The following is a 55,978-nucleotide window of genomic DNA, read 5'->3' on the forward strand; positions in this document are numbered from 1 at the left end:
CCCCGGCCGATATTGGCCGGTAACGGATCACTCACGAGGAGGCACCCCATGCGCGGAGCCACGCACGCTCGATGGATCGCCGGCGCGGCGGCGGTGGCTCTCACCGCGACCGCGTGCGGGGGCGGTGACGACAGCAGCGGCGGCAGCAGCGGCAGCGGTGACACCGGCGCCGTGCTCAGCTCCTCGTGGGGCGACCCGCAGAACCCCCTGGAGCCGGCCAACACCAACGAGGTGCAGGGCGGCAAGGTGCTGGACATGATCTTCCGCGGGCTCAAGCGGTACGACGCCAAGACCGGCGAGGCGAAGGACATGCTCGCCGAGAAGATCGAGACGACCGACTCGCAGAACTTCACCATCACCGTCAAGGACGGCTGGACCTTCAGCAACGGCGAGAAGGTCACCGCCAAGTCCTTCGTGGACGCCTGGAACTACGGGGCGAGCCTGAAGAACAACCAGAAGAACGCGTACTTCTTCGAGTACATCCAGGGCTACGACAAGACGCACCCCGACGACGGCAGCAAGCAGACCGCCGACACCCTCTCCGGGCTGAAGGTCACCGACGAGAACACCTTCACCGTCAAGCTCACCCAGAAGTTCTCGACCTTCCCCGACACCCTCGGCTACAACGCCTACGCCCCGCTCCCGCAGTCGTTCTTCACCGACCACGACGCCTGGCTCGCCAAGCCCGTCGGCAACGGCCCGTACGCCGTCGACTCGTACACCAAGGGCTCCCAGCTGTCGGTCCGCAAGTGGGACGACTACCCCGGCGAGGACAAGGCCCAGAACGGCGGCGTGGACCTCAAGGTCTACACCGACAACAACACCGCCTACACCGACCTGCTGGCGGGCAACCTCGACCTCGTCGACGACGTCCCCGCCGCCCAGCTGAAGAACGTCAAGGCCGACCTCGGCGACCGGTACATCAACACCCCGGCCGGCATCATCCAGACCCTGTCCTTCCCGTTCTACGACGCGGACTGGAACAAGGAGGGCTCGGAGAAGGTCCGCCAGGGGCTGTCCCGGGCCATCGACCGCGACCAGATCACCGACACCATCTTCCAGAAGACCCGCACCCCCGCCACCGACTGGACCTCCCCGGTCCTCGGCGAGGACGGCGGCTACAAGAAGGGGCTGTGCGGGGACGCCTGCGAGTACGACGCGGACGCGGCCAAGAAGCTGATCAAGGAGGGCGGCGGCCTCCCCGGCGGCCAGGTCAAGATCACGTACAACGCGGACACCGGCTCCCACAAGCAGTGGGTCGACGCCGTCTGCAACTCCATCAACAACGCCCTCGACAACGACAAGGCGTGCGTCGGCAACCCGGTCGGCACCTTCGCCGACTACCGCAACCAGATCACCCAGCGGAAGATGAGCGGCCCGTTCCGGGCCGGCTGGCAGATGGACTACCCGCTCATCCAGAACTTCCTGCAGCCGCTCTACTACACCAACGCCTCCTCCAACGACGGCAAGTGGTCCAACGCCGACTTCGACAAGCTCGTCGACGAGGCCAACGCGGAGTCGGACACGGCGAAGGCCGTGCAGACGTTCCAGAAGGCCGAGGAGGTCGTCCGGGACAACATGGCCGCCATCCCGCTCTGGTACCAGAACGGCAGCGCGGGCTACTCGGCGCGGCTGTCCGACGTCTCCCTGAACCCGTTCAGCGTGCCGGTGTACGACCAGATCAAGGTCGGCTGATCCTCCGTGGGACGGTACGTCGTCCGGCGCCTGCTCCAGATGATCCCGGTCTTCGTGGGCGCCACCCTCCTGATCTTCCTGATGGTGAACGTGATGGGCGACCCCATCGCGGGCCTCTGCGGCGACCGGGAGTGCGATCCGGCGACGGCCGCCCAGCTGCGTCACGAGTTCGGCCTCGACCAGCCCGTCTGGCAGCAGTACCTGACCTACATGGGGAACGTCTTCACCGGCGACTTCGGCACCGCGTTCAACGGGCAGGAGGTCACCGAGCTGATGGCCGCCGCCTTCCCGGTCACCATCCGGCTGACGATCGTCGCGATCCTCTTCGAGATCGTCATCGGCGTCACCCTCGGTGTCGTCACCGGCCTGCGGCGCGGGCGGCCCGTCGACACCGGGGCGCTGGTGGTCACCCTCGTCGTCATCTCCGTCCCCACCTTCGTCACCGGTCTGCTGCTGCAACTGCTGCTCGGTGTGGAGTGGGGCTGGATCAGTCCCTCGGTCTCCTCGAACGCGCCCTTCGGCGAACTGATCGTCCCCGGGCTCGTCCTCGCCTCCGTCTCCCTCGCCTACGTCACCCGCCTGACCCGGACGTCCATCGCGGAGAACGCCCGCGCCGACTACGTCCGCACCGCCGTCGCCAAGGGACTGCCCCGGCACCGGGTGATCCGCAAACACCTGCTGCGGAACTCCCTGATCCCCGTGGTCACCTTCATCGGCACCGACATCGGTGCCCTCATGGGCGGCGCGATCGTCACCGAGCGGATCTTCAACATCCACGGCGTCGGCTACCAGCTCTACCAGGGCATCCTCCGCCAGAACACCCAGACCGTCGTCGGCTTCGTGACCGTCCTCGTCCTGGTGTTCCTGCTCGCCAACCTGCTCGTCGACCTCCTCTACGCCGTACTCGACCCGAGGATCCGCTATGCCTGAGCCGCAGTCCGAGGGGCCGCACGTGTCGGGCGGCCAGCGCGCCGCCGAGAACGGGGCGATCGCCGCGACGGGACTGGACGGCACCATGGATCTGGCCACCACCGAGGGGGAGACCCTGGAGAAGCGCCTGGGTGACGACCCGACGGGCGGCGGCCCGGCCGACAAGGCCCGCAGCCTCTGGTCCGACGCCTGGCGCGACCTGCGCCGCAACCCCGTCTTCATCATCTCGGCGCTGGTGATCCTCTTCCTGGTCGTCATCTCCCTGTGGCCGTCGCTGATCGCCTCCGGCAACCCGCTCAAGTGCGACCTCTCCAAGGCCCAGGAGGGCGCGCAGCCCGGCCACCCCTTCGGCTACGACGGCCAGGGCTGTGACGTGTACACCCGTACCGTCTACGGGGCGCGGATCTCCATCTCCGTCGGCGTCTGCGCGACGCTCGGTGTCGCGCTGCTCGGGTCGGTGCTCGGCGGGCTCGCCGGGTTCTTCGGCGGCTACTCGGACTCGTTCCTGTCCCGGATCACCGATGTCTTCTTCGCGATCCCGGTGGTGCTCGGCGGCCTGGTGCTGCTGTCCGTGGTCACCAGCAACTCCGTCTGGCCGGTGATCGGCTTCATGGTGCTGCTGGGCTGGCCGCAGATCTCCCGCATCGCCCGCGGCTCGGTCATCACCGCCAAACAGAACGACTACGTCCAGGCCGCCCGCGCCCTCGGCGCCTCCAACTCCCGCATGCTGCTGCGGCACATCACCCCGAACGCCGTCGCCCCGGTCATCGTCGTGGCCACCATCGCGCTGGGCACCTACATCGCCCTGGAGGCGACCCTCTCCTACCTGGGCGTCGGCCTGAAGCCCCCGAGCGTCTCCTGGGGCATCGACATCTCCGCCGCCTCCCCGTACATCCGCAACGCCCCGCACGCCCTGCTGTGGCCCTCGGGCGCCCTGGCGATCACCGTCCTGGCGTTCATCATGCTCGGCGACGCGGTCCGCGACGCCCTCGACCCGAAGCTGAGGTGAACCGCCGTCATGCTGCTCGAAGTACGTGATCTGCACGTGGAGTTCCGGACGAGGGACGGGGTCGCCAAGGCGGTCAACGGGGTCGACTACGGGGTGGACGAGGGGCAGACGCTGGCCGTGCTCGGGGAGTCCGGCTCGGGCAAGTCGGTCACCGCGCAGGCGATCATGGGCATCCTCGACATGCCGCCGGGGAGGATCACCGGCGGCGAGATCCTCTTCAAGGGCCAGGACCTGCTGAAACTCAAGGAGGACGAGCGCCGGAAGATCCGGGGCGCCGGGATGGCGATGATCTTCCAGGACGCCCTGTCCTCCCTCAACCCCGTCCTGTCCGTCGGCGACCAGCTCGGCGAGATGTTCGTCGTCCACCGGGGCATGACGAAGAAGGACGCCCGCGCCAGAGCCGTCGAGCTGATGGACCGCGTCCGCATCCCGGCCGCGAGGGAACGCGTACGGGACTACCCGCACCAGTTCTCGGGCGGCATGCGCCAGCGCATCATGATCGCCATGGCGCTGGCCCTCGAACCCGCGCTGATCATCGCCGACGAGCCCACGACCGCGCTGGACGTCACCGTCCAGGCCCAGGTCATGGACCTCCTCGCCGAACTGCAGCGCGAACTCCGCATGGGCCTGGTCCTCATCACCCACGACCTCGGCGTCGTCGCCGACGTCGCCGACCGCATCGCCGTGATGTACGCGGGCCGCATCGTGGAGTCCGCCCCGGTCCACGACATCTACAAGGCCCCGGCCCACCCGTACACCCGGGGCCTGCTCGACTCCATCCCGCGCCTGGACCAGAAGGGCCAGGAGCTGTACGCGATCAAGGGCCTGCCGCCCAACCTGATGAACATCCCGCCCGGCTGCGCCTTCAACCCCCGCTGCCCGATGGCCCGCGACGTGTGCCGGACCGACGTACCCCCGCTGTACGACGTGGAGCCGGCGGACGGCATCCGGACGAGCGCCTGCCACTTCTGGAGGGAGTGCCTCGATGACCACCACCACGGCTGAGGCCGAGCCGATCCTGGAGGTCAGCGGCCTGGTCAAGCACTACCCGCTCACCGAGGGCATCCTCTTCAAGAAGCAGGTCGGCGCGGTGAAGGCCGTCGACGGCGTCGACTTCGCGCTGGGCGCGGGGGAGACCCTCGGCATCGTCGGCGAGTCCGGCTGCGGCAAGTCCACGGTCGCCAAGATGCTGGTCAACCTGGAACGCCCGACGGCAGGTTCGATCCGCTACAAGGGCGAGGACATCACCCGGCTGTCCGGCAAGTCCCTCAAGACCGTCCGCCGCAACATCCAGATGGTCTTCCAGGACCCGTACACCTCGCTCAACCCCCGCATGACCGTCGGCGACATCATCGGGGAGCCGTACGACATCCACCCCGAGGTCGCGCCGAAGGGCGACCGCCGGCGCCGGGTGCAGGAACTCCTCGACGTGGTCGGCCTCAACCCCGAGTACATCAACCGCTACCCGCACCAGTTCTCCGGCGGCCAGCGACAACGCATCGGGATCGCGCGCGGGTTGGCGCTCCGCCCCGAGATCATCGTCGCCGACGAACCCGTCTCCGCCCTCGACGTCTCCGTCCAGGCCCAGGTCATCAACCTGCTGGACCGGCTCCAGGGCGAATTCGGACTGTCGTACGTGTTCATCGCGCACGACCTGTCGATCGTGCGGCACATCTCCGACCGGGTCGGCGTGATGTACCTCGGACGGATCGTGGAGATCGGCCGCGACGCCGAGATCTACGACCACCCGACGCATCCCTACACCCAGGCGCTGCTGTCCGCCGTGCCCGTCCCCAACCCCGAGGCCCGCGAGCGCCGGGAGCGGATCATCCTGTTCGGGGACGTGCCCTCCCCGACGAACATCCCCTCGGGCTGCCGCTTTCGCACCCGTTGCTGGAAAGCCCGGGAGCGGTGCGCGCTGGAGGTGCCGCTGCTCGCGGTCCCGGCCGAGTTCCGGCTCACCAGCGGCCCGGCGGCCCATGACTCGGCCTGTCACTTCGCGGAGGAGAAGCAGGTGGTGCCGCCCGAGGAAGCGACGGACGATTCCACGGGGGAATCCGCGGGAGGATCCACGGGGGTATCGACGGATGATCATGCGAATGAGGCGGAATAAGCCCACAAATCAACACCAACCGCGTTAACACACAGGCAACTCGACCGACCCCGTTCCGATATACGGACGCGGGAATCTACTACGCGTACGGCCGTGCGGGTGCCGTAAACGGGCCGGGGCTCGCCATGTAGCCCCGGCCCGTTGCCGTGCCCGGCCGCCCTGTCGGGCCGCCGCGCCTACGCCGGTCCCAGTGAGCGCTTCAGGAAGTCCACCTGGAGCAGCAGCAGGTTCTCCGCGACCTGTTCCTGCGGGGTGATGTGGGTGACCCCGGAGAGCGGCAGGACCTCGTGGGGGCGGCCGGCGGCGAGGAGCGCGGAGGACAGACGCAGGGCGTGGGCGAAGACCACGTTGTCGTCGGCGGTGCCGTGCACGATCATCAGCGGGCGGTGCGGCTCGGCGGGCGCGGACAGCCCCTCGTCCGTGATCAGTGAACTCCTCGCGTACGCGGCGGCGTCCGCCGCCGGGTCGCCCAGGTACCGCTCGGTGTAGTGCGTGTCGTACAGCCGCCAGTCGGTGACCGGGGCGCCCGCGATCCCCGCGTGGAACACGTCCGGGCGGCGCAGCACCGCGAGGGCCGCCAGCCAGCCGCCGTACGACCAGCCGCGGATCGCCACCCGGGACAGGTCCAGCGGGTGCGAGGTCGCCAGGTCGTGCAACGCGTCCACCTGGTCGTCCAGGGAGAGCGTGAAGTCGCCGTCGATCTCCTTCTCCCAGGCGGGGGAGCGGCCGGGGGTGCCGCGTCCGTCGGCGACCACCACCGCGAAGCCCTGGTCGGCGAACCACTGTGAGGTGAGGTGCGCGTTGTGCGCGGCGAGCACCCGGGGGCCGTGCGGTCCGCCGTAGGGGTCCATGAGAACCGGCAGGGGGGTGACCCCGTCGTAGTCCCTCGGCATAAGCAGGGCGCACGGTACGCGGCGTGCGCCCCCCTGTGTGAACCGTACGCGCGGGGACATACCGGGGTCTTCCGCAGAGGACGCCACGGTCGCCACCCGCTTGCCGTCCCGCAGTACCTGCACGCGGGCGCCCGCCCGGTCCACAACGGCCGAGACCAGCACGGTGACGCCCCCGGCGCGCACCGCCGAGTGCACACCGGGCTCCTGCGAGACGCGCTCCATGCCCAGCTCGTTCACGCGGTAGACGTGGATCTCCCCGGTCTCCGGGTCGGCCGCCGACGCGCCGGCCGACGCGGAGACCAGCACGTCGGCGTCGGCCACGTCGAGCACCGCGCGGACGTGCAACTGCGGTCCCGTCAGCGGGCGTTCGCCGACCGCGAGCACCCGCGCGCCGCCCTCGTCCGCGACACGCACGAGCTGCCCCGACGGACTCCACGAGGGCACCCCGGGGAAAAGATCAAGCCAATGTGGATCTTCGTCGGCGTGCACCATCCGGGTCGCCCCCGTGTCCGGGTCGACGGCCAGGAACAGCTGGCTGCGCTGGTCCCGCGCCTGCACCAGGATCAGCGGGGCACCCGCCGCTGACCAGTGCACATGCGCCAGATACGGGTAGCGCACCAGGTCCCACACGACCTCCGTGCGGGTCCCCGAGAGGTCGATCACGAAGAGCCGGACGTCCGCGTTGGCGGTCCCGGCGGCCGGATACGCCACCCGCTGCGGGTCCCGTTCCGGCTGCGCGGGGTCCGAGATCCACCAGCGGCGCACCGGCGTGTCGTCCACGCGCGCCACCAGCAGGCGGTCCGACTCGGGCGCCCACCAGAAGCCGCGCGAACGGCCCATCTCCTCGGCCGCGATGAACTCCGCCAGACCGTGGGTGACGTTCTCCGACTCCTCCTCGGTGAGCGCCACGTCGTCGCCGCTCTCCGTCCCCACGACCCGCAGCGCGCCCCGGGCGACGTACGCCACGTACCGGCCGTCGGGGGAGGGGCGGGGGTCGATCACCGGGCCGGGAACGTCCAGTTCACGGGCTGTGCCGGCCCGCAGCTCGGCCACGAAAAGCCGCCCCGACAAGGCGAAGGAGGCCAACTCCACGGCCGCGTCGGTGGCGTGGCCGACGATCCCGGCGCCGCCCTCACGCAGCCGCTCGCGGCGGGCGCGCTCCTCGGCCGACAACTCCTCCAAGGAGCCGGCGAGCAGCGTGCCCGGGTCGGCCGCGACGCGCTCCTCGCCGTCCGCGAGGTCCAGAACCCACAGCTTCTGGGCCCGGTCGGTACCGGACGAGGACCGCAGGAACACGACACGGGAACCGTCCGGCGCGACGGAGAACGCCCGTGGCGCGCCGAGGGTGAAACGTTGTGTCCGGGCGTGTCGGCGGGGAAAGGACTCGGGCTGGGTCGTCATGCTCCGACCATATTGGCCATGCGCCCCCTTGTGCGGCCGTGCGCCGATCGATGCGCGCGTATGGATAGTTATGATCACTACCGCTGGGTGGGTATGAACCTGCTGGCCGCTGTACGGATTCACAACTGCGTCACCCACGTCACCGGTTGACGACGGCTCCGCCGTCAGCCCTCGACAACTGCTTCGCTCCCCAGGTCCCAGGGAACTATTGGAGGTGAGCCGCCGTGGCACTCTCGATTTCGGCGGTGGTGCTGCTGGCGATCATCGTCTTCATCCTGATCAAGAAGTCAGGGCTGAAGGCACCACACGCGATCATCTGCATCCTGCTCGGGTTCTACCTCGCCTCCTCGACCATCGCGCCGACGATCAGCGAGCTGACGACCAACATCGCGGGCATGATCGGCAGTATCAAGTTCTGACGCCTCCGGCCGCAGGGATGCGTCCGGGCCCGTCCCGCCGGGCCCCGGACCCTCGCGGCCGACCGTCCCTGTGAACGACCGCGCCCGGCACGGGCGCGGTCCGGGCGCCTCGTAGGGTGGGTCCATGACGGATCTGCCCTCCTCCGGCCCCCGGCCGGGGGGAACCCCCTCGTCGAGCGTCGCTCGCCGACTGCTCCTGGTGCACGCGCACCCGGACGACGAGTCGATCAACAACGGCGCGACCATGGCCAGGTACGCGGCCGAGGGGGCGCGGGTGACGCTGGTGACCTGCACCCTCGGCGAGGAGGGCGAGGTCATCCCGCCCGGTCTCGCTCACCTCGCGCCCGACCGTGACGACACGCTGGGCCCGTACCGGGTGGACGAACTGGCCGCGGCCATGAAGGAACTCGGCGTCACCGACCACCGCTTCCTCGGCGGCCCCGGCCGCTACCGCGACTCCGGGATGATGGGCGTCGAACAGAACGAGCGCCCCGGCGCCTTCTGGTCCGCCGACGTCGACGAGGCCGCCGCCCACCTGGTCCGGGTGATCCGCGAGGTCCGCCCCCAGGTCCTCGTCACCTACGACCCGGCCGGCGGATACGGCCACCCCGACCACATCCAGGCCCACCGCGTCGCGATGCGCGCCGCCGACCTGACCGCGGACCCGGACTACCGCCCCGACCTCGGCGAATCCTGGGAGATCGCCAAGGTCTACTGGAACCGGGTGCCGCGCGGGGTGCTCCTGGAGGGCTTCAGCCGGCTGCGCCGCGACCTCGCCGAGCCCGGACGGCTGCCGTTCCGGCAGGCCGCGAGCGTCACCGACGTGCCCGGAGTGGTGGACGACCACATCGTCACCACCGAGATCGACGGCACCCCCTTCGCGGCAGCGAAGGCCGCGGCGATGCGCGCCCACGCCACCCAGATCGAGGTCATCGAGCCCTATTTCGCCCTCTCCAACGCGCTGGCCCAGCCCTTCCTGAGCACCGAGTACTACGAGTTGGTGCGCGGCAGACGCGAAGGGGGGAGCCGGGAGAGCGACTTGTTCGAGGGGATTCCCGGTATTTCTTCCGAGGAACGGCAGACTTTCGGGGAACAGCAGAACGGAACGGCCCTGTGATGCGTACGCATGGGTATGACACACGAGTGCTGCGCGCGCACGCCCCCCGAGGGGTGGTCCGGCGATGAAGCGGACGGACCGGCCGACGGGCGGGCAAGGCGGCGCGCTCGCCCAGCCATTGACGTTTCCCGCGCCGGCGCGCGCCGCCGCCCACCTGGGACTCTTCGTGCTGGGAGCGGTGGTGGGGGCGGCCGGAGGGCTGCTCCAAGCTGCGTGGTTCCCCGGCGGATTGCTGCTCGCGCTGCTGGGTGCGGCCGGGCTCTTCCTGGGCGGGGCGCGGGCGACGGGGGGCCGGGCGGGGGCCGTTGCGCCGGCCGTCGGCTGGATGATCTCCGTCGTCCTGCTGACGTCCACGCGTCCGGAGGGAGACTTCCTGTTCGGCGTGGGAGTCGGCTCGTATCTCTTCCTGCTCGGTGGCATGGCTGTGGCTGTGATGTGCGCCACCCTTGGAGGGGGGCGGCAACCGACCGGGCCCGACGCCCGACTTGGGAAGTGACCACCGCTTCGCCGCGGTATGCGGGTGCGGGTCCGGTGTGGGTTTCCCACGCGGTCGTGGGATACGCGCCGGAAGTGGCCAGTATGGTGGTGCGCGCCGCCGAGCTGCCCGCTGAGTTGAGGTCGTGACGGGCGGCGGAGCAAACCGGGAGAACCTGCCTTGAGTCGTGAAACTGACACTTCGTCCTCCGGGGCCAATGGGCGCGGCAGCACCGCGTACCCGTCGGGGACACCGCCGTACGGCACGCCCATGGCCACCGAGGCCGGTGCCGAGGCGGCCCGGTCGGCCGCCGCCGAGCGCCCGGACGGACCCAGGACCGAGACCACGCTGACCACACGGGTCCGGATCAACATCCCCGGCTCGCGCCCGATCCCGCCGGTCGTCGTCCGCAAGCCGGTCGGCGACGGCGAGGGCGCCCCGGACGACACCGGGTCCGAGTCGGAGACCACCGGCACCACCGCCATGCCCGTGTTCACGGACACCCCGGCCCCCGCGCCGGAACCGGCCGCGCCGGGCGACGACAAGCCCACCAGCGACTGGTTCGCGCCGCGCAAGGGCGCCACCCCGGCCAGGGGCACGAGCACCGGCGGCACCAACGGCGCCGGGTTCTCCGTCGGAACGCTCAGCGGCCAGAGCGCCGCCGCGCCGGGCGTCCCCGCCACGGGCCCCCGCCCCGGCGGCACGATCCCGCCGGCCGGCAACCCCGGTGGCCCGCAGCCCGGTGGTCCGCGCCCCGGCGCGAGCCCGGGCCCCAGGCCCGGCGGGACGAACGGCGCCGGCCTCCCCGGTGCCACCGGCGGCCAGCCCGTCGCTCCCGGCCACGGCGGCGGCACCGGCTCCTTCGACGTCTCGGCCGCGCTGGCCGGCACCAAGCCGGAGCGCGACGACCTGCCGTACTTCTCCGACAACGGCGGCCGTCCCGACAGCCGCCCCGGTCCGGCGGGCCCCACCGGCGGCCCCGTCACCGGCGACAGCCCGCTCGGCCCGCCGCCCGTCCAGGGCGGTCCCGGTGGCCCCGGCTACCAGGGCAACCCCTTCGGCGGCCCCGAGGCCGACTTCTCGGCGCCCGGCGCCTCCAGCCCCTACGCCCGCCCCGGTGGCGGCATCAGCGACGACACCGCCGTCCTCACCCCGCAGCGCCAGGCCCCCGAGCCGGGCTACGGCGGCTCCGGCCCCGTCGTCGACAACCCCTCCGGGCACACCCTGACCAGCGGTATCCCGGTCGCGCCCCCCGGCACCCAGGGCGCGCCGTTCGGCAACGGAGACACCGACGCAGCGGTGCGGCACACCCCGCCGAAGCTGCCCGACCCCGCTCCGCAAGCGAAGACCGCCCCGGCGAAGAACGCGAAGAACACCAAGTCCGCCAAGCCGGCCAAGAAGAAGGGCCGCGGCAAGCTCGGGCTGCTCATCGGCGGTGTGGTCGTCCTCGGCGGCGGCGTTTACGGCGCCGGTCTGCTGATGAACCACTCCGACGTCCCCAAGGGCACCACCGTCCTCGGCGTCGACATCGGCGGCGGCACCCGTGACGAGGCCGTCAACAAGCTCGACGCGGCCTTCGGCAAGCGCACCGTCCAGGCTCTGAAGCTCTCGGTCGACGGCGAGACCGTTTCCCTCACCCCCGACCAGGCCGGACTCCAGTTCGACAAGCAGGCCACGGTCAGCGCCGCCGCCGTGAGCGACTACAACCCCGTCTCGGTGATCGGCTCGCTCTTCGGTCAGCAGCGGGTCGTCTCGCCGGTCATGCCGGTCGACGAGGAGAAGCTGCGGGCCGCGCTGGCGCGCGCGGCCGGGGGCGCCGGCTCGGCGAGCGACGGCACGGTCAAGTACCAGGCCGGCAAGGCCGTCGCCGTCTACGGCAAGGCGGGCAAGGGCATCGCCGTCGGCGAGTCCACCGCCGCCGTCGAGGAGGCCTACCGCACCCAGGTCGAGACCGGCAGCACCACGCCGGTACGGCTCCCGACCACGGCGAAGGAGCCGTCCGTCGGCAAGGCCGAGGTCGACCGGTTCATGAAGGAGTTCGCACAGCCGGCCATGTCGGGCCTCGTGACGGTGCGCACCGACGCCACGCACACGGTGTCCTTCAGTCCCGAGCGCTCGATCTACAAGTTTCTGAGTACGCGTGCTGTGGGCGGCAAGTTGGTTGAGCACTACGATCTCGCCGTCCTTGAGGATCTGTTCGGAGGTGCCTTCGACGGAGTTGCGATCACTAAGGGTGACGGCAGTAAGAAGCCAGTCAGTGCTCAGGACGTGGCATCGGCTCTTGGGAAGGCGTTGCGTGGCCAAAACCCCGCTGATCGGATCGTGACGATCCCTCTTAACCCTCAGTGAGCGTCATGCTGTTGATCGCCGCAGATTGTTCGAGATTCTTTGCCTCGAGGTAAAAGGTAAGATCATACGAGTTCGGGCTGACCAACGAACTCTCAGGAGGGGAAATATGGGGCGTATGTCGTCTAGCTGGCTGAAGGTCACCTTCTCAGGTGCTGCCGCCATCGCGATGGTGGCACTGGCTGCAGCGCCGGCGAGTGCCGCACTGGAAGTCAATACAGGAACACGGATTGCTGACGGTGTGATCACTTCCAGGGACTTCGATGACCCCGAAGATAGGTGTGTGGATAGTCCCGTCGCGCGGGTCTGCTACAAGGCAGTTGAGGATGGCATCTATGTGCTGGATGCCAAGAGGGATGACAACGCCGCCGTGGGATGGTGGGTGACTGGGGACAGAGAGGGCCAGTGCATCAACAATGCTGGCTATGGCCACTGGGTCTGGTGTGACAAGAATTTCACGGAGGACAGGCCTATCGATATCTGGACTCCTTACGATGGCCGCAAATACCGTGTGACCACGCGTGCATAGGCGCGCGTAACGCTGGACCAGGAGGGCACCCTTGGATGAGGGTGCCCTTTCATCGTTTGACAGGCGATCGATAGAATGAGGTGCACAACATTCGTCATTTGGCGCTCAGTGCGCTGCCTTGCCCCCGGTAGAGCCGTAGCATGCTGGGCCCGAACGGCGCAAGGCAAGTCCACCACCCTTCATGAAGCTCCGCTGAAGGAGGCCAGCAGTGGCAAGCGTGTCTTCGACCTCTCTGCTACCGGCTTTCTCTACGAGACTGACGCCATCGACGACCGCGTGCTCGTCTACCAAGGCCGCCTGTTGGTCCAGCGGCACGGCGGCCAAGATCAAGGACAAGGTCGCCCACAGGATCTCTCTTCGGCCTACTCGGCGGGTCGTAACTGCGCAGCCCTCTTTTCCCCCGGAGCCTCCTTCCCATGGCCACGGTCGACGTATTCCTCCGCGCAGTGCGCATTTATTCCACCGGCGCTGACGCGACCGTCCACAATTACTACGACCTTGGCGTCTACGCCCATAACCTCGCGACATCGGCCTTGCCCTGAAGCGGGCCTTCGTTGCGATCACGGTTCGAGGAGGCGAGACCAAGCGTTGAACACTTGTTTCGAGAGACCTGATCAAGCTATAACTCGCCTGCGGCCCTGCACAGTTCTTCTCGGTGTTCTACCGTTCCTTGGGACTGAGCGGGAGTGAGTCCTGTTACCAGGTCTCGTGCTCGGCCGAACGCCCCGGACGGTGTTGGGCGTTCTGGTTGCCTGCGTTCGCTCCGCGTCCGGGCGGCACTGATCGTGTCCGTGGTCCGGGGACGCGGGGGCGGGTTCCCTCACCCCCAGGAACACCTGGTCCCGCCTGGACGGTCCGATGCCCCGCACGATCACTCCGGTCGTGTGGGGGCGGTGCCGTCCGTCGCCGGATCGGGTATGCCTGGGCGCGCCTTCCGATCGCCACAGCAGCAGCGTCGTGGCGAGTGGTTGTACGGGTTGGGGTGGTGAGGGGTTTCTGCCAGTGCTGGGCGCCCCGGCGGCTGGTGTAGGCCGGGTCGACGGCGATGACCGCGACACCCGTCTGACCGGCCATTGAGGACAGCCGGGCGCGGAGTTTTCCGGTGGGCGTGCCGGAGATCAATTGGCGGAAGCGTCCGTGGCGGCCGTGTTTCTCCCGGGTCTTCTCGGCCGAGAAGTCCAGGTCCTCCACCGCGATCGCCTTCACACCGCAGGTGCGGGCCCAGTGCAGAAGACGGGTCAGGGCGTGGCGGACCTGGGCGTCACGATGCTGGGCGGTACCGGTCAGGTCGTAGAAGAAGCGGCGCGGGTTGCCGGTCGGGTTGCCGTGGATGTCCAGGCGCCAGGCGCCAGGTGGTCGGCGTTCATGTCCACGCCGATCACGTCGTGGGCGAGCGCGGCTGCCTCCAACGCGATGACGGGTGGGCGGGATCTGCCAGGCGGCGGTGACATACCAGCGCTCCCGGCCAGTATCGAGGTGGATGCGGTAGGCGATCGCCCGGTTGGCCGCGACGCGGTCGGCCCGCTCCTCGCCCTGGTGCGCGAACGCCACCCGGCACGCGAGGACGTAGCGGCCGTGCGGGGCGTTCGCCAAATACCTCAGCGGTGCGGGGAGCTTGATGCTGACCTCGCCGTCCGGGCTGATGCGGATGGTCTCGTTGCCGTAACGCTTGCCGGACTCCCCGTCGGCCTGGCAAACCAGCGCTCCGCCTCCCAGCGTGCGCGCCATTCAGACTCGGTCAGCCCGGCCTCGTCCAGGTGGTGCCGGTTGCGGGGGCCAGGCGTCTGCCGCCCCGTAAGACGTGCACGAGTCCGGCCTCGCGGTCGGCACGCGCCGCAGTCAGCCGGTCCTGAAGCAGCCGCAGCCGCCGCGACTTCGCATCCCACTGCCTCCTGGACCGGCCACCGCCCGGGACGTGTTTGGTCCCCTTCTGCCCGATGGGCCGGGACAACCGCTGTGTGAGGGTGCGGACGTCGGCTTCCAGGTTCTGCAAATGCGCCGACTGACACTGCCGGGCTAGCGCCCACTGGTCATTCGTGGCTTTGGTGATACTGCCCGCCCACCGCGACGATGACAGTGGCGTCAGCTCCCGCTTACGCACCGCCCACGCTTGGCCGCCATGCTCCAGAGCGTCCCGGCAACGGGCTTTGAGGTCCCTCCAGGCCAGCGACCCCAGATGCGCTCCCACCAGACAGCACTACGACATCGCCGGGCGCCAGGTCCTTGAGGCGGGTCCGGACGGCCACACCGGACGGCCCGGACGCGACGAACGGCGCCGCGATGCTCCTCAGCCCGCGCACCCGTCACCCCCCACCCGCTCGACAATCCTGTCGTCATGGGAAACGAGCACCACCCGTGAAGGTCACGCATTCGATATTGGAACGTCAGTTCCCTGCTGAAACTGACACCGCGACCGGCCTGTGTGCCATAACACAGCCCACTCACTCCCACTCGGGCGACCGGGTCATCGACCCGACGCTCGCGGCAGCGGCCCTTGCCGGGGGACCGAACCCGGTGACGGACCGGGAATGCGAGGTACTGCGCGCGGTGGCCGACGGCCCCACGAACGCGGAACTCGCCAAGACCCTCCACCTTTCCGCGGGCGCAATCCGTAACTACTTGTCGACGGCGATCCAGAACTGGCGGTGCGCAACAGGACGGAGGCGGTCAGGACCGTGAGGGAGCAGGGTTGGCTGTAGCTGTAGCTGTAGCTGTAGCTGTAGCTGTAGCTGGGATGCGAGGAGCCAGGGGCGCGGGCCGGTGACGTGCCGGACAGCGTGCGGCGGACAGGCACCCCGCGGCACGCGCGCTCCGCGCAGCGAACAAGGCGCCCCACCCCGCCGCCCGCGCCTCAGTTGAGCAGCGCCCGAGCCGCTCCCGCCTGCCTGCGCACCTTCTCCGCGGCCCCCTCGTCCACCCCGCCCACCACCTCGGCGTACTCCTCCAGCGCGGCGGCGCCCCGCATGTACTCCCCCCGCTGCACGAGCAACCGCGCCCACTCGTACCGCAGCCGCGCCGGATGCGAGGGCATCGCCAGCGACAACTCCAGCGCCCACAACGCGACATCCGTCCGCTCGGGGCGGGCGGCGGCCCACGCCCGTACGTTGTTGAGGACCCGCACCACCACGTCCAGCGGATCGGCCGGCGTCAGCATCGTGGGATCCAACGGGGCACCGGTCGCCCCCGCGACCAGCAGCTCCGCATCGCTCCCGGTCAGCACGCGCCCCCCGTCGAACGGATCGGCGAGCACCTGCTCCTCGGGCGGCCCGAACCCCACCACGAAGTGCCCCGGCAGCGCGACCCCGTAGACGGGCGCGCCCGCCCGCCGGGCCACCTCCATCCACACCACCGACAGCAGGATCGGCAGCCCCCGCCGCCGTTCGAGCACCTGGTGGAGCAGCGACGACTCCAGCCGCTGGTAGTCGCCGGGCGAGCCCCGGAACCCGTGGCGCTCCCCGAGCAGTCCGGCCGTCGCGACCGCCCACGCGCGGGGTTCACCGGGCCGGTACGGCATCAGCCCCGCCAGCCGGTCGAGCTCGATCCCGGCGGCGTCGATCCCGGCCTCGTCGAGCGCCCCGTCACCCGCCGCGCCGACCAGCAGACACAGCAGGGCCAGGTCGGGCCGCTCGGCCCGTGCCTCCTCGGCGAACCGCCGCCGCACCTCGTCGGCCCGCTCCGGCTCCGGAGGACGCGGCCCCGGCACAGCCGGCTGATGCCCGCTCACGACGCCCCGTCCGGCTCGCAGCCGGAGCCGGAGCCGGAGCCGGAGCCGGAGCCCGTGCCGGTACGGGCACCCGAGGCATCACCGGGCCCGGCGTCCTCCGGCCCCGGCTCCCGGTAGTGGTGGTACGCGTGGTGCGCCGAGAACCCCATCCCCCCGTACAACGCCCGCGCCCCCGCGTTGTCCGTCTCCACCTGCAGCCAGCCCGCCGAGGCGCCCTCGTCCAGGGCCCGCTGCGCCAGCGCCGCCATCACGGTCGTCGCGAGCCCCCGCCGCCGCTGGGCGGGATCGACCTCGACGGCGGAGAACCCGGCCCACCGCCCGTCCACGACGCACCGCCCGATGGCCGCGGGCCCCGCGCCCTCCGCCCCGGGCACGGTCGCGAACCACACCGAGGGCCCGCTCCCGAGCACCTTCAGCGCGACCTCGCCGAGGCCCTTGCGCCGGTAGCGGCCGAGCCACGCCTCGTCCGCGCTCCGGGACAGCCCGACCCCGCCCGCCTCCCGGTCGGCGACCGGCGCGAGCGCCCCGATCCACACCTCGGCGGTGACGGCGCTGACCCAGCCGCGCTCCGCCACCTCGGCGCAGAGCATCTCGTGCGTGCCCTCGGCGCCCGTGGCCAGCTGGAGGAACGCGGGAAGCCCACGGGCGGCGTACCAGCGGCGTACGGCCGTCAGGGCCTCGTCCAGGGGCATTCCGGGGTCGCCGAGGGGCAGCACCGAGTTGGCGCGCCGGGTGAATCCGGCGGCGGCCCGCAGCTCCCACTCACCGAGCGACTCCCGCTCGACGGGCTGCCAGGAGCGCGCCGCGACCCGTGCCAGTTCCGCGAACGAGGCGGCGGGGCCGCGCCGGCGGGCGGGGGCGGCGGGAACCACCTTCCCGGCCACCAGCGACGACTCCTCGATCCGCACCCGCTCCCCGTCCCGCCGGGTGATCAGCAGCGCGCCCTCGTCCCATGATGTGAGAACACCGACCGTGTCGGTGAATTTCCCACCCCCGGCGGGATCGTCGTCGACGCGCCGCACGGACACGCGTTTGCCCACGTCAGCGGCGGAGACACGGATCGTGAGACGTCCACCGGCAGAGATTTCCACAGGTCTGTCCACCCCTCCTGTTCGGATCATGCCCAGGAACGGAGATACTAGGTGCGGGCATCGACGACGCCGCGCTCCCGCGCGCCAGGCGGCGGAGCCTGAGGAGGCCCGCCGGCGCCCTACCGAGGAGGAACGACAGCGTGACCTACGTCATCGCGCAGCCTTGTGTCGACGTGAAGGACAAGGCGTGCATCGAGGAGTGCCCGGTCGACTGCATCTACGAGGGCCAGCGGTCCCTCTACATCCACCCGGATGAATGCGTCGACTGCGGTGCCTGCGAGCCGGTGTGCCCGGTCGAGGCGATCTTCTACGAGGACGACACCCCGGAGGAGTGGAAGGACTACTACAAGGCGAACGTCGAGTTCTTCGACGAGCTCGGCTCGCCCGGTGGTGCCAGCAAGCTCGGCCTGATCGAGCGCGACCACCCCTTCGTCGCCGCACTCCCGCCGCAGGCCTGAGAGCGACGCCGCGGACCCCGGGGTGACGCCCCGGCGGCCCGCGTCCGCGCCGCCTCGGTCCCGTACGGCCCGGTCACCATGATCGCCGTACGGGACCGAGGCGTTCGCCGTACGGGCGGTACCTACGCGCCCTCCCACCGCCCGGGAACGCACGGACGAGACCGCACGAGAAAGCGAGCCAGATTTCGTGTCCGCAGTCAGCGACCGCCTCCCCACCTTTCCCTGGGACAAGCTGGAGCCGTACAAGGCGACGGCCGCCGCCCACCCCGGCGGCATCGTCGACCTGTCCGTCGGCACGCCGGTCGACCCGGTGCCCGAGCTGATCCAGAAGGCGCTGGTCGCGGCGGCGGACTCGCCGGGCTATCCGACGGTCTGGGGCACCGTCGAGCTGCGCGACGCGATCACGAACTGGCTGGAGCGCCGCCTCGGTGCCCGCGACGTCACCCACCACCACGTCCTGCCGATCGTGGGCTCCAAGGAGCTCGTCGCCTGGCTCCCCACCCAGCTGGGCCTCGGCCCCGGCGACCGGGTCGCGTACCCGCGTCTGGCCTACCCGACGTACGAGGTGGGCGCCCGCCTGGCCCGCGCCGAGCACGTGGCCTACGACGACCCGACGTCCCTGGACCCGGCCGGCCTGGGGCTCCTGTGGCTGAACTCGCCGTCCAACCCCACCGGCAGGGTCCTGTCGAAGGCCGAGCTGACCCGCACCGTCGCCTGGGCCCGCGAGCACGGCGTGCTGCTGTTCTCCGACGAGTGCTACCTGGAGCTGGGCTGGGACGCCGACCCGGTCTCGGTCCTCCACCCGGACGTCAACGGCGGCTCGTACGAGGGCATCGTCGCCGTCCACTCCCTCTCCAAGCGCTCCAACCTGGCGGGCTACCGCGCGGCCTTCCTCGCCGGCGACCCGGCCGTCCTCGGCCCGCTCCTGCAGATCCGCAAGCACGGCGGCATGATGACCTCGGCCCCGACCCAGGCCGCCGTCGTCGCCGCCCTCGGGGACGACGCCCACGTCCACGAACAGCGTGCCCGGTACGCCGCCCGCCGCGCGGCCCTCGGCGAGGCCCTGCGGGCGCACGGCTTCCGCATCGAGCACAGCGAGGCCAGCCTCTACCTCTGGGCCACCCGGGGCGAGTCCTGCTGGACCACCGTCGCCCACCTGGCCGACCTGGGCATCCTCGTGGCCCCCGGCGACTTCTACGGCCCGGCGGGCGACCACCACGTCCGCGTGGCCTTCACGGCGACGGACGAGCGGGTGGCGGCGGCCGTGGAGCGCCTGGCCCGGGCCTAGCGCCCGCACCCCGCACGGCCTCGGCCGTGATGACCTCACCGCGGCGGCGGACGGCCCGAAGGGGCCCGGGAAACCCCGGGCCCCTTCGGACGGTTCGGCCGGGCGTCAGCCGAGCGGGCTCTGGGCCGGCAGCTGTCCCGTGGGCAGCCCGCCCTTGGTCGCGGTCTTCGTCGTGTCACCCAGCACGGTCCCGGCGGATCCGGCGGTCTGCCCGGCCGCCTTCTGCGCGACGGGCGTCGTCGTCCTGACGGCCTTGCCGCCGGTCTTGCTCACGGTCGGCAGCGTCTGCTTGGCCGCCTTGGTGCCGGTGTCGCTCGCGACCCCGGTGACGTTCTGCGTCGCGCCGTCCACGGTGGAGCCGGCGTTGGCCCCGTCCACGGCGGACAGACCGCCGAGGTTCGGGGTGGCCGGGAGTTCGGGCGCCGCACTCGCGGAGCCGGCCGCACCGACCACGGAGGCCGCTCCCGCTGCGGTCAGCAGCGCGGCACGGGCGATCCGGCGGGTCAGGGGGAGGGACATGGTGCTCCTTTGACGGAAGAGAACGTTGAAGTGTCCGACCTCGCCCGGGAGTTGACCGTTCCGGGCTCGGACGCAGTGACTACCGCTCGAAGCCCCTGAAGGTTGCGGCGACCCGACGTAAAGAGTTTGCAATGCGTCGCATTATCAAATGCGGATTCAGTCGGACAAACGCCACCCGGTCCGACAGTCTGCCGAATCCTTACGGCCCTGTGGCCCCAACGCATCCCACGGCATGGGGGTGAGCAGCCGGCATTCCGCGCACCCCGTCCACTCCACGCGCCGCGCGTCCCCCGCACGGGTGAGGCTCGCGGCCTACTGTCCAGTGACGATTCGGACCTCGGCGGCGGAGCCCGCCGCCTCGCCGGCCGTGCCGCGGGCCTTGCGCCACGCACCGGCCCGGCCCTCGGCGACCCACTCCCGGCCCGCGAACGTGACGCGCTCGACGCCCAGCCGGGAGGAGTTGGCCACGGCCCAGTGCGCCAGCTCCCAGCCGCGCCGCCGGACCTGTCCGGCGTCACCGGCGTCGGTGAGGGGGATGGTGACCGTCCCGGAGCCGGGGGAGACGCTCGGACTCGGCGACGGGCTCGACTCGGCCGCGGCGCCGTCCTCGGAACTCACCACCGCCGCGGCCGACTCGAACGCGTCGTCCCCGAAGTCCCGCGCGAGCGCGCCGCGCACTGCCTTGGGGCCGCCCGCGTAGGCCGTGCCGGTGCCGGTCGTCTCCCGGCGCCCCTCGCAGGTCAGCGAGGCCGCCGACCGCCCGGTCAGCGCGGCGGCGAGCAGCGTGGCGTCGGGCTCGTGCTTGGCGTACGCCTCCGGGTAGCCGCTGCGCTGCACCTTCTGGGCGGCGACCGTCAGCGGCAGCCGCTCGTAGTCGGCGACCTTGACGAGGTGCTCGTAGAACTCGCCCGCCGCGTACACCGGGTCCTGGATCTGCTGCTCGGTGCCCCAGCCCTGGGAGGGCCGCTGCTGGAAGAGGCCGAGGGAGTCCCGGTCGCCGTGCGCGATGTTGCGCAGACCCGACTCCTGCAGCGCGGTCGCCAGCGCTATCGTCACGGCCCGCTCGGGCAGCTCCCGCGAGGTGCCGACCGCCGAGATCGTCGCGGCGTTCGCCGCCTGCTCGGGGGTGAACTCGTAACGCTGCCCGTCGTCCGTCCCGGACACGACCACGCACCGCGGGGTGCCGTTCCCCCCGGTCAGGTACTGCACGGTGAGATACGCCCCGATCGCGGCGAGCACGACGAGAGCCGCCATGAACTGCAGCACGCGACGGCCGCGACGGCGGGGACGGGGACCTGGGGGGAAGGGGTACGGCTCCGACACGCGGTCCAAGGTACTGGACGGTAACGGCCCTCGTGCAGGTCTTGTGAACAGTGATGTGAACAGCGGGACAGGAGTGACGGAATCCGCTCGCCGGGCGGCCCCGTCCCGGCGGCGCGTTAGGGTCGGGGGCATGGCCGAGACCCCCATTGACCTCACGCTGGACGCCGCGCGGCTCACCGCGTGGCTCGTCGACCTCCCCTCCGAGAGCGGCACCGAGAAGCCCCTCGCGGACGCGATCGAGACCGCCCTGCGTGCCCTGCCGCACCTCACGGTCGACCGGTACGGCAACAACGTCGTCGCCCGTACGAACCTGGGCCGGGCGGAGCGCGTGATCCTGGCCGGCCACATCGACACCGTCCCCATCGCGGACAACGTCCCCTCCCGCCTCGACGAGGACGGCGTCCTGTGGGGCTGCGGCACCTGCGACATGAAGTCCGGCGTCGCGGTCCAGCTGCGCATCGCGGCCACGGTCCCGGCCCCCAACCGCGACCTGACCTTCGTCTTCTACGACAACGAGGAGGTCGCCGCGGACCTGAACGGCCTGAAGCACGTCTCCGAGGCCCACCCGGAGTGGCTGGAGGGCGACTTCGCGGTCCTCCTGGAGCCCACGAACGGCGAGGTCGAGGGCGGCTGCCAGGGCACCCTGCGGGTCCTGCTGACGACCAGGGGCGAGCGTGCCCACTCCGCCCGCGGCTGGATGGGCTCCAACGCCATCCACGCGGCGGCCCCCATCCTGGCCAGGCTGGCGTCCTACGAGCCGCGGTACCCGGTCATCGACGGCCTGGAGTACCGCGAGGGCCTCAACGCGGTCGGCATCTCCGGCGGCGTCGCCGGCAACGTCATCCCCGACGCGTGCGTGGTGACGGTCAACTTCCGCTACGCGCCCGACCGCACCGAGGAGGAGGCCATCACCCACGTCCGTGAGGTCTTCGCCGACTGCGGGGTCGAGGAGTTCACCGTCGACGACCACAGCCCCGGCGCGCTGCCCGGCCTGTCCCACCCGGCGGCCGCGGCCTTCATCGAGGCGGTCGGCGGCACGGCCCAGCCCAAGTACGGCTGGACGGACGTCTCCCGCTTCAGCGCGCTCGGCGTCCCGGCCGTCAACTACGGCCCCGGCAACCCGCACTTGGCGCACCGCCGCGACGAACGCGTGGACCCGGCGCTGATCCTGGCGGGCGAGGAACGCCTGAGGTCCTGGCTGACGGCGTGAGGCGTCCCGGTTGACGGATCAAAGGGCGGACACGCTCACGTCCCCCGTCCGTAACCCGTATGGATCTACGCTGAGGTGAACCACCAGCACGGCGGAGGGAGCGGACATGGCGACCGGCAACCCCGAGGGCAAGAAGCAGCCACCGGACGAGCAGCGGCTGGGGCCGGTGCTGCGCAGACGAGGTCAGATCCAGGCGGGCACCACGGACCAGCGGCTGCTGGACGCGGGCGGCCCCTCGGACTGGGTCCACACGGATCCGTGGCGCGTCCTGCGCATCCAGTCCGAGTTCATCGAGGGCTTCGGCACGCTCGCCGAACTCCCGCCCGCGATCAGCGTCTTCGGCTCCGCCCGCACCCCGGCCGACTCACCGGAGTACGAGGCGGGCGTCCGGCTCGGCCGCGGCCTGGTGGAGGCCGGCTTCGCCGTCATCACCGGCGGCGGACCGGGCGCGATGGAGGCGGCCAACAAGGGCGCCCTCGAAGCGGGCGGCACCTCCGTCGGCCTCGGCATCGAGCTGCCCTTCGAACAGGGCCTCAACCCCTACGTCGACATCGGCCTGAACTTCCGCTACTTCTTCGTCCGGAAGATGATGTTCGTCAAGTACGCCCAGGGCTTCGTGGTCCTCCCCGGCGGCCTCGGCACCCTCGACGAACTCTTCGAGGCCCTCACCCTCGTCCAGACCCAGAAGGTCACCCGCTTCCCCATCGTCCTGTTCGGCGAGTCCTACTGGGGCGGCCTCATCGACTGGCTCAGGAACACCCTGATCGCCGAGGGCAAGGCGGCGGAGAAGGACCTGACCCTCTTCCACGTCACGGACGACGTGGACGAGGCGGTGGCGTTGGTGTCGAAGGAGGCGGGCAGGTAGCGCGCGGGGCCTCCGCGCCCCTTCTCGGGGGCGCGGGGAACCGCGCGAACGGGGTTCGGGGCGGAGCCGCGAGTCCTGAGGTCAGGCAAGCCCCCGCCGGGCAACGGCCGGCACCCGGCTCCCCGCGATGGAAGCCACCATGTCCAGCACCTGCCGGGTCTCCGCCACCTCGTGCACCCGGTACACCTGAGCCCCCAGCCAGGCCGAGACCGCCGTGGTCGCGAGCGTCCCCACCACCCGCTCCTTCACCGGCCTGTCCAACGTCTCGCCCACGAAGTCCTTGTTGGACAGCGACACCAGCACCGGCCACCCCGTGGCGACCATCTCCCCGAGCCGCCTGGTCGCCTCCAGACTGTGCCGCGTGTTCTTCCCGAAGTCGTGCCCCGGATCGATCATCACGGACTCCCGGGGCACCCCCAGCGACACCGCCCGCTCCGCCAGCCCCACGGTGACCCCGAGAATGTCGGCCATCACGTCGTCGTACTCGACCCGATGCGGCCGCGTACGAGGCTCGGCCCCACCCGCGTGCGTACACACCAGCCCCACCCGATACCGCCCCGCGACCTCCGCGAGCCGGGGATCGACCCCGCCCCACGCGTCGTTGAGGACATCCGCCCCGGCCTCGCACACGGCCTCGCCGACGTCGTGCCGCCAGGTGTCGACGCTGATGACGACCTCGGGGAACCGCCGCCGCACCTCCGCGACGAACCCCACGGTCCGCCGCGCCTCCTCCGCGGCGCTGACGTCCTCCCCGGGCCCCGCCTTCACCCCGCCGATGTCGATGATGGCCGCGCCCTCGGCGACCGCCTGCTCCACGCGCGCGAGCGCCGGCTCGTCCTGGAAGGTGGCCCCCTGGTCGTAGAACGAGTCGGGGGTCCGGTTCACGATCGCCATGATCACCGGCTCGTGCGGGCCGAATTCCCGCTTGCCCAGCCTGAGCATCCGCTGTGCCCTCTCCCCGTACGTCCCGCCGATCGGCGGCCTTGCCCGAACGCCTGCGACCTTAACTGTCAGACTCGCATGGCACGATCGGAGCCGAACACATTCGAGGGGACCCAGCGATGTTCATGTTCTTGTTCCTGGTCGTCGCGCTCGCCGTCGTGGTCGCCGCGGTGACGCTCGCCGTCGTGGGCGGCGGCGACAACGCGGTGCTGCCGGAGGCAGAGGGCGAGCGGCTCCAGGACCCGCTTCCGGCGGACCGCCCGGTCAACCGCGCGGACGTCGAGGCGCTCCGCTTCCCGGTCGCCGTGCGCGGCTACCGCATGGCGGACGTGGACGACGCCCTCGGCCGGCTCAGCGCCGAGATCGCCGAGCGGGACGCCCGGATCGCCGACCTGGAGTCCGCCCTCGCGGGCGCCCACGCGTCGTCCGTGACCTCGCTGCACAAGCCGGAGGAGGGTGAGCACCGGTGACCGACGGCACCGCCCTGGCCGGCCCCGACGGCGCACCGCGCTGCCCCTGGGCCCTGTCCACCGAGGACTACGTCGCGTACCACGACGAGGAGTGGGGCCGCCCGGTCCACGGCGACGACGCGCTGTACGAGCGGCTCTGCCTGGAGGCGTTCCAGTCCGGTCTCTCCTGGATCACCATCCTGCGCCGCCGCGAGGGCTTCCGCTCCGCCTTCGCCGACTTCAAGATCGCCTCGGTCGCCGCGTTCACGGAGGCCGACCAGGAGCGACTCCTCGGCGACCCCGGCATCATCCGCAACCGCGCCAAGATCGAGGCCACGATCGCCAACGCGCGCGAGCTGTCCGGCTGGGCCCCGGGCGAGCTGGACGAGCTGATCTGGTCGCACGCCCCGGACCCCGCGACCCGCCCGGTCCCGAGGACCCTCGCGGACGTCCCGGCGGTCACCCCCGAGTCCACCGCCCTGTCGAAGTCCCTCAAGAAGCGCGGCATCCGCTTCGTCGGCCCGACGACCGCGTACGCGCTGATGCAGGCCTGCGGCCTGGTCGACGACCACCTGGAGACCTGCGTCGCCAGAAGTGCCCCCTGAGAGGCCCGGGGAACCGCGCGACCTACCGCTCGGACCGCGGTTTCCCCCGCTCGCCGGACGGTCAGCGCCCCCGATACTCCGGCGTCTCCTTGTTCACGAACGCCCGCACCGCGATCCCGTGGTCCTCGGAGGCTCCCGCCCGTGTCTGCAGCTCGTCCTCCTTCTCCAGGGTCTCGGCCAGCGAGTGGGAGAACCCGTAGGCCATCGCCTCCTTGATCGCCGCGTACGCCACCGTCGGCCCCTCGGCCAGCATCCGCGCCACCTGCTCGGCGGCCGTGGGCAGCGAGGCCGCCGGCACAATCCGGTTCGCGATCCCCAGCTCGTACGCCTCCTGGGCCTTGATGCTGCGCGGGAAGAGCAGCAGATCGGCGGCCCGGCCGGGGCCGATCACCCGGGGCAGGGTCCAGGACACCCCGGAGTCGGCGGTGAGCGCGACCCCGGCGAAGGAGGTGTTGAAGGAGGCGGAGTCGGCGACCACGCGGTAGTCCGCCGCGAGCGCGAAGCCCAGGCCGGCGCCGGCGGCCACCCCGTTCACCCCGGCCACCACGGGCTTCGGCATCTCGGTGAGAGCCTTCACCACGGGGTTGTAGTGCTCCCTGACCGTGCTCATGACCTGCCCCGAGCCCTCGGCCAGCAGCCCGATGTGCTCCTTGAGGTCCTGCCCCACGCAGAAGGCCCGCTCCCCGGCGGCGGTCAGCAGCACCGCGCGCACCGCGTCGTCCCCGGCGGCCGCCTCCACGGCCTGCCGCAGGGCCACCTTCGTCGCGATGTCCAGCGCGTTCATCGCCTCGGGGCGGTTGAGCGTGATCGTCGCGAGTCCGTCGTGCACCTCGTAGAGCACGGTGTCGGCCATGGGGGTTCCCCTCCGGTGTCGCGGCAGGCGACGTACTGGTCAGTACGCCCTCGTCACAGCACAGCATGGCGGAGATCACGGGGGACGGCCGGGGCCGGACGTGTGACCTGCGTCAAAGAATCACCAATGGCCGAGCACCTACCCGGGACCGTGCGGTGGCGCAGTATCGCAGTCACACCGCCGAATTGGGTGGTTTTGCTCGCGCGCGTTGCCCAAGCGATGCCGACCGATGTTGGTCATCGGGTCATGAGATGCGGGATAATGGCCTGGAAGCAATGTGTTCGATGCCGGTGTCGCGTGTCCCCAGGTGGGGCCCGCGCCTGCCCTCCCGGGCCGTCGGCTTAGGCGATGAGCTGGTTTCAGGAAGGGGTACGAGCATGGCGGCCATGAAGCCGCGGACGGGCGATGGCCCGCTCGAGGTGACCAAGGAGGGGCGGGGCATCGTCATGCGAGTTCCGCTCGAAGGCGGCGGACGGCTCGTCGTCGAGCTGACCCCGGACGAGGCAGACGCCCTCGGCGACGCCCTCAAGAAGGTCGTCGGCTGACGCGCGTAGCGACCATACCCTTTCAGTCGCCCCGGCACCGCCCCACTCGGCGGTGCCGGGGCGCTGTTGTGCCGGAAGGTCCGCGGGGGCCGGACGGGCCCCGCGAGGGTGTCCCTCAGCGCTTGACCGCGCAGAGCAGACCGTCGCCCACCGGGAGCAAGGACGGCACCAGTTCGGAGCTCTCCCGGACCGTGCGCAGCAGCTCCCGCAGACGTATGACCTCGGTCGGCTGAGGGTTGGAGTCCACGGTGCGTCCGCTGGCGAAGACACCCTCGAAGGCGACGAGCCCACCGGGTCTGAGAAGCCGCAACGATTCAGCGAGGTAGTCGAGGCACTCCAGCCGGTCGCCGTCGCAGAAGACCAGGTCGTAGCCCGCGTCCGCGAGCCGCGGCAGCACGTCCAGCGCGTGGCCCGGGATGAAGCGCGCGCGGTTGCTGGCGAAGCCGGCCGCGCGGAACGCCTGCCGGGCGAACTGCTGGTGGTCCGGTTCCGGATCCACGGTGGTCAGCACCCCGTCCGGCCGCATACCGTGCAGCAGATGGATCCCGGAGACACCGGTCCCGGTCCCGATCTCCGCCACCGCCTTCGCGTCCACGGTGGCGGCGAGCACCCGCAGCGCGGCGCCCGTGCCGGGCGACACCGAGCGCAGCCCTGCCTCCCGGGCCCGGTCGCGGGCCCAGCGCAGCGCCTCGTCCTCGGCGACAAAGGCGTCGGCGAACGCCCAGCTCGTCAGCCGGTTGCCGGTAATGGCCCTCTCCTTATGTCCCCGTGGTTGCCTGGGCGTGACTGTATCCGTTGCCGTCGGGAACCTCCTGATGGGACCGGTCGTTTAAAGGGATGAGTGAGTGACGGGGGCCGCGACGGGGGGCACGGGATGGATCGGTCCGACGGGCGGGCGCGTGCTTCGGGGCTGGTGCTGACGGAGCCACCTGGGCCGCGTCAGCGAAATGAGCCACATCGGCGCCCAGCAATTTCTTATAAAACCGCTTATCCGGAGCTAACGGGCGAGGTGGCTATGGTAGGGGCTCCACTGGACACCACCAGAGCCGACAGGGGAGGTGCGGCCGCGCCTGGGGATCGGGGAGGAGTGCTACGGCGCTTCCTCGGATCGGCGGGCAAGCCGAAATCCGTGAACGACACCGCTGACCACAGCCACGCCGCCGTCGCACAGACCGCGACCTTCACCACGGACGCGCACGCGCAGGCGTGGACTCCGCCCACCTGGGAGGAGATCGTCAGCACCCACAGCGGCCGCGTCTACCGGCTCGCCTACCGTCTGACCGGCAACCAGCACGACGCCGAGGACCTCACCCAGGAAGTCTTCGTCCGCGTCTTCCGCTCCCTGTCGACGTACACGCCCGGCACCTTCGAGGGCTGGCTGCACCGCATCACCACCAACCTCTTCCTGGACATGGTCCGGCGCAAGCAGCGCATCCGCTTCGACGCCCTCGGGGACGACGCGGCCGAGCGCCTGCCCAGCCGCGAGCCCTCCCCGCAGCAGCTCTTCAACGACGCGCACTTCGACGCCGACGTCCAGCAGGCCCTCGACACTTTGGCGCCCGAGTTCCGCGCCGCCGTCGTCCTGTGCGACATCGAGGGACTGTCCTACGAGGAGATCGCCGCGACCCTGGGCGTCAAGCTCGGCACGGTCCGCTCGCGTATCCACCGCGGCCGCTCCCAGCTCCGCAAGGCCCTGGCGCACCGCTCACCGGAGGCCCGGGCCGAGCAGCGCCGCGGGTTCACGGTGCCGCGGGTGCCCGTGCTGGGAGGAGGGGGCGCGACCGCGTGAGTGGATCCCGTCCTACGCCTGCCGAGCAGCACCTGGGAGACCGTCTCTCCGCCCTGATCGACGGAGAGCTCGGTCATGAGGCGCGTGACCGCGTCCTGGCACATCTCGCCACGTGCGGGAAGTGCAAGATGGAGGCGGACGAGCAGCGCCGTCTGAAGAACGTCTTCGCGGAGGCCGCCCCGCCGCCCCCCTCCGAGAGCTTTCTGGCCCGCCTCCAGATGCTTCCGGCGGGCGGCGACAGCGGTTCACCGCTGTCCGGTGGTTTCGCGGGAAGAATCGGGAGCGCGGTCGGCGGGCCGGGTCTGCCCGACCCCTCCGACTCCCGTGACTTCGCGGGCTTCGGCGTCTACGGAGCCGGCGGCGACTCCTTCGGATACGTCCCGTCGGGACCACACGGCGGCGCTCTGACACCGTCGGAGGGCCGTGGTGCACTGGGCGGCCGGGGTTCGACCGGCGGCCGTGGCTTCCTCGGTGACCGGGGCTTCCTGGGCGGGCGGGGTTTCCTCGGCGACCGCGGGACGCTGGGCGACCGAGGTTTCCTGGGCGGCGCACGCGACCTCCCCGGCGGCGGGGACGCGGACGACCGTGCGGACCGGGAGGAGAGGGCCGGCGACGGCACCCGGGGCACGGGCGAACGGGGCTTCCGGATCCACGCCGTGAGCCGGCCGGAGTCCGAGCGTTCGGCCTCGCGCGGCATGCGGTTCGCCTTCGTTGCGGCGGGCGCGGTGTCGCTGGCCGCGATCGCCCTCGGCGGTGTGACCGGCGGGGCCCCCGTCGAGACGGCGGACGCCCGGGGCGGTCCCGGCTCCGGCAGCAATGTCACCCCGCTGCGGACGCAGGCCGCGGGCACGGTTCCGGCCTCCGAGTCGCAGCGCCGCCGGGGATCCACCATGGGGCCGCTGCTCGGGCAGGGGCAGCAGTCCCTGGGCGAGGTGCCCGTCGCTCCGACGGAGATCGCCGCGCCTCTGCTGCCCGGAGTCCCCGCTCCGGCCGGCCAGGACCGTCAGTCGGCGCACCCACTGGCAGCGCCGGTGCCGGTCGGTGCGGCCGTCCTGTCGCCGCTCATAGGTCCGCTCACCGCGGTACCGCCGCTGCAGCTGACCGACTGGTCCTCCGCGCAGGAGCTCACGGGACCGGGCCTGCTGGCGGCCCCCGACAGCACCTCGTCTCCCACACCCACCTCCCCCGTCCTGCGCTGACACCCGAGTTCTGCGCGCCGGCCCGCGAACCTGGTTGAATCCGGGGTGAGCCGTGTCCGCTCGGGCCGCTCCCGGTCCGAGGCACTCGGCGAACGGTGGGCGGCGGGCCGGTCCTCGGGACGGGCCCTAGGTGTGGGGAGAGCATGAACGAGGGGAAGCCCACGAAGGCGAAATGGTGGAGCCGCCCCCGAGCGCACGGCCCGGGGGCCGACACGGCGGGGGACCACGGAGACGCCCGGAGTTCTGACGGACCGACGGAAACCCCCGTCGCCGCAGGGACCGCCGGGGCGGGGCTCGGGGGAGCTGCGCCGCGTGCTGACTTCGCGGGGCCCGACGGGTCCACGGAGGCCGGCGGCGTCCCGGGGAGCACCGGGGCGACGACGGGGACTGCCGACGCGGTCCGTGGGGAAAACACCGAGGGTGACTTCGAGTTGGAGCGGCCGGTGACGGTGACCGATCCCGGCGGGGGCGACGCCCGGGGCGGCTCCTACGCCCCTTCCCCTGCGAACCATGCGAACTCCGACAGCGAGTCCGACTTCGAACTGGCCCGCCCGGCTGCCGAAGCCACGCTCCGGTCCCGCTCATCGACGGCCTCCCGCCCCGTGCGCAGCGACACGGACGGCGACTTCGAACTGGAGCGACCGGCAGGCGCGGGCGGGAACGGTACGGCGGGCGAGCCGGGCGGTTCGTCCGCGGAGCCCCGATCCGACGAGTGGGGATCCACCGAGCCCGGATCCGCCGAGGCCGAATCCGCCGTGTCCGCGAGCGCCTCGGCCGACACCGCCGTCGCCTCGGCCCCGCCCTCGGGCGCGACACGGCCCCTGAGCGCCTCTGACGCGCCCTCTGGGGGCCCCAAGCCGCTGCACGACCCCGATCCCTACCGGACCCCTCCCTACGGCGAGCCCGGCCCCTGGGCGCCCGCGCCGCCGGTCCAGCACCCGGCGACGACTCCCGCCCACGGGACGACCCCCGGGACGGGACGCCCGGCACCAGCCGTGCTCACGGAAGCGGGGGCCCAGCCGCACGACGAGGTGGCCCCGGCCGACGCGCCGACGCGCAGGGTGCCGACCGCCGCCACGCTCACCGAAGCGGCCTCGGCGACACCGCTGCCCGCTTCGGTGCCGCCGGAGCACGAGACCCCCGTACCGGCGACCGCCCAGCAGCCCGCGACGGCCACCCTGTACGCGGACGCGCCTGGGCCCGGCGCGGCCGCGCATCCCCCGGTCGCCTCCTACGCGTATCCCTCCCAGCCGGGGCCACCGCCTTTCGGGGACTCCGCGCAGGCCGTGCCGCCTTCCTATGCGGGAGGGGCCCCGCCCGCGCCGGCCGCCTACACGGACGGATCTCCACCGGCGCCGGCCGCCTACGCCGATCCCGCCCGGCCGCACCCCACCGCCCCGCAGGGGCCCTGGCGGAACTACGACCCGTGGGCCGGGTCGGGGTCGTTGCAGCAGAACGGTGCCGCGGTGGACGGCGGGGCGCGGCGCCGGCGGAGGGGACGGGGTCTGCTGGTGGGGGCCGTGCTGATCGCCGTCGTGGCCGGTGGCATCGGTGGAGCCGTGGGCGCGTATCTGGAGCGCAACGGCGGGGTCGGGGCGGTCGAGCTGCCGCAGACCGGTGACGGGGTGACCGGGCGGGCGCCCGACAGCGTCGCCGGTATCGCCGCCGGCGCGCTGCCCGGTGTCGTGACCCTGCATGTGAGCGGGGCGAGCGCGCAGGGCACGGGCACCGGCTTCGTGCTCGACGAGCGGGGTCACATCCTCACGAACAACCACGTCGTCGACCCCGCCGGTACGGACGGCGAGATATCGGTGACCTTCAGCGGCGGCGAGACCGCCAAGGCCACCGTCGTCGGCCGGGACACCGGCTACGACCTGGCCGTCGTCAAGGTGTCCGGCGTCAGAGGCCTCGAACCGCTGCCCCTGGGCAACTCCGAAGAGGTGCGGGTCGGCGACCCGGTCGTCGCCATCGGCGCCCCCTTCGACCTGGCCAACACCGTCACCTCCGGCATCATCAGCGCCAAGGAGCGGCCCATCACGGCCGGCGGTGAGAGCGGCGACGTGAGCGACGTGTCGTACGTGGACGCGCTGCAGACGGACGCGCCGATCAACCCCGGCAACTCCGGCGGACCGCTTCTCGACGGCAAGGGCCGGGTGATCGGAATCAACAGCGCCATCCGGTCCGCGGGCGGCGGCTCCGAGTCGGACGGCGGCCAGGCCGGGTCGATCGGGCTCGGCTTCGCGATCCCCATCAACCAGGGCAAGCGCGTCGCCGAGGAGCTGATCAACACCGGTAAGGCGAGCCACCCGGTGATCGGTGTCACTCTCGACATGGACTACTCCGGCGACGGCGCCCGGATCGGCGCCAAGGGCGACTCGGGCGCGGCCGGGGTCACCGAGGGCGGCCCCGCCGACCGGGCGGGCATCCGCCCGGGTGACGTCATCACCGAGGTCGACGGCCAGCGGGTCCACTCCGGTGACGAGCTGATCGTCAAGGTCCGCGCCCACCGGCCCGGCGACCGGCTGGAGCTGACCCTTCTGCGGGACGGCAGCCGGCGGACGGTCACGCTCACCCTCGGTTCGTCCGGCAGCGACTGACCGTCGGCCGGCGGCCGGGACGGCGGCGCCGTACTGACGGCAACGTCACAGGCGGGAGCCCCGTCCGCTCTCCCGCCCGGCCCCCGGCAGGCAAACAGCTGGGAAAACCGTCGTGCGGGCACGGTCCGAAGCCGTGCGAAGGTACCGGATCGCGGGGATGGCCGGGTACCGTGGATCCGGCCCGGACCGCGGAAGACCTGCCGAGGCCCGCGAATCGGGACCGAGGACATCGCAAGGAGCTTCAGGTGTTCAATGACATAGGTGCGCTCGAGGTGGTGACGCTCGTCGTCCTCGCCGTGCTCGTCTTCGGCCCGGACAAGCTCCCGAAGGTGATCCAGGACGTCACGCGGACGATCCGTAAGATCCGCGAGTTCTCGGACAGCGCCAAGGCGGACATCCGCAGCGAACTCGGCCCGGAGTTCAAGGACTTCGAGTTCGAGGACCTCAACCCCAAGACGTTCCTGCGCAAGCAGATGGACAACGACGAGCTGGGGCTGAAGGAGATCCGCAACGGCTTCGACGTGAAGAAGGAGATGGCCGAGCTGACCGACGCGGTCCACGGCCGCGAGTCGGAGTCGTCGTCCTCGTCCACCTCTTCCACCGCCGCCATCGGCTCCGGCTCCGACGGCTCCGCGTCCGGCTCGTCCGGCGGAACCATCGACATGACGAAAAAGTCCGAGCCGGCCGAGCGTCCGCCGTACGACCTGGACGCCACCTGAGCCGTACGGGCGACGCCCGTACACAGGTCACCGCACGCCCGCTCGGCGCCCGCACCGCCTCCGGCCTGGCCTTCCGTGCCCAGGGGCCCCGGCACCGTCGCGCCCCCTGCACGTGACGCGTTTCATACCGCAGCACACCCGCGCAGGGCCTCCGGCCGCCCGTACGCCGTCCTACGCGCCGGGTGCTTTCCCTGCTGCTCGGAGAGCTGTGGCTATGCTGCCCAGTTGTTGTGCGGACCGTAAGGAGAGCGAGCGACGACGCCCGTGGGGGGCGGGCCGCTCCGGTCCGTCGAGAGCTAGGAGGCGTCCGGCATGGAGACGACGAGTCGGGTAGGCGCGCAGGCGTCGGCCGCGGAGGGCGGACAACAGGTCCCCTCCGCCCGCCGCACGGTCGATGGTTACCTGCTGGCGCCCTTTCCCTGGTACGGCCTCGACGAGGCCTTCACGGGGCCGCGCTGGCTGATGCAGGTGGGCATGTCGGCGGAGGGAGCCGTCGAGCACGGCTCGATCGGACACGGTGACGAGCCCTCGGTGCGCAACGAGTTCACCGCATCGGCGGACGACGAGACCAAGGAGCGGTTCGCGGTCGTGGTGACGGTCGCCGCGAACGACGTACGGCGCAGCGCGGACGGCACGGGTGTGCTGGAGGCCACGTCGGTGTCCTCGGCGGCCTGGCTGGCGGGCGTCGGACTGCTGTCCTTCACCTGGCCGGGACAGCTGGACCACACCCTGCGGGACGAATGGGTGGACCAGCAGACCGAGACGGCGTGGGTCCTGGCGGACGACCTGGCCGGGCCCGACTGGTCGACGCTGTCCCTGCCCGTGGACGGGGTGCCCACGACGTTCCACTACCGCGAGTCCGAGTTCGGCTGGGTGCTCGCCGGGTCGACCTCGGAAGGGATGCACGTGGGGGCGTACGGGAGAGGGATGAGCGCCTACGGTCTGGGTTTCGCCGTGATCAAGGACATCGAGGCGTACGCGTAGGGGCGGAGGGCACCGCCGTGTGGTGCTGCGGTGCCCTCCACCCGTACCGCAATGGCGTCGGCGGTTCGGGGCCCGCGCGTGCGTGGCGGGCTGTCGCGCGGTTCCCCGCGCGCCCGAGAGGCGGCCCTCGCCCCCGGCAGGCGTCCTAGAACTTGTTCCTCGGGGTGATTCCCAGGCTCATGCCCGACAGGCCCCTCTGACGGCCGCCCAGCTTGCCGGCGATGGCGCGGAGGGCGGCGCCGGCGGGGGAGTCGGGGTCGGACAGGACGACGGGGCGGCCGTCGTCGCCGCCCTCACGGAGGCGGACGTCGATGGGGATGCTGCCGAGGACCGGGACCGTGGCACCGGTGGTGCGGGTGAGGCCGTCGGCGACGGACTGGCCTCCGCCCGTGCCGAAGACGTCGACCATCTCGTCGCAGTGCGGGCAGGGGAGGCCCGCCATGTTCTCCACGACGCCGACGATCTTCTGGTGGGTCTGGACGGCGATGGAACCGGCGCGCTCGGCGACCTCGGCCGCCGCCTGCTGGGGGGTCGTGACGACGAGGATCTCGGCGTTCGGGACCAGCTGGGCCACCGAGATGGCGATGTCGCCCGTGCCCGGCGGGAGGTCGAGGAGCAGGACGTCCAGGTCGCCCCAGTAGACGTCCGAGAGGAACTGCTGGAGGGCGCGGTGGAGCATCGGGCCGCGCCAGACCACGGGGGTGTTGCCCGGGGTGAACATGCCGATCGAGATGACCTTCACACCGTTCGCGGACGGCGGCATGATCATGTTCTCGACCTGGGTGGGGAGGCCGTCGGCGCCCAGCATGCGGGGCACGGAGTGGCCGTAGATGTCGGCGTCGACGACACCCACCTTGAGGCCGTCGGCGGCCATGGCCGCCGCCAGGTTCACCGTGACCGAGGACTTGCCGACACCGCCCTTGCCGGAGGCGACGGCGTACACGCGCGTGAGGGAGCCCGGCTTCGCGAACGGGACCTCGCGCTCCGCCTGGCCGCCACGCAGGGCACCCGCCAGCTCCTTGCGCTGTTCGTCGCTCATGACGTCCAGCTCGACGGTGACGCCGGTGACGCCCTCCACCGCCGCGACCGCGTCCGTCACCCGCTGGGTGATCGTGTCGCGCATGGGGCAGCCGGAGACCGTCAGGTACACGGCGACCGCGACCGCTCCGTCCGCGCCGATCTCCACCGACTTGACCATCCCCAGTTCGGTGATGGGACGGTTGATCTCGGGGTCGTTCACCGTCGACAGTGCCTCGCGCACCGCGTCTTCCGTAGCCATAGGGACGATGGTACGGCGACCCGCGTGGCCCCTGGGAGCCCCGTCAGCGGTCGCCCTTGTCACGTCCGCGCGGGTGTTCCGGCGGGAATACCTTCCGGGTTCCGCGCGGAGCCTCCCCGTCGTGCTCCTGCAGCTCTCTGACCAGGTCGTGCAGCTCGGAACGCAGCCAGTCGCGGGTGGCGACCTCGCCGAGGCCAATGCGCAGCGCGGCGATCTCCCTGGTCAGGTACTCGGTGTCGGCGATCGAGCGCTCGTTCTGCTTGCGGTCCTGCTCCAGGTTGACCCGGTCGCGGTCGTCCTGGCGGTTCTGCGCGAGCAGGATCAGCGGGGCGGCGTAGGAGGCCTGCAGGGAGAGCATCAGGGTCAGGAAGATGAAGGGGTAGTTGTCGAAGCGCAGGTCGCGGGGGGCGGAGACGTTCCACACGACCCACAGGATGATGACGACCGTCATCCACACCAGGAACGTGCCCGTGCCCAGGAATCGCGCGATCCGCTCCGACAGACGTCCGAACGCCTCCGGGTCCCACTCGGGCAGGAACCTGGCCCGGCGCGGCAGCGGCTGGTCGAGACGGGTACGGGGGCGGGCGGTGGCCCCGGAGAGCGGGCGCTCCCGCTGAGGCCCTCCGGAGGAGGCCGTGCGCTCCCGGGCGCCCACGCCGGAGTGCGCCCGCTCACGCCCCGTGTGCCGGCTCTCACGGGCCCCCGGCCGCCTTTCGCGCCCGTCCCGGTCAGGAACCATCCGACGTTCCCTCCTCCTGGGCGGTGACGGAGTCGTCCTCGTGCAGGTGGAACTCCGTCTCCCGCCAGTCCTCGGGCAGCATGTGGTCCAGCACGTCGTCCACGGTCACCGCGCCCAGCAGCGAGCCGCTCTCGTCCACCACGGGCGCCGCGACCATGTCGTACGTCGCGAAGAACCCGGCGACGGCGCGCAGCGCGGCCTCCGGGTCCAGCGGCTGGAGATCGTCGTCGAGGATCGAACCGACGAGGGTGTACGGCGGGTCCCGCAGCAGGCGCTGGAAGTGGACCGTGCCCAGGTACTTGCCGGTCGGGGTCTCGTCGGGCGGCCGGCACACATAGACCTGGGCGGCCAGCGCGGGGGACAGGTCGGCGTTGCGGACCCGCGCGAGCGCGTCGGCGACGGTCGCGTCCGGGCGCAGCACGATCGGCTCGGTGGTCATCAGACCGCCGGCCGTCTTCTCCTCGTACGCCATGAGCCGCCGTACGTCCGCCGCGTCGTCCGGCTGCATCAGGGTCAGCAGCCGCTCCTGCTCCTCCTCCGGGAGCTCGGCGAGGAGGTCGGCGGCGTCGTCGGGGTCCATGGCCTCCAGGACGTCGGCGGCCCGCTCCTCCTTGAGCTTGCCGAGGATCTCGATCTGGTCGTCCTCGGGCAGCTCCTCCAGGACGTCGGCGAGCCGGTCGTCGTCGAGGGCGGCGGCGACCTCGGCCCGGCGCTTGGGGGAGAGGTGGTGCAGGACGTTCGCGAGGTCGGCCGGGCGGAGCTGCTCGAAGGTCGCGAGGAGGCTCTCGGCGCCCTGCCCGTGCTCCTCCAGCGAGAACCCGGTGACCGCCGACCACTCCACCGTCAGCGTCTCTCCCTTGTGGCGCCGGAACGCGCCGCCCTTGCCCTTGCGGACGAACACCCGGTCGATCTCCCAGTCCCGGCGGGCCGGCAGCTGCTGGACGGAGACGTCGAGGACCGTCACCTCCTCGCCCGTGTCCACGAGTTGTACCCGGCGGTCCAGCAGTTCCCCGACGACGAGGCGCTCGGTGGGGCGCTGCTCGAACCGGCGCACGTTCAGCACACCGGTGGTGATGACCTGGCCGGACTGGATGCCGGTGACCCGGGTCATGGGCAGGAAGATCCGGCGGCGGGTGGACAGTTCGACGACCAGACCGAGCAGCCTCGGCGGCTTCCGGCCCACCCGCAGGATGGCGACGAGGTCGCGGACGCGGCCCACCTGATCGCCGCTCGGATCGAAGACGGCGACGCCGGAGAGGTGGGAGACGAAGATCCGGGGCGCCACCGCCGCCATGAGCCGCCCCTTTCCTTCGCGTCGAGAGGGGATTGTCCGCCGAGGAGGGCTTCAGGCTAGCCCGTCCCGATCGGATATGCCCTGGTGAGCGGTGCGGACGGACTGACTCCCAGGTGCGCCGGGAGCCCCGGTACTCTGCGGTACGCCTGGACTCCCCACGAAGAGGTGCATCGCCTGTGACTGTGATTCCCCGTACCCGAAGGGCCGCACTGGTGAGCGCCGTCTGCACCCTCGTGGCCTGCGGGCTGGGGCTCACCGGATGCGGCGAGGATCCCGACGAGGGCACCAACGGGGTCGGCAAGCTGGAGCCGGCGAAGATCCAGAGCACGACCCTGGCGGCGGCCACCGCGGCGGACACGGTCCGGCTGTCCGGGGCGGTGGTGACCAGCGGCAAGACGTACCGGCTGGACATGCGCCTGAAGAAGGACGGCGGCACGGGCTCGGTGACGTCCGAGGGGTCCACGTTCCGGCTGCTGAAGGTCGGCGAACACCTTTTCCTCAAGGCCGACAAGGACTTCTGGAAGCACCAGGACTCCGGGAAGAACGGCGGCGACCACGGCGGCTCGGAGACGGGTGCGGCGGACAAGCTGGACGGCATGTACGTGAAGGTGCCGACCGGGGACCCCGCCTACAAGCGCCTCAGCGGCTTCACCGACAAGGACGTCCTGCTCAACAGCCTGCTCACCCTGCACGGCTCGCTGTCCAAGGACGGCCACCACGAACAGTCCGGCATCCGCACGATCCGCATCACCGGCGACAAGGGCTCCGGCGGCACCCTCGACGTCTCCCTGAAGGGCACCCCCTACCCCCTGCGCCTCGTCCGCGCCGGTGACGCCGGCACCATCCTCCTCACCGACTGGGGCAAGGACTTCGCCCTCGAGGAGCCGGACGAGAAGTCGGTGGTGGACTACGGGCGGCAACTGCCGACGTCGTAGGGCCGCCCGGAGCCGCAGGCGTGCCCGGATCCGCAGGTCAGCCCCGGCCCGCCGATCGGCCGGCTCCGTCGGTCGGTCCGGCTCCGTCAGTCGTCCGGGCCCCGTCGGTCGGCCCGGCCCCGTCGGTCGGCCCGGCCCCGTCAGTCGTCCGGGCGGGTCAGCCCGAAGCTCCGTCAGTCGTCCGGGCGGGTCAGCCCGAAGCTCCGCCCGTCACCTCAGCTCCGCTTGCGGCGGCCGAACAGCAGGCGGGGTACCGCCGCCGGGATGGGCCGGCGCGTCGTCGCGGGGGTCGGTACCGGAGCCTGCGCCAGGTCGCCGTCGGGCACCGGCAGGGTCGATCCCGTCGGCTCCAGGCGGAGCACCCGGCACTCACGGGCCCAGCGGCCCGGCATCGCCTCGCCGTCGGGCGCGTTGAGACGCTTGCCCTTCAGCTCGGTCACGGCGGCCTCCCACTCGGCGGACCCGGGGGCCAACTCGACCACCCGCGCGGCCCAGGCGACCAGCCGCCCGCCCTTGTCCTTGCTGCGGACGGTCACCACGGCCGGGCCTCCGTCGACCAGATCCGGCAACGGCTGCTCACCGGGCCCGTCACCGACCAGGCACGCCGCACCCTCGTGCCAGACGTGCCACAGCGCGCGCGACGGCGCCTCCCGGCCCTGGAGCGCCCCGCCACCGCGTACCCAGACGAGCCCGGACTTCTTGGTGGCCTCCTCGACGAGGGCCCGATCGAGCAGCGCGTCGCCGGTCGACGCCTCGTCCGTCGACGAACCACCCGTCGGCGCATCGGCGGTCGGCGGATCGGAGGCCAGGGAGTCGGAGGTCATGGGGGCAGCCTAACCGCGCGCTCCCCGAAGATCCCCGGCCCCGCCGCCCCGGCCCGGTACCCGTCGGCCTACAGCCACCCGTTGCGCTTCAGCGTGCGGTGGATGCCGAGGCAGAGCGCGACCGTGACGCCGAGGACCACCGGGTAGCCGAACTTCCAGTGCGTCTCCGGCATGTAGTCGAAGTTCATGCCGTAGACGCCGCACACCATCGTCGGGACGGCGATGATGGCCGCCCACGACGTGATCTTGCGCATGTCCTCGTTCTGCGCGACGGAGGCCTGCGCCAGGTTCGCCTGGAGGATCGAGTTGAGCAGCTCGTCGAAGCCGACGACCTGCTCCTGGACGCGGGCGAGGTGGTCGGCCACGTCACGGAAGTACTTCTGGATGTCCGGGTCGATCAGCCGCATCGGCCGCTCGCTCAGCAGCTGCATGGGCCGCACCAGCGGCAGCACCGCACGCTTGAACTCCATGACCTCGCGCTTGAGTTGGTAGATCCGGCCGGCGTCGGTGCCCCGGGGCGTGCCCTTGCGCCCGGGGGAGAACACCTCCGTCTCCACCTCGTCGATGTCGTCCTGCACGGCGTCCGCGACCGCCACGTACCCGTCGACGACGTGGTCGGCGATGGCGTGCAGCACGGCCGAGGGGCCCTTGCCGAGCAACTCCGGGTCGTCCTGCAGCCGGTGACGCAGCGCCCGCAACGAGCCCTGCCCGCCGTGCCGCACGGTGATGAAGAAGTCCCGCCCGGTGAAGCACATGACCTCGCCGGACTCCACGACCTCGCTGGTGGCGGTGAGTTCGTCGTGCTCCACGTAGTGGATCGTCTTGAAGACGGTGAAGAGGGTGTCGTCGTAGCGCTCCAGCTTGGGCCGCTGGTGCGCGTGCACCGCGTCCTCCACGGCCAGCGGGTGCAGCCCGAACTCGGCGGCGATACCGGCGAATTCGGCCTCCGAGGGCTCGTGCAGACCGATCCAGACGAATCCGCCGTCGCGGCGCGCCTGACGGATGGCCTCATGCGGCGTCAGGTCGCGCTCGAACGTGACACGTGCGCCGTCGCGGTACACGCCGCAGTCGACCACGGCCGTAGGCGCCTCCGCCGGACGCGTGGCGTCGTACACGCCACCGTCCTTGCGCAGCGACAGCCGGGAGGGACGGGACGGGCGGACCGCGGCACGCAGGTTGTGGATCATCGACATGAGCAGGCTCCTTCGCAACGAAAGGCCGCCGACGACGGTTGGAACTACCCGGAATGGGGACGTTTTGACTTCGAACGTTTGGCACGTCCACAAAGCGGGGAGCACCGCACCGTCGCGGTGACAGCTTCGCTTGACTCGGACCGGGCGACGCCCGGCCGGTGAGAGCCGGAGACGTCCGATCGGCGATGTAGATCAAGACGGGAAAGAAGTGCTCTTCCGATGCGCGACGACCGTCGAGCGGCACGACGCGGGACGAGGGTGGTAGCCGACGGAGCGAGAAATACGGCTACGGCAGGAGCTACGGAACTCGGCGAGCGGAAGAGCGGGTGGTACTGCCAGGTCGACTTCGGTCCATCGCAGCCCCACCTCCTCCGGCCGGTCCCCCGTGAGGGACGTTCCATACCCCGTTCGGGGTTCCCCGTAGGGGAGTCAGTCTTTTCGGTCCGGGACGCGAAGGCGTGAGAAGCCTTGAGCGCGAGGCCGCTGCGTGCTGCCCGCATGCTGTCCCGACCGGCGGCCCAGACTAACAGTCGGCCGCGGTGTCAAGGCGCCCGTTTGCCGGTTCCTGACGAGTTCTATGCTCGGATCATGGCTGATGTTCTTCCGTTGGTGGAGGCCCGTCTGCGCACCGCGCTGGGCGAACCGGACGCGCGCGCCGCCGTCACCTTCCTCGGCACGGACCGTATCGAGGTGCTCCGTTTCGTCGACGGCGACGTCGTCCGGTACGCCACGCTCGGCATGTCGGCCCAGCCGATGGCCGACCCCACCGCGGTCCTCGCCGACCCCGTGAAGGGCCCCCGCGCGGAACTCGTCCTGTCCGTGCGGCACGGCGTCGCCGACACCGACAAGGTGCTCCGCCCGCTCGCCGTGCTCGCCGCGTCACCGCAGGTCGAGGGGGTGATCGTGGCTCCCGGCGCCTCTCTCGACGTGGGCGGCCCGCTCTGGCCGGGAGCCCCCTTCACCTCTGTCCTCGTCGCCGAGTCGGGCGGCCTGGTCGAGGACCTCGAACTCGACGCGCCCGCCGACCCCGTACGGTTCCTGCCCCTGCTGCCGATGACCGCCAACGAGGCGGCCTGGAAGCGCGTGCACGGCGCCCAGGCCCTCCAGGAGCGCTGGCTCACCCAGGGGACGGATCTGCGTGACCCGTCCCGCAGGTCGGTCTCCCTGGACTGACCGGACGGCCCCGCGCGACTTCCCCGTGTGACGGACGGCACGCCATACGTGACCGGAGGTTGCTCGGGAGGTGGCCGAAAATCGCCGCTTCCCTTGACCGTGTGGGTAGTTGAATCCGTTGGCCGGTCCGACGGACCGGCCGGCGCCCGAAGGCCGGTGCGTGTGCGCGGAATGTGACGCGCACACGCCGGTCGGGTGATCGTCCTTGACGCGAGGAAGCACGGGGAGGACCGTTGGGCCCTATGAGGGGCGAACCCAGTTGCCCGAAGTGTGGTGGCCGGGTCAGGGCTCCCGGCCTCTTTGCCGACTCCTGGCAGTGCGCCGCGCACGGGACGGTGCACCCGCTGCAGCCCGTGATCCCGCCCAGCGTCGAGGCCCTCGGCGTCGTGGTGCACCGTGCCAAGGTGCCCGTCTGGATGCCGTGGCCGCTGCCCGTGGGCTGGCTGTTCACGGGCGCCGCGTTCGCCGGTGACGACCGCAGCGGCGGACGCGCCACCGCCGTGGCCTGTTCGGGTCCCGGGCCGCTCGGCGGCGTCGGCGAACTCGTCCTCATCGCGGAGGAACTCGGTGTGGGTCTCGGTGCGCGCTACGCGGGCATCGACGGTCCCGATCCCGGGCCCTACCTGAGCGTCGAGAAACCACCCCAGGCCAAGGTGCTCGCCGCCGGCCGTCCCACGCCGCTGTGGCATGTCACCGGTACGCCGGACGACCGTGCCGTTTTCGCGGGGGAGGCGCTCGGCCTGTGGCTCTGGGCCGTCGTGTGGCCCGAGCAGACCGGGCTCCTGATGTACGACGAACTGGTCCTGACGGATCTGCGGGACGCGGGCGCGGAGGTGGAACTGCTGCCGTGCGGGGCGCTCTCGCCGCGGATCCTGGAACCGTAGGGCGCCTGCGGGGGAAGGGCGTGCTGACCTCCGTAGGGCGCCTGCGGGCGAAGGGCGTGCGGACCTCCGTAGGACGTCTGCGGGTGAAGGGCGTGCGGACCTGCGCGCTCGGCTTTCGCCGTGCCGCGGAGCCGTCGACGCGACCGGATGCCCCAGGCTGTGAGGCGTCGCTTCGGTAGGGGGCGCTCATCGGTTTCGGGTGTGACAGGTGCAGGCCGCAGTGGCGCTATCCTTGACCGTCCGCTTCCGTTCCGTCTGCCCTGGAGTCCGAGTCGTGCGTATCGATCTGCACTGCCACTCCACGGCCTCCGACGGTACGGACACCCCGGCCGAGCTGGTGCGGAAGGCGCGGGCGACCGGGCTGGACGTCGTCGCGCTGACCGATCACGACACGACGCGCGGGCACGCCGAGGCGATCGCCGCGCTGCCGGAGGGGCTCACGCTGGTCACCGGCGCCGAGCTGTCGTGCCGCCTGGACGGTGTCAGCATGCACATGCTGGCCTACCTGTTCGACCCCGAGGAGCCCGAACTGCTCGCCGAGCGTGAGCTGGTCCGGGACGACCGCGTGCCGCGAGCCCGCGCGATGATCGTCAAGCTGAACGAACTGGGTGTGCCGGTGACCTGGGAGCAGGTCGCGCGGATCGCCGGCGGCGGTTCCGTGGGACGCCCGCACGTGGCCACCGCGCTGGTCGATCTCGGCGTCGTACCGACGGTGGACGACGCCTTCACCGGGCAGTGGCTCGCCGACGGCGGCCGCGCCCACGTGGCGAAGCACGAGACGGATCCTTTCGAGGCGCTCCGGCTGATCAAGGGCGCCGGCGGTGTCGCCGTCTTCGCCCACCCCGCCGCCGCCAAGCGCGGCCGGACCGTACCGGAATCCGCCGTCGCGGACCTCGCCGCCGCCGGGCTCGACGGCATCGAGGTGGACCACATGGAGCACGACACGGCGACCCGGGCGCGGCTGCGGGGTCTGGCGAAGGAGCTGGGACTGCTCACCACGGGCTCCTCGGACTACCACGGCAGCCGTAAGACCTGCGTGCTCGGCGAGTACACGACCGACCCCGAGGTGTACGGGGAGATCACGCGCCGGGCCACCGGAGCCTTCCCCGTCCCCGGGACCGGCGGAGCCCGCTAGCTCTCTCTCGCCTCCTCCTGCTTCATCGCCCTCGCCCTCGCCCTCGTCTGCGTCCGGGTCGCACGGCACCCGGCGGCTGCCGGCTCTGCCCGTCTTCCTCTGCGGAAACGATTGCCCACGATGGTCACCGGCCATCACACTGGGCTGCCCTCTCCCCCTCTCCCCCTCTCCCTCTCGTCCCCGCTCCTCCGTCTTCCTCCGTTCGTCACTTCCCCAAGGCACCCCTGTGTTCGATCTCGCCGTTTTCGGTTCCCTCTTCCTCACCCTCTTCGTGATCATGGATCCCCCCGGGATCACCCCGATCTTCCTCGGGCTCACCGCCGGGCGGCCCGCTCGGACGCAGAAGCGCATGGCGTTCCAGGCCGTCTGCGTGGCGGGGGGTGTGATCACGGTCTTCGGGCTGCTCGGGCACCAGATCCTGGACTATCTGCATGTTTCCGTGCCGGCGCTGATGATCGCGGGTGGGCTGCTGCTCCTGCTGATCGCGCTCGATCTGCTGACCGGCAAGAGCGACGAGCCGGCTCAGACGAAGGACGTGAACGTCGCCCTCGTCCCGCTGGGGATGCCGTTGCTGGCCGGACCCGGTGCGATCGTCTCGGTGATCCTGGCGGTGCAGAAGGCGGACGGGGTGGCCGGTCAGGTGTCCGTGTGGACGGCGATCCTGGCGATCCACATCGTGCTGTGGCTGACCATGCGGTACTCGCTGCTGATCATCCGGGTCATCAAGGACGGCGGCGTGGTGCTGGTGACCCGGCTCGCGGGCATGATGCTCTCCGCGATCGCCGTGCAGCAGATCATCAACGGAGTCACCCAGGTCGTGCGGGCCTCGTAGGGCACCACACCCGGCCCGGAACGTTGCCGAGCCCCGTACGGCGCGATGCCGTACGGGGCTCGGAAGTGTGAACGGATCCGCGTACTACGAGGCGGTCACGTCGGCCGGGCGGATCCAGAGGCGCTGCCCGATGGCGGCGGCCTGCTGCACGATCCGGTTGACGGAGGCGGCTTCCACGACGGTGCTGTCCACGGGCGTGCCGCTGACATCGTCGAGTCGTAGGATTTCGAAGCGCAAGGGCTTCTCCCTTCGTCTGGTCATCCTCCTGAGGAGAACTACTGGTGGTGGTTCGCGGGTCATCGGTGCCCGTGTTCCATGAGTAGTCAACGGTATGCGTGTTACAAACATTCCTTACGCTAAGGAAAATTTTCGAGAACCTAATTACTAGCTGGTAAGCGGTGTGCACGTCTGTCTACCGGCAGGCAGGAAGACTGATTGGGACCGGTTGTGTTCGCAGCGTGACCGCCGGGACAATGGACGTGATGAACGACGACCTCACGGCGCTCGGCGCCCGCATCGACCGAACGAACGAGCTGCTGCACCGCATGCTCGCCGAGGTGGCGAAGACACCCTCGACACACGCGATCTTCGTCGATGCCGGGTACCTGTACGCGGCCGTGGGGCGGCTCGCCGCGGGGACGGAGGACCGGCGGTCCTTCGACCTCGACGCGGAGGGGCTCATCGACGCGCTGATCGACAAGGCGCGCACGATCTTCGCGGACAGCCGGCTGCTGCGGGTCTACTGGTACGACGGGGCACGCCGCCGCATCCATACGGCCGAACAGCAGTCGATCGCCGAGCTGCCGGACGTGAAGGTGCGCCTCGGCAACCTCAACGCCAACAACCAGCAGAAGGGCGTCGACTCCCTCATCCGCAGCGACCTGGAGTCACTGGCCCGGCAGCGCGCGATCAGTGACGCCGCCCTCATCGGCGGCGACGAGGACCTGGTCTCGGCGGTCGAGGCCGCCCAGGGGTACGGGGCGCGGGTCCATCTGTGGGGCATCGAGGCGCCCGAGGGCCGCAACCAGGCCGAGCCGCTGCTCTGGGAGGTCGACAGCCAGCGGACCTTCGACCTCGACTTCTTCAAGCCGTACGTGTCTCGGCGGGGCGCCGCCCTCTACGACGCGCCCACCGGTGCCCGTCCCAGCCGCGAGGACGTCCGCTTCGTCGGCGCCCAGATCGCCGCGAAGTGGCTCGCCTCCCGGGGCCGGGAAACCCTCCAGGAGCTTCTCCACAGCCACCCCTACCTCCCCGGCTCCGTCGACCAGGACCTGCTCGTCGAGGCGGAGGGACTGCTCCAGTACTCGCTGCGGGGCCAGGCCGACCTGCGACGCGCACTGCGGGACGGCTTCTGGGAGCACCTGCGGGCGCAGTACTAGCGAGCGTCCCACCCGGTGTCGCGGGGCGTGCCGGTGCCGGTCCTCAGCGGGCGATCCGGTCCCAGAAGCCGATCAGGGCGTCGGCCGTCGCCTGCGGCTGATCGGTGTTCGGGGAGTGCTCGGCGTCGTGGACGACGGTGCGGTGGGCGTTCAGCCGTACGGCCATGTCGTCGAGGACCGGGATCGGCCAGGTGTCGTCCCGTTCGCCGGACAGGACGTGCTTGGGCAGGTCCAGGGCGGCGAGTTCGGCGACGCGGTCGGGCTCCGCGCAGAGCTGGCGGCCCGTGGCGATGAGCTGGGCGGGGCTGGTGGAGAGCCAGCGCCGCCGCAGGTCGGCGCTATCGTCCAGGCCTTCGTCGAGGGCGCCCGTCTCGGCCTCCTCCGGCTCCGGCGCCTCCATCGCCTGGAGGGCGTCCCAGACCTGCTCCATGTCCATCACCGCGAGGGCGTCCCGCAACAGCTTCACGCGCTCCTGCTGGCCCACCGAGATCTGGGCGGGGCCCGAGGCCATCAGGGTGAGCGAGCCGAAGGGGGAGGCGTCCAGCAGCAGGGCGGCCCGGGAGATCTGGCCGCCGAGGGAGTGGCCGACGAGGTGCAGCGGGGTGCCGTCGCCCACGGCCTGCGCCTGGGCGAGCAGATCCTTCGCCAACTCCTCCTGCGCGTACGGGGCTTCGTCGTCCTCGGCACCCGGGCTCTCGTACTGCCCGCGCCCGTCCACCGCCACCGACCGGTACCCGGCGGCCGCCAACGGCTCGTGCAGCGCGATGAAGTCCTCCTTGCTCCCCGTGAACCCCGGCACGAGCAGCACGGTGCCCTTCACCGGCGCCCCCGCCTCGATCACGGCGAACTCCCCACGCGCGGTACGCAACAGGTACGCCCTGGCACCGGCGGGCGGGGTGAAGGTAGGCGGACGGCTCATGGGGGGAGCGTAACCGCCTTTCCCACACTCCTCCTTGGGCGCCCCTTGAGGGGCGCGAGGAACGGCGCGGACAACCGGGACGAACCCGCGCCCGAAACGCCGAAGGCCCGGCCCCCGAAAGGGGACCGGGCCTTCACTCGGCTGGACGGGCTCAGCTCTCCGCGGCCTCCACGGCGGCGGCGGCCTTGCGCGCGCGACGACGCGGGGCCGGGGTCTCGGCCACCGCCTCCTCGCCGACGGCCGCAGGCGCGGCCACCGCGGCCTTGCGCGTACGACGCGGCTTCGTGGCCTGCTCCTGCGTCGGCTGTGCCGGAACCGCCGCCTCGGCGGCTTCCGCCACGGTCTTGCGGGCGCGGCGGCGCGGCTTGGGCTCCTCGACGGTGTCGAGGGTGGCTTCGGCGGCGCTGTCGGTGGCCTCGACGGCGGCGGTGGCGGCCTTGCGGGTGCGGCGTCGGGGTGCGGCCGGGGCCTCCTCGGCGGTGGTCTCCTCGACCACGGCCTCGGCGGGTGCGGCGACCTTGCGGGTCCGGCGACGCGGCTTGGCGGGAGCCTCCTCGGCGGCCGTCCCCGGCGGTGTCGAGCGCCGCCTCGGCAGCGGCGGCCACGGGCGCGGCGCCGGCGGCTTACGGGTCCGGCACGCGGCGCGGGCGCGGCCTCCTCGGCGACGGCCTCCACCACGGGCGGCCGGCTTCCCCCTCGTTGCGGCGCGCGGCGCCCGCGGCCGGTCGCGAGTTGGGTGGCGTTCCGGCGCGCGTCGGGCGCGGCGTGGCCTCCACGGCGGCGGTGGCGCCTTGCGGGTGCGGCGTTCGGCGGTGCCGGCGGCCTCTCCTCGGGCGCGCGCTTCCTGCCACCACGCGGCCCTCGCCGGCGGCTCCGGAGCTATCGCGCTCTCGGCGGCGCGCCGCGGCACGCGCGGGCCGCCGTCGGCGTGCGCTCGGCGGGCCTCGCCGACGGGCGTCCCGACGCGCGCGGCTTCGCGGCTGCTGTCCAGGCGCGATTCCGGCGCCGTCCCGCCGCTTCCCCAGGCGACGGCTGCCGCGTCGCTGCGCGGCCTTCCGCGGGTGCCCGCCCTGTCGGGTGTCGGCCGGTGCGCGGCGACGTGCCTGGCGCTCTCGTCCTCGAGAGCGGAGGCGGTTACGCGTTCGTTGCCCCCAGGCACTGCCGGATCCGCCGGCGCGCGGCGACCCTCGCGGGGCTCCTCGCGTGCGCGCAGGCGCCGGCTGGGGCCGGCACGCTCCAGCCTCCCACTGCGCGTACGGCGCGACGCCGGGGCGTAGCGCCCGGGCCTCACGCTCGGCGTCGGCGGACGCCGACGGGGCGGAGAAGCGCCGCCACGGCCGCGCGGCCCGGGCCCCCGGCGCCCGGTGCTCCGCTCTCGGCCTCTCCACCGAACTTGCGGGCGCGCGCGGCGGCCAGACGCGGCTTGGCGTCCTCCCCTCCACCGGCTCGGCGGGAAGCGCCCGCGAGCGGGTCGTTGAACCACCGAGTTCAGGGCCTTGTTGATCAGCTGCTCCGCGGATCCGTCCCGGCGACGAGGCGATCGCGCACCGGGGTTCGCCCCGGTCCGGGTGCGACGGCGACGGCGAGGCGTACGGCTTTCGCCCTCGGACTCCACGGAACCGGCGTCCGGCGTCCGCGCGGACTCCGAGGGCTGCGTGACGGCCGCGGCCTCCGGGGACACCCCGTCCACGGTGGCTCCACTGCGCGTACGGCGGCGACGACGCGGCGTACGCGCCGGGCGCTCACGCTCGCGCTCGGCGGACGACGACGGGGCGGAGGAACGGCCGCCACGGCCGCGCGGACCGCGCCCGCCCGGCTCGCCCAGGTCCTCCAGCTCCTCGGCCTCCAGCCCGGCACGAGTGCGCTCGGAGCGCGGCAGGACACCCTTGGTGCCGGTCGGGATGCTCAGCTCCTCGAAGAGGTGCGGGGAGGTGGAGTAGGTCTCCGGCGGGTCGTTGAACCCGAGGTTCAGCGCCTTGTTGATCAGCTGCCAGCGCGGGATGTCGTCCCAGTCGACGAGGGTGATCGCGATGCCCTTGGCGCCCGCGCGGCCCGTACGGCCGATGCGGTGCAGGTACGTCTTCTCGTCTTCGGGGGACTGGTAGTTGATGACGTGGGTGACACCCTCGACGTCGATGCCGCGGGCGGCGACGTCGGTGCAGACGAGGACGTCCACCTTGCCGTTGCGGAAGGCACGCAGGGCCTGCTCGCGCGCGCCCTGGCCGAGGTCGCCGTGGACCGCGCCGGAGGCGAAGCCCCGCTGCTTGAGCTGGTCGGCGAGATCGGCCGCGGTGCGCTTCGTACGGCAGAAGACCATGACCAGTCCCCGGCCGTCGGCCTGCAGTATGCGCGAGACGATCTCGGGCTTGTCCATGTTGTGCGCGCGGTAGATGTGCTGCGCGGTGTTCCGGACCGTCGCGCCCTCGTCGTCCGGCGACGTGGCGCTGATGTGGGTCGGCTGGGACATGTACCGGCGGGCCAGACCGATGACCGCGCCCGGCATGGTCGCCGAGAACAGCATCGTCTGGCGGCGGGCCGGAAGCATGTTGATGATCTTCTCGACGTCGGGCAGGAAGCCCAGGTCGAGCATCTCGTCGGCCTCGTCGAGGACCAGGCACTTGACGTGCTTCAGGTTCAGCTTCTTCTGGCCCGCGAGGTCGAGGAGCCGCCCCGGCGTACCGATGACGACGTCGACGCCCTTCTTGAGGGCCTCGACCTGGGGCTCGTAGGCGCGGCCGCCGTAGATCGCGGTGACGCGCACGTTGCGCACCTTGCCGGCGGTCAGCAGGTCGTTGGTGACCTGGGTGCACAGCTCGCGCGTGGGGACGACGACGAGCGCCTGCGGCGAGTCGACGAGGTCCTCGGGCTTGGCGCGGCCGGCCTCGACGTCGGCGGGGACGACGACGCGCTCCAGGAGCGGGAGGCCGAAGCCCAGCGTCTTGCCGGTGCCGGTCTTGGCCTGGCCGATGATGTCGGTGCCGGTGAGGGCGACCGGGAGCGTCATCTCCTGGATGGGGAAGGGGCTGATGATGCCGACGGCCTCAAGCGCCTCGGCGGTCTCGGGAAAGATTCCGAGATCTCGGAAAGTCGTAGTCAGGGTGCTGCCTCTTCTGTGTACGCGGTGTGAGGCGAGCGCGGGGGTCGTGTCGGACCGTGCCGGGGACGTCGGCCGCCTCACGGGCGGACCGTGTGGCACGGGACCACTGCCGACGCTCTAGCGCTCATACCGCTGAGGGGTTCCCTCCGGACGCCGTACGCGATGTGCCGTACGGAGATAAGGAGGGCTGTCGGGTCGGAGCCGATCGGGCCACCGACCGGGCATCCTCATGCGTGCGGCCTGTCGAGATACGGTCGAACGAGCGAACTACGTCGACGTACCAGCAGGCGCATTACCACCATACCCCGGAATCGCGCATATGCGATGGCCGGTTTGGTCACGTGGTGGGTGTCACGCCCAGGGCCACGCGAAATGACCGGGCCCTCCCGCGTCGCGCGGAGCGGGCTATTGTGCGCTTCATGACCACGTCTGACAAGCCTGAGAACGCCACCGGCGGCGAGCCCGCCGACGCCGCCGACACCGCCGAGGTCACCGGGATCGCAGCCCAGGACTGGACCCGGGCAGCCGCCGACCCGCAGTACCGCGCGGCGGTGGTGGATCTGCTGGGCGCGCTGGCGTACGGGGAACTGGCGGCGTTCGAACGGCTCGCGGAGGACGCGAAGCTGGCGCCGACCCTCGTCGACAAGGCGGAGCTGGCGAAGATGGCGTCGGCCGAGTTCCACCACTTCGAGAGGCTCGCCGGCCGGCTCACCGAGATCGGCGAGGAGCCGACGCGGGCCATGGAGCCGTTCGTCGAGGCGCTCGACGGCTTCCACCGGCAGACCGCGCCGTCGGACTGGCTGGAGGGGCTCGTCAAGGCGTACGTCGGCGACTCGATCGCCAGCGACTTCTACCGGGAGGTCGCGGCGCACCTCGACTCGGACACGCGCGGGCTGGTGCTCGCCGTCCTCGACGACACGGGGCACGCCGGTTTCGCCGTGGAGAAGGTGCGCGCCGCGATCGACGAGGACCCGCGAGTGGGCGGCCGACTGGCGCTGTGGGCACGGCGGTTGATGGGGGAGGCGCTGTCGCAGTCGCAGCGGGTGGTGGCCGACCGCGACGCCCTGTCCACGATGCTCGTGGGCGGTGTCGCCGACGGGTTCGATCTGGCCGAGGTGGGGCGGATGTTCTCGCGGATCACCGAGGCGCACACGAAGCGGATGGCCGCGCTGGGCCTGGCCGCGTGAGCGGCTGCCCGTGAGCGGCTGCCCGTGAGCGGCAGGCTGTGAGCGCCTAATCGCTGTGGGGTGCGGTGCCGTCCTGCGGGTGCGGGTGCGGGAACGGGTCCGGTCGTGGCCCGTCGCGTGGTTCTCCGCACCCCTGGACGGGGGGCTTCGCCGCTGTCAGAGGGTCTTCCGCACACAGAGGGTCTGCCGCGCGCGGTGGGTCTTCCTCACGCCGTCGCCGAGCTGCTGCGTCGAAAGCGTTCCGTCGGGCGCAGCAGCAGGGACAGGGAGGCCGCCGCCACGACCAGTGCGCCGGTGAGGATCAGCGGGTAGTTCACCGAGCCCAGTGCCGTGTGGGTCAGGAAGGCGCCGAAGAGGGCGCCCGCGGTGCCGGTCGGAAGGACCAGGGTGCGGGACGGCAGGCGGTGCGGGAGCCGGTAGGCGGCGGCACAGGCCAGGGCGAAACCGAGCAGTGCGGATCCGAGTGCTTCCAAGAACATGATCGGGTTCCCTCCCGCACGGCCTGAACTGGGCAGATCGGTCGTAGCCCGTACTACCCGTGAGCCGTGGGACGCAATCATCGTCGGCGCCTGTGATGTGCCGGTCGGGCCCGCCTCGGCCGGTGGGAGCCATGAGAAGCGGACGCACGGAGGGGCCCGGTGGTTTTCACACCACCGGGCCCCTCCGTACGTCTCCAGAGCCTCGCGACTACAGCGCGCTGAAGCCCACCTTGCGGACGGCCGACTCGCCGATGTCGACGTAGGCGAGACGGTCGGCCGGGATCAGCACCTTGCGGCCGTGCTCGTCCGTGAGGCTCAGCAGCGCCGACTTGCCGGTCAGCGCCTCGGCAACGGCACGCTCGACCTCCTCGGCACTCTGACCGCTCTCCAGAACGATCTCGCGAGGCGCGTGCTGCACGCCGATCTTGACCTCCACGGCTATGTCCCTCCGACGGTCAGTGAAGTGCGCGGGCTTCCGCGCCGTACCCAGCACACATTAGCCCGGTGAGGGGACGTACACGCTCCGCCTGAGAACGCCAGGAGCGAACAGGGCGTGGGAACAAAATCCCGCACCGTGGCCGAGCCGCGGTGGCCGGCCCGGGGCCGTACGGCCGGTGCCGCCGACCGGGCCGACGGTCGGCGTCGTCGGTCAGCGGTGCCGATCGTTTGATCGGCGGTGCTGGTCAGCCGCGCCGATCAGTGCTGGTCGAGGCCGTGCAAGGGGAAGCCGGCGATACCGCGCCAGGCCAGCGAGGCGAGCAACTGGACGGCCTGCTCGCGCGGGACGCTGCGGTCGCTGTGCAGCCAGGACCGCGCCACCACCTGGGAGAGGCCGCCCAGTCCCGAGGCGAGGAGCATCGACTCCGCGCGCGAGAGGCCGGTGTCCTCCGCGATGACGTCGCGGATGGCCTCGGCGCACTCGTTGGTGACCTTGTCGACGCGCTCGCGCACGGCGGGCTCGTTCGTCAGGTCGGACTCGAAGACCAGCCGGAAGGCACCGCCCTCGTCCTCGACGTACGCGAAATAGGCGTCCATCGTCGCGAGGACCCGCTGCTTGTTGTCGGTCGTCGACGCCAGCGCACCCCGCACGGCCTGGATCAGGGACTCGCAGTGCTGGTCCAGCAGCGCCAGGTAGAGGTCGAGCTTGCCGGGGAAGTGCTGGTAGAGCACCGGCTTGCTGACTCCGGCGCGCTCGGCGATGTCGTCCATCGCGGCGGAGTGGTAGCCCTGGGCCACGAAGACTTCCTGGGCGGCGCCCAGCAACTGGTTCCGCCGGGCTCGGCGGGGCAGCCGTGTGCCTCGCGGGCGCGCCGCCTCTGTCTGCTCGATGGCTGTCACGCCGCCTCCCAAGATCGTCCACGTGCGGGTGTGCGCCGCGCCGCCATCGTACTTTTCGGTAACCCGGGTGTGCGCGGTGCGAGCGCAGAATTTCACGGACCGGACGCCGGGGAAAGTGCCGCGGACCGCACCAAACAGGGGCATGGCGGGCAGAAGGAAGCCCTTTCTCGTCACCGGTCGTCGTCCCTGGTGGGGCTCGGGTTACCGGTAGTCCTCCTCGTCGAGCGAGACCACGCGGGCCTGTTCCGCCAGATCGGCCTCGTTGGCGGCACCCGGATCGACGTCGGTCAAGGGGTCGTCCCGGTGCTGCGCGATGTCCTTGTGCTGCTCGGCGGTATCGGCCTCCGGGGCCTCGACGTCGTCGAACTCCGTGAGGTCCTCCTCGGTGAAGGTGTCGGGATCGGTCGGGTCGAAGGTCATCGTGGTCCCCTTCCTGGTGCTGCTGTCCTGATGTCGCTCCTGGTCCTGTCCTGGCGCCGCCGGACGTCCCCTGGGCGGCCGGACCACGTACGGGTGCCCTCTTCGCGAGCCTGGATGCCCTGTTTATGAGCCTAGGAGAAGGGTGATCGTGGCGCTATGCGATCACCGGCGGCCTCGCCGTGAGCGCGGTGGTGGGCGATCCGCGGTCGGTCCCGCACAAACGGCTGGTTCAAGTCCGTACCTGTGACGGCGAACACATGAGTCACTGCGTGATCGTCTCGTAACATTGCCCGCATGTCCTCGACCGAGCTGCCATCCCTGCTGACCGCCACCGCGTCGCCGAAGGCGAGTGCCGTGCGTGTGGCGCCCGGCGAGCGGATGAGAACGGTCCGGCTGCCGGGGATCACGCTGTCGGTGCGGTCGAGACCGCCGGCGCGCGAAGGGCTGCCGCCCGCCCTGTACGTGCACGGCCTGGGCGGTTCCTCGCAGAACTGGTCCGCGCTGATGCCGCTGCTCGACGGCCTCGTGGACGGTGAGGCCGTCGATCTGCCCGGCTTCGGCGACTCGCCGCCGCCGGACGACGGCAACTACTCCGTCACGGGACACGCGCGCGCGGTCATCCGTCATCTCGACGCGGCGGGGCGTGGCCCTGTGCACCTCTTCGGCAATTCCCTCGGCGGCGCGATCGCGACCCGTGTCGCCGCCCTCCGCCCTGATCTCGTCCGCACCCTGACCCTGGTGTCGCCCGCCCTGCCCGAGCTGCGCGTGCAGCGGACCGCCGTGCCGACCGCGCTGCTGGCGCTGCCGGGCATGTCGGCGCTCTTCACCCGCTTCACCAAGGGCTGGAGCGCCGAGCAGCGCGTGCGGGGCGTCACGGCGCTCTGTTACGGCGACCCCGGCCGCGTCTCGGACGAGGGTTTCCGCAACGCCGTCGAGGAGATGGAGCGGCGTCTGCAACTCCCTTACATGTGGGACGCGTTGACACGTTCCGCTCGTGGGCTCGTGGACGCGTACACCCTGGGCGGGCAGCACTCGCTCTGGCGTCAGGCCGAGCGGGTCCTCGCCCCGACCCTCCTCGTCTACGGCCGTCGCGACCAGCTCGTCGGCTACCGCATGGCCCAGCGCGCCGCCCGCTCCTTCCGCGACTCCCGCCTCGTCTGCCTGCCGGACGCGGGGCACGTGGCGATGATGGAGTATCCGGAGGCTGTGGCGGCCGCGTTCCGGGATCTGCTCGCGGATGCCGGGGCGAGGGCGCCGGGGGCTGGGGGCTGGGATGCGGACGTGTATCCGGAGTCGGACTCGGGCTCGTACTCGCAGGGGCAGGGGCAGGGGCAGGGGCAGGGGCAGGGGCAGGTGAGTGCCGTGCGTGCGGAGTCTGGCGCGGCTTCGGCTTCGGCTTCGGCTTCCGGTTCGGCGTCGGCTTCCGGTTCGTCTTCGGGTCCCGGTTCGGGTTCCGGTTCGGGGTCGGTCGACTCCTCGGGTGTGGGTGGTTCGGTGGTCGGCGGTGGTTCGGCCGGTGCCGACAGTGCTGGATCGGTCGCCGACGGCCCTCCACCGGGCAACCCCGGCGGGGGGAGCTGAGGCGCGGCGTGGGACGGCACAGCCGCAAGGGGCGGGCGCCGAGAGGCGACACAAACGAAACAGAGGAGAGCCGGGCGGCGACTTCCGCCGGGTCGAGCGATCGCGTACCGGCCGCGCGCCGAGCGTCGGATGCTCAGGGGGCGCAGCGGTCCCAAGCCGGCCGAGAAGGGCAGGACGGCCGGGGCGGCCGCGGTGGCCAGGACGGCCAGGACGGCCGGGGTGTGGGCGGCCCGGAGGCTGCTTCGGCTGCCGGAACCGCTCGGGCCGCGGTGACGGCGCAGCCGCAGGCGGGTGTGCGGCAGGCTGCCGGCCCGCTGCCGACGCGTGGATACGACCGGGCCGGTGGCCAGGGGATGCCGCGGTTCACCGGTAGCGCGCCCGGCCAACAGGGAGCACGTCTTCCTGAGGGCACCCCGGCCCATGGCTTCCCGCGCCTCCCTGACGGCACGCCGGCGCACGGGATGCCGCGCCTTTCCGACGGCACGCCCGCGCGCGGCTTTCCCCGCCTGTCCGACGGCGCCCTCGCCCGTGGGTTTCCGCCGAGTCGTGGTGGGCACCCCGAGCAGCGTGAAGCGGGCGGCGGGTGGGGGCACTTGGGTGGTGACGGGCATCGGACGGGTGCCGGGCACGGCGTGGCGCGAGGGGCTCCCACGGGGGCCCCGTATGGTGTGCCGGGCGAGGCGTCGTCCCCCGGCGCCCCGTACGGCGAGCCTCCGGAGGGTTCCGGGCGCCGCATTCCCATTCCCCGGCAGCGGCAGGAGACCATGCCCCCCGGTGGCCCCCGCCAGACATATCTGGACGCCTTCGACGAGGTCGATGACGCCTTCGACGACGTTCGCGCACCCCGTCGGACACAGCGTGCGGCGCTGGGTGCCGATGGCGGTGCCGACGGCCGGACGGATGCGGCTTTCGAGGAGAAGCCGCCCCCGCAGGGGGCGCGGAAGAAGCCGCAGCGGCAGGCGGAGTCGCCGGAGCGGCCTCCGGGCGCGGAGGCCGGGACGGCCGTGGAGATGGCGAAGGGCGGCAAGGGGCGGGCGTTCGCCGGGATCGCGGCAGCCGCGGTCACCACTGTGCTGGCCGTCGTCGCCGTCGGCCAGATGGCCGGCGGACAGGACGAGACCGCCCCGCAGCCGAGGGCCGCCGACGCCGGCGAGCGCGATGTGCGCGGTGCCTCACGCAGCGACAACCGGCCCACGCCGGCCC

General features: G+C 71.7%; 52 protein-coding genes and 2 pseudogenes (1 of these 54 cut by a window edge). 33 read left to right on the forward strand and 21 right to left on the reverse strand.

Features of this window, described 5'->3' with window-relative positions; translation table 11 throughout:
- Positions 1–48: 48 nt before the first annotated feature.
- From STRBO_RS0106545 to STRBO_RS0106565, 5 genes are read left to right on the forward strand one after another with little or no spacing between them, the layout of a single operon-like run.
- Positions 49–1,695, forward strand: coding sequence for a peptide ABC transporter substrate-binding protein (locus tag STRBO_RS0106545; RefSeq protein WP_020113954.1), 1,647 nt, complete (start codon positions 49–51; stop codon positions 1,693–1,695).
- A 6-nt stretch (positions 1,696–1,701) separates the two neighbouring features.
- A complete protein-coding gene (locus STRBO_RS0106550) occupies positions 1,702–2,625 on the forward strand; it encodes an ABC transporter permease (protein WP_005480634.1) in 924 nt (307 codons plus the stop codon).
- Positions 2,618–3,634, forward strand: coding sequence for an ABC transporter permease (locus STRBO_RS0106555; RefSeq protein WP_020113955.1), 1,017 nt, complete (start codon positions 2,618–2,620; stop codon positions 3,632–3,634). The genes STRBO_RS0106550 and STRBO_RS0106555 overlap by 8 nt, the downstream gene beginning before the upstream one ends.
- A gap of 9 nt (positions 3,635–3,643) precedes the next feature.
- Entirely contained in the window at positions 3,644–4,639 is a 996-nt protein-coding gene (locus STRBO_RS0106560) for an ABC transporter ATP-binding protein (protein WP_005480631.1), read from the forward strand.
- Entirely contained in the window at positions 4,620–5,747 is a 1,128-nt protein-coding gene (locus STRBO_RS0106565; protein WP_005480629.1) for an ABC transporter ATP-binding protein, read from the forward strand. Before STRBO_RS0106560 ends, STRBO_RS0106565 begins: the two co-directional genes overlap by 20 nt.
- A gap of 176 nt (positions 5,748–5,923) precedes the next feature.
- Here STRBO_RS0106565 and STRBO_RS0106570 read toward each other — a convergent pair whose 3' ends face one another.
- Positions 5,924–8,041, reverse strand: a complete 2,118-nt coding sequence (locus tag STRBO_RS0106570) for a prolyl oligopeptidase family serine peptidase (protein ID WP_005480628.1) — start codon at positions 8,039–8,041, stop codon at positions 5,924–5,926.
- A gap of 224 nt (positions 8,042–8,265) precedes the next feature.
- Here STRBO_RS0106570 and STRBO_RS0106575 point away from each other — a divergent pair, with 224 nt between their 5' ends.
- From STRBO_RS0106575 to STRBO_RS45350, 6 genes are all read left to right on the forward strand, one after another.
- Positions 8,266–8,460: a hypothetical protein gene (locus tag STRBO_RS0106575; RefSeq protein WP_005480627.1), complete on the forward strand. Its 195-nt coding sequence runs from the start codon at positions 8,266–8,268 to the stop codon at positions 8,458–8,460.
- 124 nt (positions 8,461–8,584) lie between these two features.
- Positions 8,585–9,577 carry an N-acetyl-1-D-myo-inositol-2-amino-2-deoxy-alpha-D-glucopyranoside deacetylase gene (gene mshB / locus STRBO_RS0106580; RefSeq protein WP_202499703.1) on the forward strand — a complete coding sequence of 331 codons (993 nt, stop codon included), beginning with the start codon at positions 8,585–8,587 and terminating at the stop codon, positions 9,575–9,577.
- Positions 9,578–9,641: 64 nt separating this feature from the next.
- Entirely contained in the window at positions 9,642–10,073 is a 432-nt protein-coding gene (locus STRBO_RS0106585) for a DUF6113 family protein (RefSeq protein ID WP_020113956.1), read from the forward strand.
- Between the two features lie 159 nt (positions 10,074–10,232).
- Complete coding sequence (locus STRBO_RS0106590; RefSeq protein WP_028796507.1) at positions 10,233–12,401, forward strand: hypothetical protein; 2,169 nt, start codon at positions 10,233–10,235, stop codon at positions 12,399–12,401.
- A gap of 106 nt (positions 12,402–12,507) precedes the next feature.
- Entirely contained in the window at positions 12,508–12,927 is a 420-nt protein-coding gene (locus STRBO_RS43410) for a hypothetical protein (RefSeq protein WP_158690967.1), read from the forward strand.
- 416 nt (positions 12,928–13,343) lie between these two features.
- A complete protein-coding gene (locus STRBO_RS45350) occupies positions 13,344–13,469 on the forward strand; it encodes a hypothetical protein (protein ID WP_020113958.1) in 126 nt (41 codons plus the stop codon).
- A 174-nt stretch (positions 13,470–13,643) separates the two neighbouring features.
- Here the strand turns inward: STRBO_RS45350 and STRBO_RS39935 are convergent.
- Positions 13,644–15,227: pseudogene (locus tag STRBO_RS39935) on the reverse strand (nuclease/transposase family protein); the annotation flags it as partial.
- A gap of 151 nt (positions 15,228–15,378) precedes the next feature.
- Here STRBO_RS39935 and STRBO_RS41405 point away from each other — a divergent pair.
- Positions 15,379–15,626, forward strand: a pseudogene (locus STRBO_RS41405) (response regulator transcription factor); the annotation flags it as partial.
- A 152-nt stretch (positions 15,627–15,778) separates the two neighbouring features.
- Here the strand turns inward: STRBO_RS41405 and STRBO_RS0106605 are convergent.
- Together STRBO_RS0106605 and STRBO_RS0106610 are read right to left on the reverse strand one after the other, a co-directional pair.
- A complete protein-coding gene (locus tag STRBO_RS0106605; protein ID WP_028796508.1) occupies positions 15,779–16,651 on the reverse strand; it encodes a transglutaminase-like and tetratricopeptide repeat-containing protein in 873 nt (290 codons plus the stop codon).
- The gene (locus tag STRBO_RS0106610) at positions 16,648–17,742 is read right to left on the reverse strand and encodes a GNAT family N-acetyltransferase (protein WP_020113960.1); all 1,095 of its coding nucleotides are present in this window, start codon (positions 17,740–17,742) and stop codon (positions 16,648–16,650) included. The genes STRBO_RS0106605 and STRBO_RS0106610 overlap by 4 nt, the downstream gene beginning before the upstream one ends.
- 140 nt (positions 17,743–17,882) lie before the next feature.
- Here STRBO_RS0106610 and fdxA point away from each other — a divergent pair, with 140 nt between their 5' ends.
- Together fdxA and STRBO_RS0106620 are read left to right on the forward strand one after the other, a co-directional pair.
- Positions 17,883–18,200: a ferredoxin gene (fdxA, locus tag STRBO_RS0106615; protein WP_005480604.1), complete on the forward strand. Its 318-nt coding sequence runs from the start codon at positions 17,883–17,885 to the stop codon at positions 18,198–18,200.
- A 187-nt stretch (positions 18,201–18,387) separates the two neighbouring features.
- On the forward strand, positions 18,388–19,488 hold the full coding sequence (locus tag STRBO_RS0106620) for a bifunctional succinyldiaminopimelate transaminase/glutamate-prephenate aminotransferase (protein ID WP_005480603.1): 1,101 nt from the start codon (positions 18,388–18,390) through the stop codon (positions 19,486–19,488).
- A gap of 105 nt (positions 19,489–19,593) precedes the next feature.
- Here the strand turns inward: STRBO_RS0106620 and STRBO_RS0106625 are convergent, their stop codons facing one another.
- Together STRBO_RS0106625 and STRBO_RS0106630 are read right to left on the reverse strand one after the other, a co-directional pair.
- Positions 19,594–20,007, reverse strand: a complete 414-nt coding sequence (locus STRBO_RS0106625; protein ID WP_005480601.1) for a hypothetical protein — start codon at positions 20,005–20,007, stop codon at positions 19,594–19,596.
- Between the two features lie 312 nt (positions 20,008–20,319).
- Positions 20,320–21,330 (reverse strand): heavy metal transporter, encoded by a 1,011-nt coding sequence (locus tag STRBO_RS0106630; protein WP_417159331.1) that lies wholly within the window; start codon positions 21,328–21,330, stop codon positions 20,320–20,322.
- A gap of 130 nt (positions 21,331–21,460) precedes the next feature.
- On the opposite strand from STRBO_RS0106630, the gene dapE reads away from it, so the two are divergent.
- Positions 21,461–22,540: a succinyl-diaminopimelate desuccinylase gene (gene dapE / locus STRBO_RS0106635; protein ID WP_005480597.1), complete on the forward strand. Its 1,080-nt coding sequence runs from the start codon at positions 21,461–21,463 to the stop codon at positions 22,538–22,540.
- 106 nt (positions 22,541–22,646) lie between these two features.
- Positions 22,647–23,405 carry an LOG family protein gene (locus tag STRBO_RS0106640; RefSeq protein ID WP_005480595.1) on the forward strand — a complete coding sequence of 253 codons (759 nt, stop codon included), beginning with the start codon at positions 22,647–22,649 and terminating at the stop codon, positions 23,403–23,405.
- A gap of 81 nt (positions 23,406–23,486) precedes the next feature.
- On the opposite strand, the gene folP is transcribed toward STRBO_RS0106640, so the two are convergent.
- On the reverse strand, positions 23,487–24,347 hold the full coding sequence (gene folP / locus STRBO_RS0106645; RefSeq protein ID WP_005480593.1) for a dihydropteroate synthase: 861 nt from the start codon (positions 24,345–24,347) through the stop codon (positions 23,487–23,489).
- Positions 24,348–24,466: 119 nt separating this feature from the next.
- On the opposite strand from folP, the gene STRBO_RS0106650 reads away from it, so the two are divergent.
- Together STRBO_RS0106650 and STRBO_RS0106655 are read left to right on the forward strand one after the other, a co-directional pair.
- Positions 24,467–24,817 carry a DivIVA domain-containing protein gene (locus STRBO_RS0106650; protein WP_005480592.1) on the forward strand — a complete coding sequence of 117 codons (351 nt, stop codon included), beginning with the start codon at positions 24,467–24,469 and terminating at the stop codon, positions 24,815–24,817.
- Complete coding sequence (locus tag STRBO_RS0106655; protein ID WP_005480590.1) at positions 24,814–25,401, forward strand: DNA-3-methyladenine glycosylase I; 588 nt, start codon at positions 24,814–24,816, stop codon at positions 25,399–25,401. The genes STRBO_RS0106650 and STRBO_RS0106655 overlap by 4 nt, the downstream gene beginning before the upstream one ends.
- A 61-nt stretch (positions 25,402–25,462) precedes the next feature.
- On the opposite strand, the gene chcB is transcribed toward STRBO_RS0106655, so the two are convergent.
- The gene (gene chcB, locus STRBO_RS0106660; protein ID WP_005480588.1) at positions 25,463–26,254 is read right to left on the reverse strand and encodes a 2-cyclohexenylcarbonyl CoA isomerase; all 792 of its coding nucleotides are present in this window, start codon (positions 26,252–26,254) and stop codon (positions 25,463–25,465) included.
- 377 nt (positions 26,255–26,631) lie between these two features.
- Between chcB and STRBO_RS41410 the strand changes: the two genes are divergently transcribed.
- Entirely contained in the window at positions 26,632–26,799 is a 168-nt protein-coding gene (locus STRBO_RS41410; RefSeq protein WP_003966491.1) for a DUF3117 domain-containing protein, read from the forward strand.
- 115 nt (positions 26,800–26,914) lie between these two features.
- On the opposite strand, the gene STRBO_RS39940 is transcribed toward STRBO_RS41410, so the two are convergent.
- Positions 26,915–27,616, reverse strand: a complete 702-nt coding sequence (locus tag STRBO_RS39940) for an O-methyltransferase (protein ID WP_280634026.1) — start codon at positions 27,614–27,616, stop codon at positions 26,915–26,917.
- A gap of 270 nt (positions 27,617–27,886) precedes the next feature.
- Between STRBO_RS39940 and sigE the strand changes: the two genes are divergently transcribed.
- The 5 genes from sigE (at position 27,887) to STRBO_RS0106695 (ending at position 34,087) form a co-directional block, all read left to right on the forward strand.
- Positions 27,887–28,588, forward strand: a complete 702-nt coding sequence (sigE, locus tag STRBO_RS0106675) for an RNA polymerase sigma factor SigE (protein WP_005480569.1) — start codon at positions 27,887–27,889, stop codon at positions 28,586–28,588.
- A complete protein-coding gene (locus tag STRBO_RS0106680; RefSeq protein WP_005480568.1) occupies positions 28,585–29,787 on the forward strand; it encodes an anti-sigma factor family protein in 1,203 nt (400 codons plus the stop codon). The genes sigE and STRBO_RS0106680 overlap by 4 nt, the downstream gene beginning before the upstream one ends.
- Positions 29,788–30,230: 443 nt before the next feature.
- Complete coding sequence (locus tag STRBO_RS39945) at positions 30,231–32,384, forward strand: S1C family serine protease (RefSeq protein WP_020113962.1); 2,154 nt, start codon at positions 30,231–30,233, stop codon at positions 32,382–32,384.
- 245 nt (positions 32,385–32,629) lie between these two features.
- Positions 32,630–33,103 carry a sec-independent translocase gene (locus STRBO_RS0106690; RefSeq protein ID WP_005480565.1) on the forward strand — a complete coding sequence of 158 codons (474 nt, stop codon included), beginning with the start codon at positions 32,630–32,632 and terminating at the stop codon, positions 33,101–33,103.
- 312 nt (positions 33,104–33,415) lie between these two features.
- Positions 33,416–34,087, forward strand: a complete 672-nt coding sequence (locus tag STRBO_RS0106695; RefSeq protein WP_005480564.1) for a hypothetical protein — start codon at positions 33,416–33,418, stop codon at positions 34,085–34,087.
- Between the two features lie 145 nt (positions 34,088–34,232).
- Here the strand turns inward: STRBO_RS0106695 and STRBO_RS0106700 are convergent, their stop codons facing one another.
- From STRBO_RS0106700 to STRBO_RS0106710, 3 genes are read right to left on the reverse strand one after another with little or no spacing between them, the layout of a single operon-like run.
- Entirely contained in the window at positions 34,233–35,366 is a 1,134-nt protein-coding gene (locus STRBO_RS0106700; RefSeq protein ID WP_028796511.1) for an Mrp/NBP35 family ATP-binding protein, read from the reverse strand.
- 43 nt (positions 35,367–35,409) lie between these two features.
- The gene (locus tag STRBO_RS0106705) at positions 35,410–36,105 is read right to left on the reverse strand and encodes a DUF1003 domain-containing protein (RefSeq protein WP_202499698.1); all 696 of its coding nucleotides are present in this window, start codon (positions 36,103–36,105) and stop codon (positions 35,410–35,412) included.
- Positions 36,095–37,399, reverse strand: coding sequence for a magnesium transporter MgtE N-terminal domain-containing protein (locus STRBO_RS0106710; RefSeq protein ID WP_005480560.1), 1,305 nt, complete (start codon positions 37,397–37,399; stop codon positions 36,095–36,097). The genes STRBO_RS0106705 and STRBO_RS0106710 overlap by 11 nt, the downstream gene beginning before the upstream one ends.
- A gap of 176 nt (positions 37,400–37,575) precedes the next feature.
- Between STRBO_RS0106710 and STRBO_RS0106715 the strand changes: the two genes are divergently transcribed.
- A complete protein-coding gene (locus STRBO_RS0106715) occupies positions 37,576–38,334 on the forward strand; it encodes a hypothetical protein (protein ID WP_005480558.1) in 759 nt (252 codons plus the stop codon).
- Positions 38,335–38,549: 215 nt separating this feature from the next.
- On the opposite strand, the gene STRBO_RS0106720 is transcribed toward STRBO_RS0106715, so the two are convergent.
- Together STRBO_RS0106720 and STRBO_RS0106725 are read right to left on the reverse strand one after the other, a co-directional pair.
- A complete protein-coding gene (locus STRBO_RS0106720; protein ID WP_005480557.1) occupies positions 38,550–39,158 on the reverse strand; it encodes a hypothetical protein in 609 nt (202 codons plus the stop codon).
- Positions 39,159–39,226: 68 nt separating this feature from the next.
- Complete coding sequence (locus tag STRBO_RS0106725; RefSeq protein WP_005480555.1) at positions 39,227–40,351, reverse strand: magnesium and cobalt transport protein CorA; 1,125 nt, start codon at positions 40,349–40,351, stop codon at positions 39,227–39,229.
- A 588-nt stretch (positions 40,352–40,939) separates the two neighbouring features.
- On the opposite strand from STRBO_RS0106725, the gene STRBO_RS0106730 reads away from it, so the two are divergent.
- The 4 genes from STRBO_RS0106730 to STRBO_RS0106745 all read left to right on the forward strand — a co-directional run bounded on the left by STRBO_RS0106730 (position 40,940) and on the right by STRBO_RS0106745 (position 44,375).
- Entirely contained in the window at positions 40,940–41,524 is a 585-nt protein-coding gene (locus STRBO_RS0106730) for a suppressor of fused domain protein (protein ID WP_005480553.1), read from the forward strand.
- A gap of 242 nt (positions 41,525–41,766) precedes the next feature.
- A complete protein-coding gene (locus tag STRBO_RS0106735) occupies positions 41,767–42,408 on the forward strand; it encodes a DUF6758 family protein (protein ID WP_028796513.1) in 642 nt (213 codons plus the stop codon).
- 274 nt (positions 42,409–42,682) lie between these two features.
- Positions 42,683–43,543, forward strand: a complete 861-nt coding sequence (locus STRBO_RS0106740; protein WP_020113965.1) for a PHP domain-containing protein — start codon at positions 42,683–42,685, stop codon at positions 43,541–43,543.
- Between the two features lie 226 nt (positions 43,544–43,769).
- Entirely contained in the window at positions 43,770–44,375 is a 606-nt protein-coding gene (locus STRBO_RS0106745) for a MarC family protein (protein ID WP_005480547.1), read from the forward strand.
- Between the two features lie 84 nt (positions 44,376–44,459).
- Here the strand turns inward: STRBO_RS0106745 and STRBO_RS42710 are convergent, their stop codons facing one another.
- Positions 44,460–44,612 (reverse strand): hypothetical protein, encoded by a 153-nt coding sequence (locus STRBO_RS42710; RefSeq protein WP_020113966.1) that lies wholly within the window; start codon positions 44,610–44,612, stop codon positions 44,460–44,462.
- Positions 44,613–44,848: 236 nt separating this feature from the next.
- Between STRBO_RS42710 and STRBO_RS0106755 the strand changes: the two genes are divergently transcribed.
- Positions 44,849–45,754, forward strand: coding sequence for an NYN domain-containing protein (locus STRBO_RS0106755; RefSeq protein WP_020113967.1), 906 nt, complete (start codon positions 44,849–44,851; stop codon positions 45,752–45,754).
- A 43-nt stretch (positions 45,755–45,797) separates the two neighbouring features.
- Here the strand turns inward: STRBO_RS0106755 and STRBO_RS0106760 are convergent, their stop codons facing one another.
- On the reverse strand, positions 45,798–46,673 hold the full coding sequence (locus STRBO_RS0106760) for an alpha/beta fold hydrolase (RefSeq protein ID WP_005480543.1): 876 nt from the start codon (positions 46,671–46,673) through the stop codon (positions 45,798–45,800).
- Positions 46,674–46,824: 151 nt separating this feature from the next.
- On the reverse strand, positions 46,825–49,677 hold the full coding sequence (locus STRBO_RS0106765) for a DEAD/DEAH box helicase (protein WP_020113968.1): 2,853 nt from the start codon (positions 49,675–49,677) through the stop codon (positions 46,825–46,827).
- A 503-nt stretch (positions 49,678–50,180) separates the two neighbouring features.
- On the opposite strand from STRBO_RS0106765, the gene STRBO_RS0106770 reads away from it, so the two are divergent.
- Positions 50,181–50,957, forward strand: a complete 777-nt coding sequence (locus tag STRBO_RS0106770) for a ferritin-like fold-containing protein (RefSeq protein ID WP_005480537.1) — start codon at positions 50,181–50,183, stop codon at positions 50,955–50,957.
- 206 nt (positions 50,958–51,163) lie between these two features.
- On the opposite strand, the gene STRBO_RS0106775 is transcribed toward STRBO_RS0106770, so the two are convergent.
- The 4 genes from STRBO_RS0106775 to STRBO_RS0106790 form a co-directional block, all read right to left on the reverse strand.
- The gene (locus tag STRBO_RS0106775) at positions 51,164–51,436 is read right to left on the reverse strand and encodes a hypothetical protein (protein ID WP_005480535.1); all 273 of its coding nucleotides are present in this window, start codon (positions 51,434–51,436) and stop codon (positions 51,164–51,166) included.
- Between the two features lie 208 nt (positions 51,437–51,644).
- On the reverse strand, positions 51,645–51,872 hold the full coding sequence (locus tag STRBO_RS0106780) for a DUF3107 domain-containing protein (protein ID WP_005480533.1): 228 nt from the start codon (positions 51,870–51,872) through the stop codon (positions 51,645–51,647).
- 260 nt (positions 51,873–52,132) lie between these two features.
- Complete coding sequence (locus STRBO_RS0106785) at positions 52,133–52,774, reverse strand: TetR/AcrR family transcriptional regulator (RefSeq protein ID WP_005480530.1); 642 nt, start codon at positions 52,772–52,774, stop codon at positions 52,133–52,135.
- Positions 52,775–52,975: 201 nt separating this feature from the next.
- Complete coding sequence (locus STRBO_RS0106790; RefSeq protein ID WP_005480528.1) at positions 52,976–53,194, reverse strand: hypothetical protein; 219 nt, start codon at positions 53,192–53,194, stop codon at positions 52,976–52,978.
- A 294-nt stretch (positions 53,195–53,488) separates the two neighbouring features.
- Here STRBO_RS0106790 and STRBO_RS0106795 point away from each other — a divergent pair, with 294 nt between their 5' ends.
- Together STRBO_RS0106795 and STRBO_RS45875 are read left to right on the forward strand one after the other, a co-directional pair.
- A complete protein-coding gene (locus STRBO_RS0106795) occupies positions 53,489–54,775 on the forward strand; it encodes an alpha/beta fold hydrolase (RefSeq protein ID WP_005480527.1) in 1,287 nt (428 codons plus the stop codon).
- 8 nt (positions 54,776–54,783) lie between these two features.
- Positions 54,784–55,978: the 5' portion of a DUF3152 domain-containing protein gene (locus STRBO_RS45875; protein ID WP_245170580.1), read on the forward strand. Its footprint extends 626 nt past the window's final position; the window shows 1,195 of its 1,821 coding nt (coding positions 1–1,195); it begins with the start codon at positions 54,784–54,786; its stop codon lies off the right edge, out of view.

The organism is Streptomyces bottropensis ATCC 25435, from assembly GCF_000383595.1.
Lineage (GTDB): Bacteria > Actinomycetota > Actinomycetes > Streptomycetales > Streptomycetaceae > Streptomyces > Streptomyces bottropensis.

What these genes read in the sequence shown, in the direction of transcription:
- STRBO_RS0106720 (WP_005480557.1), bottom strand. Translation starts at nt 39,158, where the DNA reads ATGACCTCCGACTCCCTGGCCTCCGATCCGCCGACCGCCGATGCGCCG.
- STRBO_RS0106585 (WP_020113956.1), top strand. Translation starts at nt 9,642, where the DNA reads ATGAAGCGGACGGACCGGCCGACGGGCGGGCAAGGCGGCGCGCTCGCC.
- STRBO_RS0106755 (WP_020113967.1), top strand. Translation starts at nt 44,849, where the DNA reads ATGGACGTGATGAACGACGACCTCACGGCGCTCGGCGCCCGCATCGAC.
- STRBO_RS0106555 (WP_020113955.1), top strand. Translation starts at nt 2,618, where the DNA reads ATGCCTGAGCCGCAGTCCGAGGGGCCGCACGTGTCGGGCGGCCAGCGC.
- STRBO_RS0106790 (WP_005480528.1), bottom strand. Translation starts at nt 53,194, where the DNA reads ATGACCTTCGACCCGACCGATCCCGACACCTTCACCGAGGAGGACCTC.
- STRBO_RS0106765 (WP_020113968.1), bottom strand. Translation starts at nt 49,677, where the DNA reads ATGACGCTCCCGGTCGCCCTCACCGGCACCGACATCATCGGCCAGGCC.
- STRBO_RS0106545 (WP_020113954.1), top strand. Translation starts at nt 49, where the DNA reads ATGCGCGGAGCCACGCACGCTCGATGGATCGCCGGCGCGGCGGCGGTG.
- folP (WP_005480593.1), bottom strand. Translation starts at nt 24,347, where the DNA reads ATGCTCAGGCTGGGCAAGCGGGAATTCGGCCCGCACGAGCCGGTGATC.
- STRBO_RS0106760 (WP_005480543.1), bottom strand. Translation starts at nt 46,673, where the DNA reads ATGAGCCGTCCGCCTACCTTCACCCCGCCCGCCGGTGCCAGGGCGTAC.
- STRBO_RS0106560 (WP_005480631.1), top strand. Translation starts at nt 3,644, where the DNA reads ATGCTGCTCGAAGTACGTGATCTGCACGTGGAGTTCCGGACGAGGGAC.
- STRBO_RS0106695 (WP_005480564.1), top strand. Translation starts at nt 33,416, where the DNA reads ATGGAGACGACGAGTCGGGTAGGCGCGCAGGCGTCGGCCGCGGAGGGC.
- STRBO_RS0106650 (WP_005480592.1), top strand. Translation starts at nt 24,467, where the DNA reads ATGTTCATGTTCTTGTTCCTGGTCGTCGCGCTCGCCGTCGTGGTCGCC.
- STRBO_RS0106625 (WP_005480601.1), bottom strand. Translation starts at nt 20,007, where the DNA reads ATGTCCCTCCCCCTGACCCGCCGGATCGCCCGTGCCGCGCTGCTGACC.
- mshB (WP_202499703.1), top strand. Translation starts at nt 8,585, where the DNA reads ATGACGGATCTGCCCTCCTCCGGCCCCCGGCCGGGGGGAACCCCCTCG.
- STRBO_RS0106570 (WP_005480628.1), bottom strand. Translation starts at nt 8,041, where the DNA reads ATGACGACCCAGCCCGAGTCCTTTCCCCGCCGACACGCCCGGACACAA.
- STRBO_RS0106725 (WP_005480555.1), bottom strand. Translation starts at nt 40,351, where the DNA reads ATGTCGATGATCCACAACCTGCGTGCCGCGGTCCGCCCGTCCCGTCCC.
- STRBO_RS0106795 (WP_005480527.1), top strand. Translation starts at nt 53,489, where the DNA reads ATGTCCTCGACCGAGCTGCCATCCCTGCTGACCGCCACCGCGTCGCCG.
- STRBO_RS0106730 (WP_005480553.1), top strand. Translation starts at nt 40,940, where the DNA reads ATGGCTGATGTTCTTCCGTTGGTGGAGGCCCGTCTGCGCACCGCGCTG.
- STRBO_RS0106710 (WP_005480560.1), bottom strand. Translation starts at nt 37,399, where the DNA reads ATGGCGGCGGTGGCGCCCCGGATCTTCGTCTCCCACCTCTCCGGCGTC.
- STRBO_RS45350 (WP_020113958.1), top strand. Translation starts at nt 13,344, where the DNA reads ATGGCCACGGTCGACGTATTCCTCCGCGCAGTGCGCATTTATTCCACC.
- STRBO_RS0106735 (WP_028796513.1), top strand. Translation starts at nt 41,767, where the DNA reads ATGAGGGGCGAACCCAGTTGCCCGAAGTGTGGTGGCCGGGTCAGGGCT.
- STRBO_RS0106775 (WP_005480535.1), bottom strand. Translation starts at nt 51,436, where the DNA reads ATGTTCTTGGAAGCACTCGGATCCGCACTGCTCGGTTTCGCCCTGGCC.
- STRBO_RS0106700 (WP_028796511.1), bottom strand. Translation starts at nt 35,366, where the DNA reads ATGGCTACGGAAGACGCGGTGCGCGAGGCACTGTCGACGGTGAACGAC.
- STRBO_RS43410 (WP_158690967.1), top strand. Translation starts at nt 12,508, where the DNA reads ATGGGGCGTATGTCGTCTAGCTGGCTGAAGGTCACCTTCTCAGGTGCT.
- chcB (WP_005480588.1), bottom strand. Translation starts at nt 26,254, where the DNA reads ATGGCCGACACCGTGCTCTACGAGGTGCACGACGGACTCGCGACGATC.
- STRBO_RS0106705 (WP_202499698.1), bottom strand. Translation starts at nt 36,105, where the DNA reads ATGGTTCCTGACCGGGACGGGCGCGAAAGGCGGCCGGGGGCCCGTGAG.
- STRBO_RS0106640 (WP_005480595.1), top strand. Translation starts at nt 22,647, where the DNA reads ATGGCGACCGGCAACCCCGAGGGCAAGAAGCAGCCACCGGACGAGCAG.
- STRBO_RS41410 (WP_003966491.1), top strand. Translation starts at nt 26,632, where the DNA reads ATGGCGGCCATGAAGCCGCGGACGGGCGATGGCCCGCTCGAGGTGACC.
- STRBO_RS0106565 (WP_005480629.1), top strand. Translation starts at nt 4,620, where the DNA reads ATGACCACCACCACGGCTGAGGCCGAGCCGATCCTGGAGGTCAGCGGC.
- dapE (WP_005480597.1), top strand. Translation starts at nt 21,461, where the DNA reads ATGGCCGAGACCCCCATTGACCTCACGCTGGACGCCGCGCGGCTCACC.